The 56665-nt window shown below is 62.4% G+C and carries 59 protein-coding genes and 1 tRNA gene (1 of these 60 cut by a window edge); 32 read left to right on the top strand and 28 right to left on the bottom strand.

The annotated features are described in order from the left end of the window. From AUR66_RS01305 to AUR66_RS01295, 3 genes are all read left to right on the top strand, one after another. Nucleotides 1-418: the 3' end of an MFS transporter gene (locus AUR66_RS01305; protein ID WP_058570721.1), read on the top strand. 890 nt of this gene lie to the left of the window's left edge; only the last 418 of its 1308 coding nucleotides appear in the window; the start codon falls outside the window, past its left edge; the stop codon is at nt 416-418. A 166-nt stretch (nt 419-584) separates the two neighbouring features. After that, the gene (locus AUR66_RS01300) at nt 585-1472 is read left to right on the top strand and encodes a dihydrodipicolinate synthase family protein (RefSeq protein ID WP_058570720.1); all 888 of its coding nucleotides are present in this window, start codon (nt 585-587) and stop codon (nt 1470-1472) included. A gap of 198 nt (nt 1473-1670) precedes the next feature. Continuing rightward, on the top strand, nt 1671-3107 hold the full coding sequence (locus AUR66_RS01295) for an alpha/beta hydrolase family protein (protein ID WP_058570719.1): 1437 nt from the start codon (nt 1671-1673) through the stop codon (nt 3105-3107). Nucleotides 3108-3121: 14 nt separating this feature from the next. Here AUR66_RS01295 and thrS read toward each other — a convergent pair whose 3' ends face one another. Beyond that, on the bottom strand, nt 3122-5050 hold the full coding sequence (gene thrS, locus AUR66_RS01290; protein WP_058570718.1) for a threonine--tRNA ligase: 1929 nt from the start codon (nt 5048-5050) through the stop codon (nt 3122-3124). 155 nt (nt 5051-5205) lie between these two features. Between thrS and malQ the strand changes: the two genes are divergently transcribed. From malQ to AUR66_RS01265, 5 genes are all read left to right on the top strand, one after another. Continuing rightward, on the top strand, nt 5206-6696 hold the full coding sequence (malQ, locus tag AUR66_RS01285; protein WP_058570717.1) for a 4-alpha-glucanotransferase: 1491 nt from the start codon (nt 5206-5208) through the stop codon (nt 6694-6696). Nucleotides 6697-6784: 88 nt separating this feature from the next. Further along, the gene (locus AUR66_RS01280; RefSeq protein WP_082682084.1) at nt 6785-7180 is read left to right on the top strand and encodes a spore germination protein GerW family protein; all 396 of its coding nucleotides are present in this window, start codon (nt 6785-6787) and stop codon (nt 7178-7180) included. Nucleotides 7181-7288: 108 nt separating this feature from the next. Then, a complete protein-coding gene (locus AUR66_RS01275) occupies nt 7289-8233 on the top strand; it encodes a mechanosensitive ion channel family protein (protein ID WP_058570716.1) in 945 nt (314 codons plus the stop codon). Nucleotides 8234-8317: 84 nt separating this feature from the next. Next, on the top strand, nt 8318-9232 hold the full coding sequence (locus tag AUR66_RS01270; RefSeq protein WP_058570715.1) for a DNA-3-methyladenine glycosylase family protein: 915 nt from the start codon (nt 8318-8320) through the stop codon (nt 9230-9232). A gap of 113 nt (nt 9233-9345) precedes the next feature. After that, a complete protein-coding gene (locus tag AUR66_RS01265) occupies nt 9346-9759 on the top strand; it encodes a DUF555 domain-containing protein (protein ID WP_058570714.1) in 414 nt (137 codons plus the stop codon). A gap of 137 nt (nt 9760-9896) precedes the next feature. Here the strand turns inward: AUR66_RS01265 and AUR66_RS01260 are convergent, their stop codons facing one another. Further along, the gene (locus AUR66_RS01260) at nt 9897-10133 is read right to left on the bottom strand and encodes a UPF0058 family protein (protein WP_058570713.1); all 237 of its coding nucleotides are present in this window, start codon (nt 10131-10133) and stop codon (nt 9897-9899) included. Nucleotides 10134-10385: 252 nt separating this feature from the next. Between AUR66_RS01260 and AUR66_RS01255 the strand changes: the two genes are divergently transcribed. Next, nucleotides 10386-10793, top strand: coding sequence for a translation initiation factor IF-2 subunit beta (locus tag AUR66_RS01255; protein WP_058570712.1), 408 nt, complete (start codon nt 10386-10388; stop codon nt 10791-10793). Nucleotides 10794-10820: 27 nt separating this feature from the next. On the opposite strand, the gene AUR66_RS20285 is transcribed toward AUR66_RS01255, so the two are convergent. The 5 genes from AUR66_RS20285 to AUR66_RS01235 all read right to left on the bottom strand — a co-directional run bounded on the left by AUR66_RS20285 (nt 10821) and on the right by AUR66_RS01235 (nt 14142). Continuing rightward, on the bottom strand, nt 10821-11000 hold the full coding sequence (locus tag AUR66_RS20285) for a DUF7836 family putative zinc-binding protein (protein ID WP_082682085.1): 180 nt from the start codon (nt 10998-11000) through the stop codon (nt 10821-10823). A 126-nt stretch (nt 11001-11126) separates the two neighbouring features. Beyond that, complete coding sequence (locus AUR66_RS01250; protein ID WP_058570711.1) at nt 11127-12125, bottom strand: transcription initiation factor IIB; 999 nt, start codon at nt 12123-12125, stop codon at nt 11127-11129. A gap of 430 nt (nt 12126-12555) precedes the next feature. Next, complete coding sequence (locus AUR66_RS01245; protein WP_058570710.1) at nt 12556-13206, bottom strand: DUF6517 family protein; 651 nt, start codon at nt 13204-13206, stop codon at nt 12556-12558. 64 nt (nt 13207-13270) lie between these two features. Then, nucleotides 13271-13642 carry a hypothetical protein gene (locus AUR66_RS01240; RefSeq protein ID WP_058570709.1) on the bottom strand — a complete coding sequence of 124 codons (372 nt, stop codon included), beginning with the start codon at nt 13640-13642 and terminating at the stop codon, nt 13271-13273. Nucleotides 13643-13695: 53 nt separating this feature from the next. Continuing rightward, entirely contained in the window at nt 13696-14142 is a 447-nt protein-coding gene (locus AUR66_RS01235; protein ID WP_058570735.1) for a hypothetical protein, read from the bottom strand. Between the two features lie 249 nt (nt 14143-14391). On the opposite strand from AUR66_RS01235, the gene AUR66_RS01230 reads away from it, so the two are divergent. The 6 genes from AUR66_RS01230 (at nt 14392) to AUR66_RS01205 (ending at nt 18396) form a co-directional block, all read left to right on the top strand. After that, complete coding sequence (locus AUR66_RS01230; protein ID WP_058570708.1) at nt 14392-15231, top strand: NOP5/NOP56 family protein; 840 nt, start codon at nt 14392-14394, stop codon at nt 15229-15231. After that, nucleotides 15228-15869: a fibrillarin-like rRNA/tRNA 2'-O-methyltransferase gene (locus tag AUR66_RS01225; RefSeq protein ID WP_058570707.1), complete on the top strand. Its 642-nt coding sequence runs from the start codon at nt 15228-15230 to the stop codon at nt 15867-15869. The genes AUR66_RS01230 and AUR66_RS01225 overlap by 4 nt, the downstream gene beginning before the upstream one ends. Before the next feature lie 83 nt (nt 15870-15952). Beyond that, nucleotides 15953-17029: a glutamate--cysteine ligase gene (locus tag AUR66_RS01220; protein ID WP_058570706.1), complete on the top strand. Its 1077-nt coding sequence runs from the start codon at nt 15953-15955 to the stop codon at nt 17027-17029. A gap of 68 nt (nt 17030-17097) precedes the next feature. Next, nucleotides 17098-17562: a winged helix-turn-helix domain-containing protein gene (locus tag AUR66_RS01215; protein WP_058570705.1), complete on the top strand. Its 465-nt coding sequence runs from the start codon at nt 17098-17100 to the stop codon at nt 17560-17562. Nucleotides 17563-17653: 91 nt separating this feature from the next. Next, nucleotides 17654-18157: a phosphopantetheine adenylyltransferase gene (locus AUR66_RS01210; RefSeq protein ID WP_058570704.1), complete on the top strand. Its 504-nt coding sequence runs from the start codon at nt 17654-17656 to the stop codon at nt 18155-18157. Between the two features lie 29 nt (nt 18158-18186). Beyond that, nucleotides 18187-18396 (top strand): hypothetical protein, encoded by a 210-nt coding sequence (locus tag AUR66_RS01205; protein WP_058570734.1) that lies wholly within the window; start codon nt 18187-18189, stop codon nt 18394-18396. Here AUR66_RS01205 and AUR66_RS01200 read toward each other — a convergent pair whose 3' ends face one another. Then, nucleotides 18397-18705, bottom strand: coding sequence for a cyclin (locus tag AUR66_RS01200; protein WP_058570703.1), 309 nt, complete (start codon nt 18703-18705; stop codon nt 18397-18399). A gap of 80 nt (nt 18706-18785) precedes the next feature. On the opposite strand from AUR66_RS01200, the gene AUR66_RS01195 reads away from it, so the two are divergent. The 5 genes from AUR66_RS01195 (at nt 18786) to AUR66_RS01175 (ending at nt 22650) form a co-directional block, all read left to right on the top strand. Then, nucleotides 18786-18868, top strand: a tRNA-Leu gene (locus AUR66_RS01195). A gap of 257 nt (nt 18869-19125) precedes the next feature. Continuing rightward, on the top strand, nt 19126-19935 hold the full coding sequence (dacZ, locus tag AUR66_RS01190) for a diadenylate cyclase (RefSeq protein WP_058570702.1): 810 nt from the start codon (nt 19126-19128) through the stop codon (nt 19933-19935). A 1-nt stretch (nt 19936) separates the two neighbouring features. Beyond that, nucleotides 19937-20749, top strand: coding sequence for a mechanosensitive ion channel domain-containing protein (locus tag AUR66_RS01185; protein WP_058570701.1), 813 nt, complete (start codon nt 19937-19939; stop codon nt 20747-20749). Nucleotides 20750-20847: 98 nt separating this feature from the next. Continuing rightward, the gene (locus AUR66_RS01180; RefSeq protein WP_231727707.1) at nt 20848-21555 is read left to right on the top strand and encodes a hypothetical protein; all 708 of its coding nucleotides are present in this window, start codon (nt 20848-20850) and stop codon (nt 21553-21555) included. A gap of 66 nt (nt 21556-21621) precedes the next feature. Beyond that, nucleotides 21622-22650: a sensor histidine kinase gene (locus AUR66_RS01175; RefSeq protein WP_058570700.1), complete on the top strand. Its 1029-nt coding sequence runs from the start codon at nt 21622-21624 to the stop codon at nt 22648-22650. Nucleotides 22651-22686: 36 nt separating this feature from the next. Here the strand turns inward: AUR66_RS01175 and AUR66_RS01170 are convergent, their stop codons facing one another. Beyond that, the gene (locus tag AUR66_RS01170) at nt 22687-23196 is read right to left on the bottom strand and encodes an acyltransferase (RefSeq protein ID WP_058570699.1); all 510 of its coding nucleotides are present in this window, start codon (nt 23194-23196) and stop codon (nt 22687-22689) included. A gap of 90 nt (nt 23197-23286) precedes the next feature. Further along, nucleotides 23287-24573 carry a phosphoribosylamine--glycine ligase gene (gene purD, locus AUR66_RS01165; protein ID WP_058570698.1) on the bottom strand — a complete coding sequence of 429 codons (1287 nt, stop codon included), beginning with the start codon at nt 24571-24573 and terminating at the stop codon, nt 23287-23289. 148 nt (nt 24574-24721) lie between these two features. On the opposite strand from purD, the gene AUR66_RS01160 reads away from it, so the two are divergent. After that, a complete protein-coding gene (locus AUR66_RS01160; protein ID WP_058570697.1) occupies nt 24722-26839 on the top strand; it encodes a thioredoxin domain-containing protein in 2118 nt (705 codons plus the stop codon). A 24-nt stretch (nt 26840-26863) separates the two neighbouring features. On the opposite strand, the gene AUR66_RS01155 is transcribed toward AUR66_RS01160, so the two are convergent. Beyond that, entirely contained in the window at nt 26864-27241 is a 378-nt protein-coding gene (locus AUR66_RS01155) for a thioredoxin family protein (RefSeq protein ID WP_058570696.1), read from the bottom strand. 158 nt (nt 27242-27399) lie between these two features. On the opposite strand from AUR66_RS01155, the gene AUR66_RS01150 reads away from it, so the two are divergent. Beyond that, on the top strand, nt 27400-28320 hold the full coding sequence (locus AUR66_RS01150) for a PLP-dependent cysteine synthase family protein (protein ID WP_058570695.1): 921 nt from the start codon (nt 27400-27402) through the stop codon (nt 28318-28320). Nucleotides 28321-28347: 27 nt separating this feature from the next. Here the strand turns inward: AUR66_RS01150 and AUR66_RS01145 are convergent, their stop codons facing one another. The 3 genes from AUR66_RS01145 to thiI all read right to left on the bottom strand — a co-directional run bounded on the left by AUR66_RS01145 (nt 28348) and on the right by thiI (nt 30453). Then, on the bottom strand, nt 28348-28800 hold the full coding sequence (locus AUR66_RS01145) for a DUF5804 family protein (RefSeq protein ID WP_058570694.1): 453 nt from the start codon (nt 28798-28800) through the stop codon (nt 28348-28350). 42 nt (nt 28801-28842) lie between these two features. Continuing rightward, the gene (locus AUR66_RS01140; RefSeq protein WP_058570693.1) at nt 28843-29097 is read right to left on the bottom strand and encodes a hypothetical protein; all 255 of its coding nucleotides are present in this window, start codon (nt 29095-29097) and stop codon (nt 28843-28845) included. Between the two features lie 180 nt (nt 29098-29277). After that, the gene (gene thiI / locus AUR66_RS01135; protein WP_058570732.1) at nt 29278-30453 is read right to left on the bottom strand and encodes a tRNA uracil 4-sulfurtransferase ThiI; all 1176 of its coding nucleotides are present in this window, start codon (nt 30451-30453) and stop codon (nt 29278-29280) included. Nucleotides 30454-30693: 240 nt separating this feature from the next. On the opposite strand from thiI, the gene ppk1 reads away from it, so the two are divergent. Then, nucleotides 30694-33204: a polyphosphate kinase 1 gene (gene ppk1 / locus AUR66_RS01130; RefSeq protein WP_058570692.1), complete on the top strand. Its 2511-nt coding sequence runs from the start codon at nt 30694-30696 to the stop codon at nt 33202-33204. Here ppk1 and AUR66_RS01125 read toward each other — a convergent pair whose 3' ends face one another. The 3 genes from AUR66_RS01125 to cyaB form a co-directional block, all read right to left on the bottom strand. Continuing rightward, entirely contained in the window at nt 33205-35268 is a 2064-nt protein-coding gene (locus tag AUR66_RS01125) for a hybrid sensor histidine kinase/response regulator (RefSeq protein WP_058570691.1), read from the bottom strand. It abuts the gene before it with no gap. Nucleotides 35269-35454: 186 nt separating this feature from the next. Beyond that, complete coding sequence (locus AUR66_RS01120; protein ID WP_058570690.1) at nt 35455-36663, bottom strand: methionine adenosyltransferase; 1209 nt, start codon at nt 36661-36663, stop codon at nt 35455-35457. A gap of 108 nt (nt 36664-36771) precedes the next feature. Continuing rightward, a complete protein-coding gene (gene cyaB, locus AUR66_RS01115; protein WP_058570731.1) occupies nt 36772-37329 on the bottom strand; it encodes a class IV adenylate cyclase in 558 nt (185 codons plus the stop codon). 202 nt (nt 37330-37531) lie between these two features. Here cyaB and AUR66_RS01110 point away from each other — a divergent pair, with 202 nt between their 5' ends. Then, entirely contained in the window at nt 37532-38512 is a 981-nt protein-coding gene (locus AUR66_RS01110) for an FKBP-type peptidyl-prolyl cis-trans isomerase (protein WP_058570689.1), read from the top strand. Between the two features lie 69 nt (nt 38513-38581). Next, a complete protein-coding gene (locus AUR66_RS01105) occupies nt 38582-38845 on the top strand; it encodes a hypothetical protein (protein ID WP_058570688.1) in 264 nt (87 codons plus the stop codon). Between the two features lie 30 nt (nt 38846-38875). Here the strand turns inward: AUR66_RS01105 and AUR66_RS01100 are convergent, their stop codons facing one another. From AUR66_RS01100 to AUR66_RS01080, 5 genes are all read right to left on the bottom strand, one after another. Next, nucleotides 38876-39499, bottom strand: coding sequence for an RAD55 family ATPase (locus AUR66_RS01100; RefSeq protein WP_058570687.1), 624 nt, complete (start codon nt 39497-39499; stop codon nt 38876-38878). A gap of 29 nt (nt 39500-39528) precedes the next feature. Next, a complete protein-coding gene (locus AUR66_RS01095) occupies nt 39529-40122 on the bottom strand; it encodes a nucleotide-binding protein (RefSeq protein ID WP_058570686.1) in 594 nt (197 codons plus the stop codon). A 100-nt stretch (nt 40123-40222) separates the two neighbouring features. After that, nucleotides 40223-40597 (bottom strand): YlbF family regulator, encoded by a 375-nt coding sequence (locus tag AUR66_RS01090; protein WP_058570685.1) that lies wholly within the window; start codon nt 40595-40597, stop codon nt 40223-40225. Nucleotides 40598-40655: 58 nt separating this feature from the next. Beyond that, on the bottom strand, nt 40656-41309 hold the full coding sequence (locus AUR66_RS01085; RefSeq protein WP_058570684.1) for an alpha/beta hydrolase: 654 nt from the start codon (nt 41307-41309) through the stop codon (nt 40656-40658). A gap of 143 nt (nt 41310-41452) precedes the next feature. Then, on the bottom strand, nt 41453-41698 hold the full coding sequence (locus AUR66_RS01080) for a hypothetical protein (protein WP_058570683.1): 246 nt from the start codon (nt 41696-41698) through the stop codon (nt 41453-41455). Nucleotides 41699-41889: 191 nt separating this feature from the next. Here AUR66_RS01080 and dph2 point away from each other — a divergent pair, with 191 nt between their 5' ends. The 3 genes from dph2 to AUR66_RS01065 all read left to right on the top strand — a co-directional run bounded on the left by dph2 (nt 41890) and on the right by AUR66_RS01065 (nt 45315). Next, nucleotides 41890-42924, top strand: a complete 1035-nt coding sequence (dph2, locus tag AUR66_RS01075) for a diphthamide biosynthesis enzyme Dph2 (protein WP_058570682.1) — start codon at nt 41890-41892, stop codon at nt 42922-42924. Between the two features lie 157 nt (nt 42925-43081). Further along, complete coding sequence (locus AUR66_RS01070; protein ID WP_058570681.1) at nt 43082-43654, top strand: hypothetical protein; 573 nt, start codon at nt 43082-43084, stop codon at nt 43652-43654. 80 nt (nt 43655-43734) lie between these two features. Further along, nucleotides 43735-45315: a hypothetical protein gene (locus AUR66_RS01065; RefSeq protein ID WP_058570680.1), complete on the top strand. Its 1581-nt coding sequence runs from the start codon at nt 43735-43737 to the stop codon at nt 45313-45315. A 68-nt stretch (nt 45316-45383) separates the two neighbouring features. On the opposite strand, the gene AUR66_RS01060 is transcribed toward AUR66_RS01065, so the two are convergent. Next, nucleotides 45384-45833: a TIGR00725 family protein gene (locus AUR66_RS01060; protein WP_058570679.1), complete on the bottom strand. Its 450-nt coding sequence runs from the start codon at nt 45831-45833 to the stop codon at nt 45384-45386. Between the two features lie 447 nt (nt 45834-46280). Here AUR66_RS01060 and AUR66_RS01055 point away from each other — a divergent pair, with 447 nt between their 5' ends. The 3 genes from AUR66_RS01055 (at nt 46281) to AUR66_RS01045 (ending at nt 50176) form a co-directional block, all read left to right on the top strand. After that, complete coding sequence (locus AUR66_RS01055; RefSeq protein ID WP_058570678.1) at nt 46281-47114, top strand: MBL fold metallo-hydrolase; 834 nt, start codon at nt 46281-46283, stop codon at nt 47112-47114. A 128-nt stretch (nt 47115-47242) separates the two neighbouring features. Next, nucleotides 47243-49198, top strand: a complete 1956-nt coding sequence (locus AUR66_RS01050) for a hypothetical protein (protein WP_058570730.1) — start codon at nt 47243-47245, stop codon at nt 49196-49198. Between the two features lie 81 nt (nt 49199-49279). Continuing rightward, nucleotides 49280-50176 carry a hypothetical protein gene (locus AUR66_RS01045; protein WP_058570729.1) on the top strand — a complete coding sequence of 299 codons (897 nt, stop codon included), beginning with the start codon at nt 49280-49282 and terminating at the stop codon, nt 50174-50176. Here the strand turns inward: AUR66_RS01045 and AUR66_RS01040 are convergent. From AUR66_RS01040 to AUR66_RS01020, 5 genes are all read right to left on the bottom strand, one after another. After that, nucleotides 50173-51102: a hypothetical protein gene (locus tag AUR66_RS01040; protein WP_058570677.1), complete on the bottom strand. Its 930-nt coding sequence runs from the start codon at nt 51100-51102 to the stop codon at nt 50173-50175. The genes AUR66_RS01045 and AUR66_RS01040 overlap by 4 nt on opposite strands. 42 nt (nt 51103-51144) lie before the next feature. Then, nucleotides 51145-51753, bottom strand: a complete 609-nt coding sequence (locus AUR66_RS01035) for an ArsR/SmtB family transcription factor (protein ID WP_058570676.1) — start codon at nt 51751-51753, stop codon at nt 51145-51147. 404 nt (nt 51754-52157) lie between these two features. Then, nucleotides 52158-53207 (bottom strand): tyrosine-type recombinase/integrase, encoded by a 1050-nt coding sequence (locus AUR66_RS01030; RefSeq protein WP_058570675.1) that lies wholly within the window; start codon nt 53205-53207, stop codon nt 52158-52160. Continuing rightward, nucleotides 53197-53643, bottom strand: coding sequence for a DUF5805 domain-containing protein (locus AUR66_RS01025; protein ID WP_058570674.1), 447 nt, complete (start codon nt 53641-53643; stop codon nt 53197-53199). Before AUR66_RS01025 ends, AUR66_RS01030 begins: the two co-directional genes overlap by 11 nt. 1308 nt (nt 53644-54951) lie before the next feature. Beyond that, the gene (locus AUR66_RS01020; RefSeq protein ID WP_058570673.1) at nt 54952-55659 is read right to left on the bottom strand and encodes an SOS response-associated peptidase; all 708 of its coding nucleotides are present in this window, start codon (nt 55657-55659) and stop codon (nt 54952-54954) included. Between the two features lie 87 nt (nt 55660-55746). Here AUR66_RS01020 and AUR66_RS01015 point away from each other — a divergent pair, with 87 nt between their 5' ends. Then, nucleotides 55747-56502 (top strand): ribonuclease H-like domain-containing protein, encoded by a 756-nt coding sequence (locus AUR66_RS01015; protein WP_058570672.1) that lies wholly within the window; start codon nt 55747-55749, stop codon nt 56500-56502. The last annotated feature ends 163 nt before the right edge of the window (nt 56503-56665 follow it).

The following is a 56665-nucleotide window of genomic DNA, read 5'->3' as shown; positions in this document are numbered from 1 at the left end:
CGGCGGCGGCCTCTACGGACTCGTCGCACTCGCTGTTCCCTTCTCGCCTGCAATCGGCCAGGCGCTCGCACTTCCCGCGGCGTTCCCGGTTCTCGGCCCTCTCTCACCCGCGTTCCTCCCACTCGTCGGGTTCGCAGGACTCCTCGGTATCGCGGACAGTCTCCGCGAACCGGCCAGCATGGCACTCTTCGCCGACGAAGGAACTGGCGGTTCAGGCGTCGCCAGCAGTTTCGGCATCCGTGAACTCCTCTGGCGTCCGGGAAGCGTCGTTGCACCGCTTCTCGGTGGGTACCTCATGGCCGACGTTGGGATGCAGTGGGTGTTCTACGTCGGGGGCGCGTCGGCTATCACCGGTGTCCTCGCGTTCCTCGGCGTCCTCGTGTGGTCGCACGGGGCTGGCGCGCTGACGCAGTGGTGAGCGAGCACTCTTCGTTCGTCCGACGGTTCTGCCCCCGGCTTCGTACTTAACACTTCACACCTCGCCCCCCGCACGTGCCAGAGGATTCAGCACAGCCACCCGTCCGCGACTGAACGCAACTGCGACACAGAAAGTACCAACACCCCACCGTGAGACGGTACACCACATGTCAGTATCCAGCCTTCGTGGCGTGCTTTGTCCGCTCGTCACACCGTTCGAAGACGGAACGGTAGACGAAGAGAGTCTCACAACGCTCGTCGATTGGCTCGTCGAACGCGACATCGACGGCGTCGTCCCGTGCGGAACGACGGGCGAGTTCGCGAGTCTCGGTCGCGACGAATTTCGAACGGTCGTCGAGACGACTGTCGAGGCCACCGACGGCCGGGTGCCTGTCGTCACCGGCGTCGCGGGCACCGATATCCAGACGGTCACCGACCGAATCGAGTTCGCTGCCAGCGTCGGTTGCGACGCGGTGCTTCTGACGCAACCGTACTTCCACACTGCACCCACTCCCGAAGGCAATCGCCAGTTCTTCGAGACCATCGCTGAGTCGAGTCCGCTCCCTCTCGTCCTCTACAACATCCCAGCCTGTACCGGACAGGCTATCGCACCGGAGACTGTCGCCGCACTCGCAGACCACGACGGAATCGTGGGCCTCAAAGACTCCAGTGGCGACTTCGACTACTTCCTCGAACTACTTCGCGTGACAGACGACGACTTCACACTCCTCGAAGGGTACGACCAGCACTACGTCTCGGGCGTCCACGCCGGCAGCGACGGCGGAATCAACGCCCTCTCGAACGTCGTCCCCGAGGTGTTCGCGTCGATTCGTGACGAGGCGTTCGCGGGCGAGACGGAAGCGGCACTCGAACGCGAACAAGCGGCCCTCCCGGACCTCTTCGGCTACTGTATGGATTACGGATTCGCAGCAGTTGCGAAAGTCGGCCTCGAACACCGTGGTGTCATCGAGTCTGCCGAAGTTCGCCCCCCACTCACGCCTGTTCCGGACGACGCCGTCGACGACATTGCAGAACTGACCGAGCACCTCGTATAGCCCGCCACCGACTGTCAGAGCTGTCTCTGACTTCGCGACCAGTCTGCTGTATCACACCGTGAATCGTGAGTAGCGCAGCAAAACGTCTGGCCTCCCATTTGATATAGCGGTATTTGGTATAGTAGTCCCGTTTCACCCGATTCCCACGCACTGACAGACCGGGCTAGGGTCAATATGGTGTCAGCCGTATCACAGACTATGGACTACCTCGAGACACCGGCCGTCCACCGGATTATGACGTCCCCCGCCGGGCGACTGCTCACCTCCCGCGTCTTCGAGACCATCAAGACGCGCTCGATACCCCGTGAGTTCGGCGTCGTCCGCGCCCGTGCCGCCGCCGACGTGGCACTCGGTGAGGGACCGGAAGCGTACCTCCGAGAGGTTGGTGCACCGCCTGCCCCGCATCTCCACGACCGAATCGAGCGAGCGCTAGCCGAGTACGCACAGATTCGAGCGGAGTACGACGAGACGATGGAACGGTGGAATAGCGTGTTCTGGGGCGGGTACGAGTCACTCCCAGACGAACGCGTCGCCATCGAACGTGACCGACGAGAGATCTCGCAGCGTCGCGCCAAACCGAGCGATGTCTTCGGATTCCTGGCGAAAGAGCATCTCGTCCCACCCGTGAAGTTCGAGACCCCTGACCCCGACGACGCACTGACGCGCTGGCACCACGAACTGGCAGAACCCGAGCGACTCTACGGGTTCGCGGAATCCCGTGCCTCCGAGGAGTTCCCCCGCGTCGAACGCTCTGCGACCGTCCGCGGACCGGGGACGGTAGAGTTCCTCCTTCGATTTACGTCGCCGTCACCCCATCTCAGCGACAAAGCGACCGCTCGGGTGTACGAACCGGCAGACGCCGAGGGTGATATCCCGACGATTATCTTCCACTCTGGGTGGGGGATGTTCGACGACCAACTCGCCTACTGGCCAGAAGAGGAGTACCTCGCACGTGCGCTCGCACCCGAGGGGTACCGGGTCATCCTCCCCGACGCGCCGTGGCACGGCCGGCGCGAACCGCTCGGTCACTATAGCGGCGAACCATACATCGCCCGCGCGCCCGTCGGGTTGTTCACGCTCTACTCGGCCGCAGCGCTCGAAACCGGCGTCCTCGTCGACTGGGCGCGAACCGAGGGTTCTCCCGTCGTCGGTGTCGGTGGCGTGAGCCTCGGTGGGACAATCGCGCTCCACGTCGGTGGTCGGTGCGGTGACTGGCCCGAATCCATGCGTCCGGACCTCCTGTTCCCCGTCGGCATGCCGGGTGCGATAGACCAGACGCTCCTCTCGACAGACCTCTCCGACCTGCTGGACATCGAGAACGCCCTCGACGCCGCTGGATGGACTGGCGACGTCCTTCACGAGTTCGCCCCACTTCTCAACCCGCCGAAGACGCCGTGTCTCTCGCCGGACCGGGTCTTCTCGTTCGTCGGCACGCGAGACACGATGGCCCCGACGCAGACCGCACGCGCACTCTTGGACGAGTGGGGTGTCCCCCGGCCAAACCGCCGCGAGTGGGACTGTGGCCACTTCGGCGTCATGGCCAACGTGATTCGCGGCGACGAGTTCCGTCACACGGTCAGACGCGAACTCGACAGGGCGACACGCGACGAACGACGAAAAACAGTCTCTGCCTGAAGGGGTCGAACGACTTACCGGTCGTCGAGGAAGTCGGGTTCGACGCGTTTTTCGTCGTATTCGGCGCGGAGGTGGTCGCGGAACTCCTCGACGCTCACGTCCTGTGCCTCGCGTTCCTTGCGGTCACGCACCGAGATGGTACCCGCTTCTTCCTCGTTGCCGCCGACGATGACCATGTACGGAACACGGTCTTCCTGTGCCTCGCGAATCTTCCGGCCGAGCGTCCACGAGCGGTCTTCGATGTCGACGCGGAAGTCGCCGAGTTCGTACTGGAGTTTCTTCGCGTAGCCAATCTGGTCGTCCGAGATGGGCAGGATACGGACCTGCTCGGGGGCGAGCCAGAACGGGAACTTGCCGTTGAAGTGCTCGACGAGGACCATGAAGAAGCGCTCGTAACTGCCGTAGAGCGCCCGGTGAATCATGACCGGTTGGTGGTCTTCGTTGTCTTCGCCCGTGTAGGTCAGGTCGAAGCGGTCGGGCATGTTGAAGTCGAGTTGGACCGTCGGGCCGTCCCACTTGCGTCCGAGGGCGTCCTTGAACGCGAAGTCTATCTTCGGCCCGTAGAACGCACCGTCGCCGGCCTCGATGCCGTAGTCGATGCCGCTGTCGTCGAGGACGGCTCGCAGTTGCGTCTCGGCCTGTTCCCAGATTTCGTCGCTGCCGACGCTTTTCTCTGGGCGCGTCGCGAGTGCGACTTCCGCGTCGAGGCCGAACGTCTCGAAGACGGTCAGGATGTTCTCGATGATGAGGTTGATCTCGTCTTCGATCTGGTCCGGGCGGACGAACAGGTGGCCGTCGTCGATGGTAAAGGCCCAGACGCGCGAGAGACCCGAGAGTTCGCCGCGCTGTTCTTTCCGATACACTTTGCCGTCTTCGAAGTAGCGGACCGGCAGGTCACGGTACGACCACGACTTCTGGTCGAAGATGGTCGCGTGACCGGGGCAGTTCATCGGTTTCAGGCCGTACTCCTCGTCGTTGACGTCGAGGAGGAACATGTCGTCGACGTAGTTGTCGTAGTGGCCCGACTTCTTCCAGAGTTCCGTCCGGAAGAGGTGCGGCGTCTCGACAGGGTCGTACCCAGCGTCGAGGTTGAGTTGCTTCGCGTAGTCCGCGAGTTCGTCGAGGATGCGCTTGCCGTTCGGCATGTACAGCGGAAGCCCCGGCCCCGTCGTCTCGTCGATAGCGAACAGGTCGAGTTCCTGGCCGAGTTTGCGGTGGTCGCGCTCTTTGGCCTCCTCGCGCATGTCGAGGAACTCTTCGAGGTCCGACTCGGACTCGAAGGCCGTCCCGTAGACGCGCGTCAGCGTGTCGTTCTCCTCGTCGCCGCGCCAGTAGGCGGCCGAGATGTTGAGGAGTTTGACCGCACCAATCTCACCCGTCGACTCGACGTGCGGGCCCTTACACAGGTCCTCGAACTCGCCTTGCTGGTAGAACGAGAGTTCCTCGTCACCAGCGGCCTCGTTCTCGAGGATGTCACGCTTGTAGGGGTTGTCGGCGTACTTTTCGAGCGCTTCCTCGCGGTCGACGAGCACGCGTTCGATGTCGAGGTCCTCCTCGACGATGTCGCGCATCTCGTCTTCGATGGCTTCGAGGTCCTCTTGTTCGAGTTCGACGTTCGTCACGTCGTAGTAGAACCCTTCGTCCGTCCACGGCCCGATGGTCAGCTTTGCCTCGGGGTGCAGACGCTGGAGGGCCTGTGCGAAGACGTGGGCCGCCGAGTGGCGGAGCACAGACAGGTACTCGTCGGACTGGTCGGTGACGATGACGAGGTCTGCGCCGTCGTGGAGCGGTGCCTCCTTGTCTACGAGTTCGCCATCGACGACGCCGGCAACGGTGTCCTTGCCGAGACCGGGGCCGATTTCGAACGCGGCGTCTCGCACCGTCGCACCCTCCTCGACGGAGAGTTCCGTTCCGTCTGGGAGGATGACAGCGATATCACTCATACGCGCACGAAATCGACGGGGGGGAATAAGTGTTGTTGAGACGAGCACGAAAGACGCGCTCACGACGCCGATTTCGTGCGTATTGGTAGCATGTATTTCTCCGAAGACCTGTCCCGACCCAAAGTACCAATTGGGTTGCAGGCCGAATCGGGGGTATGCGATTCTCTCGACAGAGTGGCGTCTTCATGCACATCACGTCGTTGCCGGGCCCTCACGGCATCGGTGACCTCGGCGACGGCGCTCGCGCGTTCGTCGACTTCCTCGCCGACGCAGACCAGTCGATGTGGCAATTCTGCCCGCTCGGACCGACCTCTCCTGCGATGGCCAACTCACCGTACCAGTCGTCGTCGTCGTTCGCCGGCAATCCGCTGTTCATCGACCTCACCGACCTCGTCGCACGCGGCTGGTTGACCGAAGACGACCTCGAACCCGTCCCCGAGTTCGACGACCACGCCGTCGAATACGAGCGCGTCGGCAACTACAAGCGCTCACGGCTTCGGACCGCATTCGAGCGCTTCGAGGCCGAGGCCTCCGAAGACGACCACGCCGCCTTCGACGACTTCTGCGAACGGGAAGACGGTTGGCTGGAAGACTACGCGCTCTTCGCCTCGTTGAAAGACGAGTTCGAAGGAGCGTGGATAGACTGGCCCGAGGAGTTGAAGACGCGCGACCCGGACGCACTCGCCCACGCACGCGACGAACACGCAGACGAGATTCGCTACCGTGAGTTCGTCCAGTTCTGCTTCGACGAACAGTGGCACGAACTCGCCGACTACGCCGACGAGAACGGAATCACCCTCGTCGGCGACCTGCCTATCTACGTCGCCCTCGACAGCGCCGACGTGTGGGCCGCCCCCGAGGCGTTCGACCTCTCGGAGTCGCACGAACCGGCCGTCGTCGCCGGCGTGCCGCCGAACCCGAACGACGACGGCCAGCGCTGGGGTAACCCGCTGTACGACTGGGAGACGCTTCGTGAGAACGGCTACGACTGGTGGCTGGACCGTCTCCGCCGCCTGTTCGACCTCGTGGACGTGACCCGCATCGACCACTTCAAAGGCTTCGACGAGTACTGGGCCATCGACGCGAACTCCGATAGCCCCGCAGACGGCGAGTGGCGCGACGCACCCGGCCACGACTTCTTCGAGACGGTCGAGCGCGAACTGGGTGAACTTCCCTTCGTCGTCGAGGACCTCGGGTTCCTCGACCCGTCGCTCGTGGACCTTCGCGACCGATTCGCCTTCCCCGGCATGCGCGTCCCGCAGTACGCCGACTGGTGCAGCGAAGGCGACATGTACCAACCGATGCACTACCCCGAGAACTCCGTCGCCTACACCTCGACGCACGACACCGACACCTTCGTCGGGTACTACCAGTCGCTGGACGACCACACGCGCGACTGCTTGCACTACAACATCGGGGCCGACGGGTCGGACATCAACTGGTCTATCATCGACGCCGTCTGGAATTCGGCGTCCGTCCTCTCCTTCACGACGATGCAGGACGTACTCGGCCTCGACTCGCACGCCCGCTTCAACACGCCCGGAACCCAGACCGGAAACTGGGAGTGGCGCGTCACCGACGAGGGCCTCGACGCAGACGTGGCGACCAGTCTCGCCCAGTTGACGGACCTCCACATTCGTAACTGAGGCTGTGTCGGAGGTCACGAGATACGACAATCTCCGGGGCTGACCACTCACGTCGGTTGTTATCCCGCCCGCGAGCGTACTGTCTCTCATGACCCCAGAAGACGCGCCGGGCACCGGTGCCCACGAAATCGAGGTCGAAGCGACCGAGCGACGACTGTTGTCGCCACTCGAATCCATCCTCGGGACTGACGCCAAAACCGTCTACGGCGACCCAGTCACCGTCGGCGAGCGGACGGTGGTCCCTGTTGCTCGCATCGCGTACGGACTCGGGATGGGCGGCGGGTCGGGAACCGACGAGTCGGACGAAGACGGTGGCGAAGGATACGGCGGAGGCGGCGGCGTGAGCGCGACACCGGTCGGTGTCGTCGAAGTGACGCCCGACGAGACGCGCTTCGTCAGGTTCGGCACCGACCGTCGACTCGTGGGCGTCCTCGCCCTCGGCATCGGTCTGGGACTCGCTCTCGGCCGCCTCCTGCGTCGCTGAGTCGCTGACTGCAGTGGTGGTCGCGGACAGACCGTCGTCGCCGACCCCGATGCGCGCGGGTCCCACCCCGACTACATCTTTTTCCGTCATCCACTCCACGAACCCGGTATGTCTCGCCGTCTCGGTCTCGGTGCGTTCGTCACCGGACTGCTCGCCGCGGTTCTCGCGGCCGTCGTTCGGGCGACTACGCCTCTGTCGGACCTCGCGGTGCCGAACGCCGACGTGCTCCTCGCGAAGGGGTTGTCGGCAGTCGGTGTCGCACTCGTCACCTACGGCATCTACCGGTTCGTGATGAGCGTGTTCGTCACGCGCGTCTCCGACAGACGCCGCGCGCACGACCTGCGAAACGTCCTCAGACTCGTCCTCGGACTCGTCGCCCTCGTCGGCGTCCTCGGCGCGTTTACGGACCAGTGGCTGGGCGTCCTCGTCTCCTTCGGTGTCATCGGGTTCGCCGTCACCTTCGCCCTCCAACAACCGATTCTCTCGCTCATCGGGTGGGTCTACGTCGTCATCAAGCGCCCCTACGCCGTCGGTGACCGCGTCAGCATCGCCAACGTCTCGGGCGACGTAGCCGAAGTCGACTTCCTCGTCACGACGCTCTGGGAGACGGGCGGGTCGCTCACGTCGAACCAACCGTCGGGTCGGACGGTCACGGTACCGAACTCCCTCGTGCTCTCTTCGGAAGTCGTCAACCACGGAGCGTTGTTCGACCGAATCTGGACAGAAGTCCCCGTGCAGGTCTCCTACGAGACGGACATCCCGTTCGTTCGAGACCTGTTGCTCGACGCGGCCGAAGCGGAACTCGGAGACGAGATTCGAGCGGCGATGGAACGGTATCAGACTCGTCTGGACGCGTCGCCACTGGACTTGGAGACTCCGAACGGCGTGTCGGTCAACATCGCCCAAGAGGAGTCGTGGGTCGTACTCAAACTCCGCGTCCTCGTTCCACCGACCGGCGCGCAGAGCGCCCGCAACCGACTCTACGAGCGCATCATCCCGCGACTCGCAGCACACCCCGACCGCGTCGGATTTCCGGCCGGCCGCAGTCGCTGATGCGCGTCTCTCCGCGGGACAGTCGCACCTGACACCCCGTCCGCCATCGAAACCCGCAAATCCCCCGCGCCCAAGGTGGAAGCGATGGAGACGGGTGTCATCGACATCGCGGACCTCGACGGAGACTTCGACCTCCAGTCGACACTCGAGAGTGGCCAGTCGTACCTCTGGGACCGACCAGACGGTCGAATGTACGAGCGTGACGCGGCCTACGGCGGCGACGCGTGGTATCAGACGGTCGTCCCCCCGCTCGACGGTGTCTCAGACGAGACGGCCGTCGTCCGTGCCCGACAGGTCGACGGTGTGCTGGAGTGGGAATCCAGTGTCGACGCCGTCCCAATTTTAACGCACCTGCTCCGCCTCGACGACGACTTGGACGCAATCGTCGATGCCATGCCCGACGAACCACTCGTCAGCCGCGCGTACGACGCCTACCCGGGGATGCGACTCGTCCGCGACCCGCCGTTTGGGTGCCTCGTCTCGTTCATCTGTTCGGCGCAGATGCGGGTCTCACGAATCTTCGGGATGCAAGCGCGCCTCCGCGAGACGTACGGCGACCGAGTCGAGTTCGACGGCGAGACGTACTTCGCGTACCCGACCGCAGAACGCCTCGCCGACACCACTGAAGACGAACTTCGTGACCTCAGTCTGGGCTACCGCGCGCCCTACGTCCAACGAACCGCCGAGATGGTCGCGTCGGGCGAGGCCACGCCCGCAGCGGCGATGGGCCGCGACTACGAGGACGCCCGCGACTATCTGACGAACTTCGTCGGCGTCGGCGACAAAGTCGCCGACTGTGTCCTCCTGTTCTCGCTCGACTACCTCGAAGCAGTCCCGCTCGACACGTGGATTCGTTCGGCAATCGAGGAGCACTACCCTGACTGTGACCGCGGCAACTACACCGACACCTCACGCGCGATTCGTGACCGTCTCGGCGGGGAATACGCCGGGTACACCCAGACCTACGTCTTCCACTATCTCCGGTCCGGCGGCGAGTGAGTCGGGCATCCTTGCGACGTGCATCGGCGGCCCGTGGCAGGGTGGGCGTACCGCCTCGTTCACTGACCGGGCAAGAAGGTTGATAGCGCTCGCGGCACAAGTTCTCACTGACCATGGACTGCAGAGTCGTCGTCGAGGCCGCGGTCCCAGTGTACGACGTGGAGACAGAAGACGAGGCGATTCGCATCGCCATCTCCAAGACGGGTGAGATGCTCAACCCCGACCTGAAGTACGTCGAAATCAACATGGGTTCCCGCACCGGTCCCGACGGTCAGACGCTCCCACCGGCGTTCATCGCAGCAGACGAAGCCCTCGTCGCTCTCGAACTGGAGATGACCGTGTTCAACGTCGAGCAAGAAGAACACGCGTCGCGAATCGCTCGCAAAGAGATCGGACAACGCCTCGAAAACATCCCCCTGAAGGTACTCTCGGTCGAAATCCTCGACGACGAAGCGACCAAAACAGACGGCGAGGGGGACGACGAAGAACTCATCCCGGACTTCGACGACCTGGTCGACGACCGCTAACTGACCACTCTCTTCTGTTCGTTGCCGAAGCACACGGCTTCAGCTACCTGCCGTGAGAGCGGAGCGTCCATCGCAGGAGAGGGCCGTCGCTCGGAGTCTGTAACTTCGTGGAGGAGAACGCGTCGTTGTTCGTCGGTTCAGTCGGCTTGTGGGGCGACTGGTTCTGGCTCTGCGTCGCGCATTGCCCCAGTGATTCCTTTTGCCAGTTTAAACACGGCTGCCTTGTGGTCGGTCTTAGATTTGTGGATAGACGTCGGTCGTACGCCAAGTGTGTCGTACTCGGAGAGTTCGATCTCCTCGTCTTCCCACGCTTCAATCTGAGTGTGTACTTCGGCGAGCAGGCCGTGCAGATGGATGAGTTCCTGCTTCTTCATGAGCAAACACGGCTTGAAACCGGAGGGATATAGTATTATCTTGAGTCACGTTAGCATCCAACTCTCTTAAACGCCCGATTATCGGGGTCTCAGCCGAAATCTCGTGTTTGTCAGCTTTCAATTCATTGTATGTTTTTGCATTTGTTTCTCGAAACGGGAGAAAATCTATCGAGGGCTTTATATTGGTATGTAGCGCGCGCTTCCAGAAACGGGTCGTGAATATTTTAGGCGCCGCCATTTGTACACTGCCGTATGGACTACGACGAGCAACTGGACCGGGCGCTCTCGGAGGCGCCCGACGTGGCCGAGGGTGGCGACCGATTCACCGTTCCAGACCCGGTGGTTCGTCAGGAAGGCAACGCCACGGTCTACGAGAACTTCGCGGAGACACACGACCGTTTGGCGCGCGAACCGGACCACCTCCAAAAGTTTCTCCAGTCGGAACTGGGGACCAGCGCTCAAATCGACGACAAGGGGCGCGTCCGGTTCACCGGTGAGTTCAAACAGCGCCGCGTCGCCGAGGCTCTCGACGAGTACGTCGAGTCGTTCGTCAGGTGCAGTGAGTGTGGGTCTCCCGACACCCACTTCACCACCGAACAGGGCACGAAGGTGCTGAAGTGCGACGCGTGCGGTGCGCTCTCCGCGATTCCTGACCTGTAAAAATACACCCAGACGGGACGTCCGTCTTCAGTCGAACTGCTTGAGCGTCTGTAAGTCGCGCTCTGTCCGCATGAACTCGGCAGTGCGCCGTGTCGCACCACAGGATTGACACGAGAAGTTATCCCGGTGAGCCGGAAGTGACGTCGGATTAGTCTCCCAGTCCTTTCCACATTCGGGGCACAAGAGCCGGACGAACGCTTCGACCATACCCAGATATGCTCCGGGAACGCGGATAAATCTTGTTACGAGTTGGCACATTCGAGACAGTGCAGTCGCTGTCGACAGTGTGAAACAACAAAAACAGCGTGGGCTACCACACCCCACCGAGCGCGCTCAGGCGAACAGGTTCCCGTCCTGTACTTCGAGGAGCTCTTTGTAGCGGTTGCGGATGGTGACTTCGGAGATGTCTGCGACAGTCGACACCTCGCTTTGCGTCACCTTCTCGTTGGTGAGGAGGGCAGCAGCGTACACGGCCGCGGCGGCGAGGCCGACCGGCGACTTGCCGGAGTGGACGCCAGTCTCCTTCGCGCCGCGGAGGAGTTGGCGCGCCTGTCGCTCTGCCTCGTCCGAGAGACCGAGTTCGCTGGCGAACCGGGGGACGTACTGCTCGGGGTCGGCGGGCTTGATTTCGAGTTTTAGCTCGCGGACGATGTAGCGGTACGTCCGGGTCAGCTCCATCTTGTCGACGCGAGAGACCTTCTCTAGTTCGTCGAGCGAGCGGGGGGTTCCGGCCATCCGGGCCGCAGCGTAGAGCGACGCGGTGGCGACGCCCTCGATAGAGCGGCCGGGGAGCAGGTCGTCGTTGAGCGCGCGACGGTAGATGACCGACGCCGTCTCACGGACGTTCTCCGGGAGGCCGAGGGCCGAGGCCATCCGGTCGATTTCGCCGAGCGCCTGCTTGAGGTTGCGCTCTTTGGAGTCACGCGTGCGGAAGCGTTCGTTCCACGTGCGGAGGCGCTGCATCTGCTCGCGCTGGCGCGGCGAGAGGGACTTGCCGTAGGCGTCCTTGTTCTGCCAGCCGATGTTGGTCGACAGTCCCTTGTCGTGCATCATCTTGGTCGTGGGTGCACCGACGCGGGACTTGCTGTCTCGCTCGGCGGAGTCGAACGCGCGCCACTCTGGGCCGCGGTCGACGACGGTGTCCTCGACGACGAGACCACACTCACGGCAGACGGTCTCGCCGTGTTCGGAGTCGTGGACGAGTTGGCCACTGCACTCCGGACAGAACTGCTCTTCTTCTCGCTGTCGCTCGTCTCGCTCGGACTCGCGCGACGTTACGTCTCGAGCCTTCGCATCGGTGCTGTACGTTCGGGTGGTGGTGGTGTCGCTCATTATGGGTTGGTGGGCATCGACACGTCTCTGCCGGTAGAGGATGAGAAGACGAAAGAAATATCCGGCGGGGACGGGCCTTACCATCAGTAAGGCCGAAAAGTATATAAATGTTTCCCCGACAGCGTGTTCCCAAACCGCACGATGTGAATGATTTGTCGTGATGGTCAGGACACGAAAAACGTAATCCTGCTGGCGTATCGAATAATAAATCTCTTTCGTCCAGTTAGAGCCACTTTTGCTGGCGGAAATAGACCAATAAGATACCAGAGTTGGTCACCACTCGGCACATCGTGGTGACCTGTCAAACGACGCCGACAACTGCCGTGGCGACACCAGGCTCGACTCGTAGCAGCACGACCGGAATCGCCGAGAGACGTCTCCCTCGACGATTTCAGCCCCAGAACGGTCGCTTCGGCCAGGAGACGGTGCCTTACGCCTCGGACGGGTGTTCGATAGACCGCATCATCTCGAGGATGTTGTCCTCTTCGCCATCGAGTTGCTGCGGGTAGACACCCACGGCGACGATGAAGTCTTCGTTGTGGCGGACTTTCGTCACGTGGACGTACACGTCCACCTGTCTGTTGTCGGCGAACGTCGCGGTGGCGCTGTACTTCGTCACGTTGGCGGGTTCACCGAGTATCTGGACGTTTCGAGAGTTCACTTGCTCCACGTCGTCGAGTCCCTGGTACCGACTCTTGACGAGGCCAATCAACTGGTCGTTAGAGTAGTCGCCGATAGGGTTGAGCGTCTCGCCAGCGACGTCCACAGCGGGCGTCGAGATGACGCTGAAGACACCCAGTTTCGCCTCGAAGAACCCGAGGTCTATCTTCTTTTCGTACGTCGTGATGTGGTTGCTCGCGACGACTCTCGGCTGTTGCCCCGCGACGTCGAACGTTCGGTTCACTTCGAACGTCTGCGTCCCGTTCGTCTCGTATCCGGCGTTGGACGCGACTGTCGCGTCTGTCGTCGCCGGTTCAGATTCGAACGTGAGCGACTCCTCGCCCGTCAGCACACCGAGACACCCACTCGTGAGAACGAGTGCCGCGAAGGCGAACGCAGCGACTGCGTGTTTGGAGACCATTGCGGAGGATTTTCACCTCGTCTGGTATAAGTTAGGTGGCCCGTCAATCAGCCACGCCGTGCGGTCACTCGACCAACTCGCGCGATTCGTTCTCCCGGCGGATGACGCGTCCGCTGTAGAGGTAGTACGCCGGTGCGACGAACGGGAGCGCGAACGCCGCGCCGAACCAGAGGTGCCGTGAGAACCCCCAGTCGATGCCCTGTTGCCGGAGTGAGTTGATGTCGCCGCGGATGAGTCCGGCGTAGAACAGGTGCGTGACGAGGTAGACGGCGAACGCCGGTTCGGGGCCGATGAACAACGAGACGACGGTGAAGAGGACGAACCCAATCGCGTAGATGACGGGGAGTACACCGCGGTATCGGCCGCTCGCACGGCGCCGTTTTTGCTGGCGCTCGCGTTCGACCTTCTTCCCGCGGCGGTACTCGTCGGTACTCATATACGCACCGTCGCGTCGGCACCGAAAAAGTGGTTCGCTCCACGGAAATCAGCTCAACCGAGGTACTTCACGGCAACCTCGTGGCCGTCGCCTGTCGGGAACTCGACGGTGTCACGGAGGTGTGACCGAACCGCTGTTCGCCACTCGGAGACCGCCGCTGTGTGACGTTCGTGGTGTGTCTCCACTTCGTAGGGGTCGGGACGAGTGTCGTCTGCTTCGGGATAGGTCGGGGCAGAAGCTTCGAAGAACGACTCTGGGTCGAGGTGGAGCGGTGGTGTCTCTGCGCCGTCAGTTCCCTCGCTGCCGGCCGGGTAGTCGGTTCCCTCGCCGCCAGTCAGGTGGATACGCGCCCGCATCCGCCCGTAAAACGGCGGCGTCACGCGGAGAACGACGTGTCTACTCGCTCTCCGATTGGCTTCGAGCGCGGAGACGAGGTCGTCGGTGGTCACTGCAATCGAGCGCACGACAGTTGGGTCCGACGACCCGTACGTCTCGTTCAATCGCCGGCCCGGCGTCGACCGGTCACCGACGAAGGTCGAAGTTCGCCACTGCACTCGGGACACGTCGCGCGGTACGATGCAGGGCTCACGGTTGTTTGACACTCACGACAAACGTACGATGTCCTCTCCATCGACAAGTGGTAAGGTATTGGGCATGTTAAAACTTACCACGGGTATTCGACACACACTCGTGCCGGTGTCGACAGACGGTCCGTACCCTTTTACCCGAATGGGGCGCAACCGGCCACCATGACAGACGCATGGTTCGCCGACGCGAACCCAGAGGACCCCGCGTCCGGAGCACACCGAATCCGTGAGGGGCACGCCGACGCCCCGGCGGATTGGCCGGCCGTGGCCGTCGAATCCGGATTCGCCGACGACGAGGCCAACTACTACGAGAAACTTCGCGCGGCGACACTCACCGCCGCACGCGACGCCGTCGCCGAACGCGAACGCGCCGACGACTTGCAACTCGCACACGCCGTTCGCTCGATGGACGACGCCGAACGGACTGCGAACGAACTCGCCGAGCGAGTCGTCGAGTGGGCCGGGACGCTGTACGAGGACGTTCCACGCGGCCTCGATGGCGTTCGAGACATCGCTGCTCGCGACCCGACGACTGCCGGAGAAGAACGTGTCGTCTCCTATGCGACCCGGGCAGTAGACTTGCTCGACGAACGCGACGACCTGCGAACGTTCATCGAAGAACGTGCGCCCGACGTCGCGCCGAACCTCTCCGAGATGGCCGGTCCCGTCCTCACCGCACGACTCATCTCGCTCGCAGGGAGCCTCGAACGTCTCGCCAAAGCACCGAGCGGCACGGTACAGGTCCTTGGTGCCGAAGACGCGTTGTTCGCCCACCTGAAGGGTCGCGCGTCGTCACCGAAACACGGCGTCATCTTCACTCACGAGTACGTCCGCGGAACGCGCCCACAGGACCGTGGGTCCGCCGCCCGTGCCTTCGCCGGGAAACTCTCTATCGCCGCCCGTATCGACTACTACTCCGGCGACTACCGCCCCGAGATTCACACCGAACTCGCCGAGCGCATGGCCACGATTCGCGCCCGCGCCGAGGAGGGAGACGAATGAGCGACGACGGCCTGCCAACTGGCGTCGAACGCCGGACCTTCGATGGCCGCGAACGACTCTCGACACAGGGACCGACGGTCTACGGCGAACCCGCCGACGCCGACGGGTGGCGCGCGTGGGACGCCAGTCGGTCGAAACTCGGCGGGATGCTCGAACTCGGGATGGACACCGGACTCGTCGGCGGCGAGACGGTCCTCTACCTCGGTGCTGCGGCGGGGACGACAGTCTCGCACGTCTCGGACTTCGCCGGCCCGACGTACGCCGTCGAGTTCGCTCCACGACCGGTCCGTGACCTCGTGGGCGTCGCCGAAGACCGGGACAACCTCTTCCCGTTGCTGAAAGACGCACGCGACCCAGAGTCGTACGCGCACGTCGTCGAGTCCGACGTGGACTGCCTCGTGATGGACGTCGCGACCCGCGGACAGGCCACCGTCGCCATCCGAAATCGCCAGTTCTTGGCCGACGATGGGCGTCTCTTGATGGCGGTCAAGGCCCGGAGCGAAGACGTGACGGCCGACCCCGACGACGTGTTCGACGAGGTACTCGCCGACCTCGAATCCGCCTACGAGATACTCGAAACCGCCCGTCTGGACCGATTCCACGCCGACCACCTCGGCATCGTCGCCCGGCCAAAGTGACGGAACACCGCCACGATGTACTTGAGCGTCTACCTCGCCGGGGTCCACGATGTTTTTAATTCGGGGCATCTAACGCCGTTGCGATGGAACTAGGGTCGGCGGATGCCTTCGACCGGATGGGGACGCTCGGCGTCGAAGAGGAGTTCTATATCGTCGATGCCGACGGGCGCCCCACGTCGGGAATCGACGATTTGGTCTACGGACCGGAACCCCCGGAACCGCTCGTCGGACGACTCGACCACGAACTGTTCGAGTTCACGATAGAGACACAGACACCCCGTATCGAAGACCCCGCCGACGTCGCCGACGCCGTCACGTCGGTCCGCGAGGCACTCGTCGAACACGCGGCGAACCACGGCTATCGCGTCGCTGCGGCGGGCCTCCACCCGGCGGCGAAGTGGCGCGAACTCGACCACGCGACGAAACCTCGCTACCAGGCGCAACTCGACCGGATTCAGTACCCACAGCACCGTAACACGACGGCGGGACTCCACATCCACGTCGGCGTCGACGACGCCGACAAGGCCGTCTGGATTGCCAACGAACTCCGGTGGTACGTCGGCCCTCTGCTCGCACTCTCGGCGAACTCACCGTTCTGGAACGGGTTCGACACGGGACTCGCCTCTGCGCGGTCGAAGATATTCGAGAATCTGCCGAACACCGGGATGCCGACTGCGTTCGACGACTTCGAGGACTTCCAGACGTTCGAACGTCGGATGGTCGAGTACGGGTCGATAGACGACCGCGGCGAACTCTGGTTCGACGTGCGCCCGCACACGGGCCACGGAACGGTTGAAATACGCACACCCGACGCACAGACCGACCCACAACGAGTCGTCGACTTCGTCGAGTACGTCCACGCACTCGTCTTGGACCTCGCCGACCGATACGAGGCGGGAGAACCGAGCTACGATATTCGCCGCGAGATTCTGGACGAGAACAAGTGGCGGTCGACGCGCTACGGCCGGGACGCGAGTTTCATCGCTCCCGACGCCGAGGGTGTCGTCGAACTCGACACGTTCGTCGAAGACGAGTCCGACCGCCTCGGTGTGGACGGCCTCCGGTCGCTCTTCGATGCCGAGTCGGGAACCGACATCCAACGCCGTATCCACGAAGAATCCGGTCTCGACGCGCTGTGTGAGTACCTCACGCTCGAGTGACCTGCCTCAGAGCGACCTGACAGGAAACATTTTTTACCGCCTGAGTTTTGACCTTTTGCGTAGCACAAATGTCTGCGGACCAGAGCACTGAGGGGCACGTCGAGTCGTCAGAGGAACCACACACCGAAGGAAAAGCAGACTGCGCCGTCGCGGAGTTCGACGATGGACTCATCGACCTCCTCGCGTGGATTCTCGACACGGAGACACGCGCACGAATCTACGTCTTCCTTCGACAGAACCCCTATTCGACGAGCGAAGAGGTCGCAGAGGGGACGGGACTGTACCCGAGCACGGTCCGCGAAGCACTCGCGGAACTCACCGACGACGAAACCGTCGAACGCCGCAAGCGCAAGAGTTCGGGTGCGGGGAACAATCCCTACGAGTACGTCGCAATCGCACCAAGTGACCTCGTCAAACGCGCCACGAGTCAGGTTCAGACCCAGTTGAACGCCGTCTTCAACCTCGACCGACGTCTTGGAACCGACGGCACTGACGAGACGGAACCGGTCACCATCACGGTTCGCGAAGAGTAACCCGTTCGTCCTGCGTTATCTCCTCGACAATCGACGCCCACGGTTAGTCTAACCCGACCCGCTTAAGTCACGGGGCCACTACCGCGAGAGTATGCACGTCGCGCTGGGCGGGACGTTCGACCCTGTCCACGATGGACATATCGCGTTGTTCGAGCGCGCATTCGAGTTAGGCGACGTCACGGTGGGACTCACGAGCGACGAACTCGCACCGAAGACCCGTCACGTCGACCGATACGTCCGTCCCTTCGAGCAACGGAAAGCCGACCTCGAAGCGGAGCTTCGACCCTTGGCCGCTGAGCACGACCGGGAGTTCGAGGTTCGCAAACTCGACGAACCGACCGGCATCGCGACCGAACCGGGCTTCGACATCCTCATCGTCTCGCCCGAGACCAAGTCGGGCGGGGAACGAGTCAACCAAATCCGTGAGGACCGCGGCCTGAAACCCCTCGACATCGAAGTCGTCGAACACATCTCAGCAGAGGACGGCGACCGCATCTCCTCGACTCGCATCGTCATGGGCGAAATCGACCGTCACGGCAACCTCACACCGGACCGTGAGGGCCGCGGTCGGACGCCCCCCGGCACCGAGGAATAATTTTCTGGGACAAGGTTGTAGTGTCGCTCATGCGCCACCCGCTTCTCGCCAGCTTTGCGGTTGGTATCGCCGCCGCCCTCCTCGTCGGCGTCGCGGTCACCGAGTTCGCCTCGCACTGGATATTCTTCTCGCTGTTCGTCGGGATTCCAGCGGGTCTCGTCGCGGGCGTCATCGCCGTCGCCGCCACCTACGCGGTGCTCACGCGCCGCGGACGCACACCGACAGACACGAGTGACTGATTACCAACTCGGCGGTCGAAACCCGGCCTCGGTGAGCAGGTCTTTCCACCGCTGCTGAATACTGAGTCGGGAGACGTCCATCGCGTCTGCGACGGCGGATTGCGAGCGCTCTTCACCCGCGATGAGTGCGCCGGCGTAGAGACTCGCCGCGGCGACTGCCTTCTTCGAGCGGTCTTCGTCGGGCAGTTGCGTGAGGAACATGTCCGAGGCGTACGACCGGGCCTCGCTGCCGAGTTCGAGACTGTCGGCGGCGGCGTCGATGCGGGCCAACCACTTCTCGTTGTCTCGTTGGTCTCGGGCGCTGTACATGGTCGGCGTTGTGGACGGGAGAACATAACCCTCGCGGCGAACGACAACTTGATAGGTCGTTTCTGGTTACGTGATAGTGCGCGCGGGTAGCCAAGTGGCCAAAGGCGCAGCGCTTAGGACGCTGTGGTGTAGACCTTCGCAGGTTCGAACCCTGTCCCGCGCATACCGTCTCGAACATCGTGAGAGACGTGTATGCAAGCCGAAGGGTTCGAATCAGGGAGCAACGCGGAGCGTTGCGACCGCGGTTCGAACCCTGTCCCGCGCCCCCGACGTTCACCTCCGAACGTACCTCGCTCGCATTTTCACAATCGAGAGTCCCCCGACACACGCTGGCACTCTGCACGAATCGTCCCCGAGAATTGCACGCCACACGTCAGACACGACACAACCCTTTTTCTCACCCGGTGTGTGTCTCCACCAATGGCGGCGTTATCCGAATTATTAGGCGACATCGTGACCGATGTCGATGGGCTCTTCCTCTTCACGCCGAGTCACTCGCACTACGAGCGGTTCGAGGAGGCGGATGTCCCGACTGTCGTCATCGCCCCCGAGAACACTGTCGACGCGGAGACGTTCGTCGAACTGCCGTTGCAGTTCCAGAACGTCAAAGACCGCATTCGATTCGGTGTCGAAGGTGCGATGGAACAGAGTATCGTCGAAGCGGGCGACACGATTGCGTGCAACGTCGGCATCTTCGGTGGCGACCCGGACTCGGTCGTTCGGGTTCGTGTCGAAGAGAACATGCGCTCGGGCATCTACGACCTCTTCGCGAACTCCCGTGCCGACCCCGGCGTCATCCGCGACGTCTTCGAGGTGGCCATCGAACTCGGGAAGAAAGGACAGAAGGGTGAACCAGTCGGGGCGCTGTTCATCGTCGGCGACGCGGGCAAAGTGATGAACAAGTCCCGGCCACTGTCGTACAACCCCTTCGAGAAGTCGCACGTCTACGTCGGCGACCCCATCGTGAACGTGATGCTCAAGGAGTTCTCGCGTCTCGACGGTGCGTTCGTCATCTCCGACTCGGGGAAAATCGTCTCCGCGTACCGGTACCTCGAACCCTCCGCCGAGGGTGTGGATATCCCGAAAGGCCTCGGCGCACGGCACATGGCCGGCGGTGCGATTACCCGCGACACCAACGCGACTGCAATCGTCCTCTCGGAGTCCGACGGCCTCGTTCGGGCGTTCAAGGGCGGGAAGATGATACTCGAAATCGACCCGGAGGACTACTGAGATGATGGGGTTCGCCTCGCCCCTTCCTCTCCAATCCATCGGAAGCCTCGTCGAGCGCATCGTCCAGACCGCCGGACTCCGATTTCTGGGAGTCCTCGCCATCCTCGCGTTGGGGTTGGTCCTCGCGTACACTGCCGGGTCGCTCGTTCAACGACTGCTGGTGAGTTTCGGCGTCCCCGACTCCATCGAAGGGACGGCATTCGAGCGAACCGCCCGCGACTTCGACACGTCGACAGTGGAGATTCTGTCGTGGTTGACGCGATACTTCGTCCTCGGTCTGGCCCTCTTCGCCGCGCTCTCGTTCGTCGGCATCGACTACGTCGACCGATTCTGGGGCGTCGTCATCGCTATCCTCCCGCAACTGTTCATCGCTATCTTGGTTCTCATCGTCGGTATCGTCGTCGGCGACAAAGTCGAACTCCTCGTCGCCGAACGGTTCCGCGGTGTGAAACTCCCACAGGTGAGCATCCTGCCAGCGCTCGCGAAGTACACCGTCTTCTTCCTCGCGGCGCTCATCGCCCTCTCGCAGGTGGGTGTGGCAATCGTGGCACTCGTCGTCCTCCTCGGGGCGTATCTGTTCGGTCTCATCGTCCTCAGCGCCGTCGCGTTCCACGATTTGCTCAAGTCCGGTGCGGCGGGAACGTATCTCCTGTTCATCCAACCGTACAGTATCGGCGACGAAATCGTCGTCGGGGACGTACAGGGTGTCGTCCAAGAGTTCGACATGTTCGTCACCTACGTCGAGGCGGAAGACAGAGAATACATTCTGCCAAACGCCCGCGTCTTCGACGAAGGTATCGGGCGAATTCGCTGAAACCTGTTCGCCCGTCTCGGCGGTTCTTCTCTCATCAATCCGCCATAACAGTTTAGAAGCGGACCGGATATTGTCTCGTATCGGATTCCCTGAATGCGATGACGAGAAACCTCCCCGCGCTCGACGTTTCTGCCCCTTCTCCTCGCGCTATCGAGGCGGCTGAGACCCTTCTCAGGGGGTTCCACTACCAGGACATGCGGGAGGCGTATCTCACCGACTGCGACTTCGGCGCCGCTCGAAACGCGGCGACGAACGCGACTGCCTACATGTCGGAGGCGTTCACCATAGACTTCCCACACGCGTCCGCAAACCGGGCCGAACGCGCCGGGAAACTGTTCATGCGGGCGTTGTTTCTCCAAGACGAAATCGAAAACAGGGCGTCGTTCTACGACTGCCTCGAACATTCCGTCCCGGACGGAACCTTCGTCGGCGTCGCCCAGACCGTTCCCGAGATGTCTATCGACGACGACCCTCGGTGGCGGGACGTTCGAGCACTCCTCGAAGCGGTGTGTGACGAAGTCGACGTCAGCAGAGAGTACGCCGTCCTCCACGCTCGGTTCTGGCGACTGCACGGCCAACGCCGTGATGGATGGCGCGGTATCGCACGACGGGCACACCGTATCAAACTCGCTCGCATGGTGCCATCGGCGTCGGCGACAGACATCGACAAACTCGCCGAGTACTTCGTCGCTGGCGTAGACGACCACGACGAGTGGCGTCGGGACAGTCTAGAGCGTGACATCTCGTCTACCGTCGACGTCGTCGCACGGTACTACCAGCGGGTGTTCGACTTGAGAACTGGCTGACATTTATACGCCCGAACGACCGCGGATAATAAGTATTGGTGGTGTAATTCTACCGCAAGAATCAGCATGGAGGATATCGACTCGGAACTCTACCGTGAAGCCTTCAGAAGTACGGATATCCCCATGCTGATTGCGGATACGAACTTCGCATTTCGGGATATCAACGACGCTGGACTCGAGTTTCTCGGCTACGACTACGACGAGATAATCGGTGAGTCGGTCGGACTCATCGCGGGCGACGAAGAGGTCTACTACGAAATCATCGAGCACATGCTCGCCGGTGAATCGTGGTCGGGTGAGTTCGTCGTCCGCCGGACGGACGACCGAATCGTCTACGGTCACGGGTTCTCGACACCTATCGTCGTCGAGGGCGAGGTCCAGGGATTTCTCGCGTTCTTTCTGGACACCACGAAACAACAGCAGTACGAGAACGTCTCGGAAGTTCTCAGCCGACTCCTTCGACACGACTTGCGTAACGAGTTGAACGTCGTCTACGGCTATACACAGCAAGTCGCGAGTAGAATCGACGACGAAGAGGCACTCGCCGACCTCCAATTGGTTCAGGACAAGGTCCTCGACATCGTCCACAAATCCGAACGGGCGCGTGACCTCCGTGACTTACTCGAACGGTCGCACGACCGGTCGAACCGACCCGTCCGACTCGACGTCGTCTTACAAAAGCGGACCATCGATGCGACGATAGACTACCCTGATGCGGAGTTCACCTTCGAGAACTTCCCTGAGGTCGAAGTCATCGCAGACGACTTGCTCGGAGAGGCCATCGAATGTCTCCTCGAGAACGCGGTCACACACAACGACAAGGAGACACCGGTGGTCGACATCTCCGTCGAGCGAGCAGACGAGAGTGTCTACATTCGCGTCGCGGACAACGGACCTGGAGTTCCCGAAGCACAACGGAACCTCATCTTCGGCCGCGAGGAGTACGACCAACTCCACCACGGGACGGGTATCAGTCTCTTTTTCGCCGACAACGTCATCTCGTCGTACGACGGCGACCTCTGGGTCGAAGACGGCGACGACGACGAGGGTGCAGTCTTCTGTATCCGTCTCGAGGAACGAGTCACAGACGAGTGACGACTGCCGACGACCGTTCGTCTCACCTCGCGTCTGTCACTCGGTGTCCGACATCGGTTTGGCAGGGACACCAGCGACTGTCGTCCCCGGCGGTACGTCGCGGGTGACGAGGGAGTTCGCCGCAACCTGTGCGCCCGCACCGATTCGAACACCCGGCAGGATGGTCGCCTTGGCGCCAATCATCGCCCGTTCACCGACGACGACTTCGCCAGTTCGGTACTCGTCTTGCAGGAACTCGTGACAGAGGATGACCGAGTCGTACCCGATTATCGCGTGGTCCTCGATGGTCACGAGTTCCGGCCAGAACACGTCTGGCGTCGCCTCTAACCCCCACGACACGCCCGTTCCGACGGTCACACCGATTCGTCGGAGCGCCCAGTTTCGAACTCGGAGCGACGGCGCGATGCGGGCGACGAGGACGAACAGGTAGTTGAGCATGACACGCCAGATAGGTTTAGCATCGGTCCAGTACTGAAGCGAGTTCAGCGGTCCCGGTGTCGGGTGGTGTTCGATTCGCTCGTGTCGCGGGGTGGTGTCGTCGGTCACGCCAGTCGATTAGACGGCAGGGGTAAAAGCGCCCACGCCGTGTCGGCGCGAAAGCGAAAATCAGTGTTCGGGCCGTCGGTGTTCGGTCGTTTACTCGCCGCGAATCTCGGCCATGTGGTCGATACGACGCTGGACGAGTGCCTCGGTGCCGATGTCGTGGCGGATGTGGAACCCATCACCGGCGTCGGCGAGAGCGCTCTCGGCTATCTGTTCGGCCTGCGAGATGGCCTCGGCGTGTCCGACGACGGCGAACGACCGCGAGGTGGTCGTGTAGAGGCCATCGTCTCGGGCGTCGACGCTCGCGTAGAAGAGGAGTGCACCACTGTCCTCGTCGACTTCCACCGTAATCTGCGCGCCTGCTTCGGGGTCCGTCGGGTAGCCCTCGGGGACGGCGTACTTGCAGACGGTCGCTTTCTCGGCGAAGTCGAGTTCGGGAAGCGACTCGCCTTCGCGTGCAGCGACGAGCACGTCGAGGAACGGGGTTTCGAGGACGGGAAGCGTGTTCATCGCCTCGGGGTCGCCGAACCGGGCGTTGAACTCGATGACCTTCGGCCCTTCGTTCGTGAGCATGAACTGGCCGTAGAGGATGCCCTTGTAGTCTGGCATCGCGTCGACGACGGCCTCGATGACCTCGACGGCGGCGTCGTAGTCGCCGTCAGCCATGAACGGGAGCGACGGCGTCACGTCGGTGTAACTGCCCATGCCGCCGGTGTTCGGTCCTTCGTCGCCCTCGTAGGCGCGCTTGTGGTCCTGAACCGCCGGACTGACGCGGAACTCACCGTTTGCGACGAACGCCTGGATGGTGAACTCCTCACCGACGAGTCGCTCTTCGAGGACGACCCGGTCGTAGTCGGAGTCACGGAGGTACGCCTTGGCTTCTTCGGGTGTCACCTGGTCGCCGATGACTTTCACACCTTTCCCGCCGGTCAGGCCTGCGGGCTTGACAGCGAGGTCACCGTCGTACTCGTCGATGTAATCACACGCCGCCTCCACGTCGTCGAAGGTGGCGAAGTCGGGGTTGCCGGGGATGTCGTTTTCGTGCATGAACCGCCGCTGGAACGCCTTGTCCGTCTCGATACGGGCCTCGGCTTCCTGCGGGCCGAAGGTGTAGATTCCCGCGGCGTCGAGGGCGTCGGAGACACCTGCCGCCAGTCCCGACTCGGGGCCGACGATTGCGAGCGTCGCACCGACGGACTCGGCGTACTCGACGATGTCGTCGGCCGCCGTCTCCGAGATGGTCTCGAAGTCCTCGGCCAGTTCGGCGATGCCGGGATTTCGGTTGCTCGCGCAGGCGTACAGGTCGCAGTCGGGGGCAAGTGCACGGGCAATCGCGTGCTCACGCCCGCCGCCACCGACGAGAAGGACGGTTTCGCTCATACTCGCATACCTTGCGCACGGGAGTGTAAAGATTGCTCTTCAGTCATCGAAAAATGAGCACGATTGTGTCTATCTCTGTCGCTGGAGCAGTGCCGTCGACGTAACCGTCTCCACGCCGCTTTAGTTCTCGGAGTGCCGTACTCGAACTATGACCGACCCGGTGGGACGCAACCGACTCGACGAGGAGCAAAGCCCGTACCTCCGCCAGCACGCGGACAACCCGGTCAACTGGCAACCGTGGGACGAGACGGCCCTCGAAGCGGCCCGCGAGCAGGACAAGCCCATCTTCGTCTCTGTGGGCTACTCGGCGTGTCACTGGTGTCACGTCATGGCCGACGAGAGTTTCTCCGACGACGGAATCGCCGAGATTCTCAACGAGCACTTCGTTCCCGTCAAAGTCGACAGAGAAGAGCGACCTGACCTCGACCGAATCTATCAGACCATCTGTCAACTCGTCACCGGCGGCGGTGGGTGGCCCCTCTCCGTCTGGTTGACGCCGCACGGCAAGCCCTTCTTCGTCGGGACGTACTTCCCACCGGAACCGCGCCGCGGCGCACCCGGATTCCGCGACATCGTCGAGAGTTTCGCGGAGTCGTGGCAGACCGACCGCGACGAGATAGAGAATCGCGCGGAGCAGTGGACGCGCGCCATCACTGACCAGTTAGAAGAGACACCTGACGTTCCCGGTGAGGCACCCGGGTCGGAAATCCTCGACCAGACTGTGCAAGCGGCACTCCGGGCCGCAGACCGCGACCACGGCGGATTCGGGAGTGGTGGCCCCAAGTTCCCCCAACCCGGTCGCATCGACGCTCTCCTTCGCGGCTACGCTCTCTCTGGCCGGCGCGAGGCGCTGGACGTCGCCGTCGACGCCCTCGACGCCATGGCGAACGGCGGCCTGCGCGACCACCTCGGCGGTGGGTTCCATCGGTACTGTGTGGACCGCGAGTGGACCGTCCCCCACTTCGAGAAGATGCTCTACGACCAGGCGGGACTCGCACCACGCTACCTCGACGCCTACCGCCTGACTGGAACCGACGAGTACGCCACCGTTGCCGCAGAGACGTTCGAGTTCGTCCGTCGCGAACTCGGACACGACGACGGCGGGTTCTATTCGACCCTCGACGCCCAGTCGGGCGGCGAAGAGGGGACGTTCTACGTCTGGACCCCCGAAGACGTGCGGGAACTCGTTCCAGAACTCGAAGCAGACCTCTTTTGTGACCGCTACGGCGTCACACCGGGTGGAAACTTCGAGCACAAGACGACGGTCCTGAACGTCTCGGCGACGATTTCGGACCTCGCAGAAGAGTACGACCTCAGCGAGAGCGAAGTCGAAGAGCGTCTCGAAAAGGTCCAGAAAGCACTCTTCGCAGCACGCGAAGGCCGCGAGCGACCCGCCCGCGACGAGAAGATTCTCGCGGGATGGAACGGCCTGATGATTTCCGCCTTCGCGCAGGGTGCAGTCGTACTCGAAGACGACTCGCTCGCCGACGACGCTCGCCGAGCACTCGACTTCCTGCGCGACACCCTCTGGGATTCAGACACCGAGGCGCTCTCTCGGCGCGTGATGAACGGCGAAGTGAAAGGCGACGGCTACCTCGAAGACTACGCCTTCCTCGCGCGCGGCGCGTTCGACCTGTATCAGGCGACGGGTGACCTCGACCCACTCGCGTTCGCGCTGGACCTCGCACGGGCGACGCGCCGCGAGTTCTACGACGAGGACGCCGGAACGCTCTACTTCACGCCCGAGAGTGGCGAAGCACTCGTCACGCGCCCACAGGAGGCCACCGACCAGTCGACGCCGTCGAGTCTTGGCGTCGCCACCTCGCTGTTCTTGGACCTCGAACACGTCGCGCCCGACGCAGGATTCGGCGAGGCCGCAGACGCCGTCCTCGAAAGCTACGCGAACCGCGTCCGCGGAAGCCCACTCGAACACGTCTCGCTCGCCCTCGCCGCAGAAAAAGCCGCCAGCGGCGTCCCCGAACTCACCATCGCCGCCGACGAGGTGCCCGACGAGTGGCGCGAAACGCTCGCATCTCGGTACTTCCCCGGTCTCGTCGTCTCACGACGACCTGCCACGGACGAGGAGTTAGACTCGTGGCTGGACGAACTCGGTCTGGACGAGGAACCACCAATCTGGGCCGCACGCGAGGCCACCGACGGCGAACCGACCGTCTACGCCTGCGAGGGATTCACCTGCTCTGCGCCGACGCACGACCTAGACGAGGCGCTGGCGTGGTTCACGGCAGGCGACGAAGACGACGCGTGAGGCGGTAGTTGCGTGAGACGGTAGTTAGGAGAGACGGTCGGCGAGGAAGACTGCAATCGGAACGGATTCTTCTTCGACGAATCGGGCGACTTCTTCGCCGTCTTTCTCGACGACGACGGTCGGAATGAGTTCGATATCGTACTCGTCGACGCGCGGGCCAACCTTCGACCCGTCGTCTGCTTTTTCGACCGGGTAGTGTTCGATTCGCCCATCGTCGACGCCGGCAGCGTCGAGGGCGGCGGCGAAGTCGGGTAGTTGCCGGCGGCAGTCGCCGCACCAGTCGCCGCCCCAGACTTTGAACGTGTAGTCGTCTGCACCCAGTGCTTCGACGGCGTCCGCGTAGGAGTCGGCGTCCCACGCCGGATTCGGTTGCATCGTTTCGAGCGTCTCTGCTTCGGCCATGGGGCGGTGTAACGCGTGAACCGATTTAACGGGTGCGCTCGCGGCGGTGCTCGCCAGTGTTGGTGATGCCCCGAGTGGTCTCGGGGTCTGTCCGCAGACAGTGGCCGAATCCACCGACTCCGCCAGTCGTTTACGCACGCACCGAGAACCGGAGGGCGATGGACGACAGTATCCTCGATGCTATCGGGTCGCCGCTGGTCCGTGTCGACTCCCCGGTGGGGTCGACCATCGCGGCGAAGATAGAGTCCAAGAACCCCGGCGGGTCGGCGAAAGACCGCCCGGCGCTTTCGATGGTCGAAGCGGCCGAGGAGGCCGGCGACATCGAACCGGGAGACAAACTCGTCGAACCCACCTCGGGGAACACGGGAATCGGACTCTCGGTCGTCGCCGCCGCGAAGGGATACGACCTGACTATCGTCATGTCTGCGTCGATGTCGCCCGAGCGCCGCCAAATCATGCGCGCGTACGGTGCGACCATCGAACTGGTCGAGGGCGATATCTCCGACGCGAAAGACCGTGCCGACGAACTCGAAGCAGAAGAAGGCATGTACCAACTCCGCCAGTTCGAGAACCCGGCGAATCCGGAGGCCCACTACCGGACGACGGCCGAGGAGATTCTCGAACAGGTCGGTGACCGGGAAATCGACGCGTTCGTCGCCGGTATCGGAACGGGCGGCACCATCTCTGGGAACGGACGACGACTCAAAGAGGAGTTCCCGTCGATGGACGTCGTCGGCGTCGAACCCGCGGCGAGCGCTGTGCTCTCGGGTGGCGAAGTCGACGCCAACGAGTTCCAGGGCATGGGCCCGGGGTTCGTCAGTCCGAACCTCGACACCGACCTCTTGGACGACGTCGAAGTCGTCGAGTTCGACGATGCTGTCGCCGAATGTCGCCGACTCGCCCGCGAGGAAGGCATCCTCGTCGGGCAGTCCTCTGGGGCGTCACTCCTCGCCGCCAAACGAGTCGCCGAGCGAATCGCAGACCCAGACGCAGACGACGGAGACGAACCGCTCGTCGTCACTGTCTTTTGGGACTCCGGCGAGCGCTACATGTCGACCGGCATGTTCGACGAGGCGTAAGGGAACAGTCGTTCGTTCCGCGAGGTGCTATCTGCCGAATTCGTCTTCTGCGACGCGAACGAGTACTGTCTCGTCCACGTCTCGCAAGTCGTACGAGGGAACAGACCCATCGACGCGCGTAACGTACATTGGCTCGACGAGACGGCCGTCTTCGACGCCGTAGATGGCGAGATGGTCACCCGTCTCTTCTGGTCTGACTTGTCCGTCTCTGACTTTTTTCGCGAGGTCACGTGAGAGCCATTCGGTCTCCGAGATAGACGGTTCGAGGACGAGAGAGAACGCGGCAAAGCGCACGAGGTACCAGTTGAGGTCGTTCAAGAGCGAGACTGCCGCACCGATACTCACCGTCTCGACGGCGAGCGAGTTCTCGAACGGTTCGGTGATGTCGTACGTCGAGAGCGCCGCACGGGCGGTGTCCCTCGACAACAACTCGTACTGGAGGTGACTCCCTTCGGACCCGACGATACAGACCTGCGTCACGTCGAAATGGACGGGCGGGGTTCGGTAAAGCGGTTCCGGTACTCAGACGTGCTGGGACCACTCGTCGGCGCACGACTCGTCACAGAAGACGACACGCTGCCGTTCGAAGGTGAGTTTTCCAGGACCGTCGACATCCCGGTCTAAGACCATCTGATAGTGGTCGTCGCGCATGTCGACGCGGGCGTGACACGCGGCACACCGCTCGACAGTGTCGGTCCAGTCGGTCCGTGCTGCCCGGTGGGACACACGCCACTCCGGACCAGGGTGACTGCGGCCGAGGCGCGATGTTCGCGACATACGAGATACGTGGTGCTCGACGCGTATAAGTCCATTTTTGTTCAATTGAACATGCGAAATGAATGAATACGTTCGTGAATGTCCTACTGTGGTGGACGTTTGCACACCTCTTGTGGAAGCGACTCCCGTGAGGTGTGTGAGTCCTCGTCACCTGAGTAAGTGACGACCCACCCCACGCGGTTAGTCCTGCGACACGGACACGAGACGCCGATTCCGGGCCGCTTCGGCGGCGAGTTCGAACAGGTCGTCTGGTTCTGCTGCCTGGACGGCGGACAACGACGCGTTCGTCTCGGGGAACGAGGGGGCGACTCGCTCGCACCCGACGGGGAGCGTCGAGTCGTCGTACGTCCCGATTTCGCGTGCCTCGGTGACGATATCGGTCTTGTCGCGCGTAAACAGCGGTCTGTGGACCGGGTAGTCGACGGCCGCCTCTGTGACGGCGATGTTCTCGCCGGTCTGACTCGACTTCTGGCCCAACGACTCGCCAGTGACGATGGAGTGGGCGTGTTCGTCTTCGGCCACTGTTGCGGCGATGGAGAGCATCACTCGACGCAACGAGAGCATCCGTGTGTCTTCGATGGTGTCCATCAACCGCTGGACGACGTCGTCGCCGGGGACGACGTGGACGCGCAGGTCGAAGTTCGGTGCGCGGCGTGCGATGGTCCGGACGGTTTCGAGCGCCCGGGCCCGGTGGTCCGCGCCGCCGTAGTCACCTAAGTCGACGTAGACGGGGACGATTTCGCACCCGCGGCGCATCATCTCCCACGCGGCGACGGGTGAGTCGATGCCACCGGAGATGAGAACCACCGCCTTCCCCTGTGTCCCGAGTGGTAAGCCACCGGGGCCGTCGAACCGGCGGACTGAGACGTAAGCGGCATCTTCTCGACACTCGACGCGATACGTGACCTCCGGGTCGTCCAAATCGACGGGTGCGCCAGTCACTTCGACCACGGCAGACCCTGCCTCACGTGCGATGTCGCGCCCGGAGAAGTCGTGGGCGTCTTTCGGACCGACTCGGTCCTCGTCGATGGCGAAACTCGCATCTGCGGGGTGGTCTGCGGCGAGGTCACGGCAGACGGCGACTATCTCGTCCAGCGTCGGGTCACAGACCACGCTCGGGCGGGCCCAGACCACGCCTGGAACCTCGGCACACGCGGCGGCGACTGCTTCGGGGTCGTCCGTGTCGCGGACGAGAAGTCGTGACCACTCTCGTTCGACGCGTCCCGAGAGCGACCGGTCGTCGAGGACCGCCTGGAGGTTCTCCCTGAGGCGGACCTCCATCTTCGCTCGAACACTCGAACTCTTGGTCCCCATCTCGCCGTATCCGACGAGGACGACGTGCGCCGACTCGTTCACACGCATCGTTCTCCGTGTCCACCCTTTAGATGCTCGTTCTGGCCCCGGAACCACCCGACCGTGTCGTGTGTCAACTAGGATGTTATATATCTCAACGTAGTACCATGTACCAGACTAGAGGGCCAAGGGGACCCAATATAAATCCCTTAATACGCGCTTTCCGCTCTGTCTCCCATACCCGCTCGAACCGCCGGCGACAGAGTCCGCCGTGACACCCACCGCCCGACCTCATCCGAAAAAATGACCGACGAGTCGCCCGACGACATCGACCTCTCAGACCCACAGTACTACCTCAACCGTGAGTTGAGCGAACTGGAGTTCCAGTCTCGCGTCCTCAACGAAGCGTTGGACGACCGGAACCCGCTTCTGGAACGAGTTCGGTTTCTCGCCATCTTCACGAAGAATCTCGACGAGTTCTTCATGAAGCGTGTCGGGGGGCTGAAACAACAGATAGACGCCGGCGTCACAGAGTGTACGGCCGACGGTCGAACCCCACGCGAACAGTGGGAAGAGGCCATCGACAAGGCCCGGCCGATGTTCGAACAGCAAGCGGCCTGCTACCGTGAAGAGATACGGCCTGCACTCGCCGACGAAGGAATCTGCATCTGTGAGTACGAGGACTTGACGCCCGACCAGCAGTCGCAGATGCGTGAGTACTTCGAGACGTCTGTCCTGCCGACGCTGACGCCACTTTCGTTCGACCCCGCACACCCGTTCCCGTTCATCTCGAACCTCTCTCTGTCACTCGCTGTCCTCACCCGCGACGACGACGACCAGACGTTCACCCGCGTGAAGATTCCGCAGAATCGGCCGCGACTCGTGGAAGTCGACTCCGCTGGTGAGCAACGCCGATACGTCCTCCTCGAAGAGGTCATCCGCGCCAACCTCGACTTGCTGTTCCCGAACGTCGAGGTACTCGACACTGCGGTGTTCAAACTGACGCGGAACGCCGAAGTCCGACGCAACGAGGAGGTTGCAGAGGACCTCATCGACATGATAGAGGAAGTCCTCGAACAGCGACGGTTCGCAACCGTGGTCCGCCTCGAAATCGAAGCGGACGCTCCGGAGTCCGTTCGACGGCTCCTCGTCGAGCAGTTGGACCTCGACGACCGGGAAGTGTTCGAACTGGAGGGGCCACTCGACTACCGCGAGTTCATGGACCTGACCGACCTCTCGCGGCCTGACCTCTCTTTGGATTCGTGGACGCCGCAACCACACCCTCGCCTCACGGGACTCGCTGCCAGCAACGTGGGAACAGATGGCGCCGACGAGACCATCTTCGACAGGATTCGCGACAAGGACGTCCTGTTGCACCACCCGTACCACTCGTTCGGTGAGACGGTCCAGGAGTTCCTCGACGCCGCGGCGAACGACCCGAACGTCCTCGCTATCAAGGCTGCAATCTACCGGACAGCGGCCGATTCGAAGGTCATCGAGTCACTCATCGACGCCGCCGACAACGGCAAACAGGTCGCCGCGATGGTCGAACTCAAAGCCCGGTTCGACGAGCAGAACAACCTCGAATGGGTGCGCAAACTCGAAGAAGAGGGTATCCACGTCGCCTACGGAACTATCGGCCTGAAGACGCACACGAAGACGGCCCTCGTGGTCCGCGAGGAAGAAGACGGTGTGCGCCTCTACTCGCACGTTGCGACCGGCAACTACCACTCGGGCACCGCAAAAGGCTACGTCGACCTGGGCGTCCTCACGGCGGACCGCGACATCGGGCAGGACCTCGTGAAGGTGTTCAACTTCTTCACTGGCCCCTCGCTCGACGAGGAGTTCCGCAAACTCCTCATCGCGCCCGTGACGATGCGCAACGAGTTCACGAAGTGCATCAGACGAGAAGCAGAACACGCTCGCGCAGGGCGTTCGGCCCGTATCGTCGCGAAGATGAACGCGCTGGAAGACCCCGGAATCGTCGAAGAACTCTACCGGGCGTCGATGGCCGGCGTCGATATCGACTTGCTCGTCCGCGACATCTGTCGCCTTCGACCGGGTGTCGACGGCCTCTCGGAGACAGTCTCCGTCAGAAGCGTCGTCGACCGGTTCCTCGAACACTCACGCATCTTCTACTTCGAAAATGCGGGTGCCCCTGAGTATTACGTCGGGTCGGCCGACTGGATGACGCGCAACCTCGACAAGCGTGTGGAGGCCATCGCACCAGTCGAGGACCCGGACATCCGGGAGCAACTCAGGTTCGTCCTCGAACTCGGCTTGGCCGACAACCGAAAGTCGTGGGAGATGCACTCCGACGGGTCCTACGAGCAACTGACGCCGGACGGTCACCGCACTATCAACATGCAGTCGATTCTGATGCAACAGACCCTCGCCGCACGAAAGCGAAACGACGTTCACCGCGGTATCCCGGCGTCGCACCCGGACGTTCCCGAGACGCTCTTGGTCGAACCGAATCCGACCGTCATGCGCCCCGCCGACGCGCCCGACCCACAGTCTCTCGACACCGATACCGTCTCGGACATCACCGACCGCAGTGAGTCGGTGAACGGGCGCGAGGTGGGAACCGAACAGGAGACTTCGATCGAGTCGAAATCGACCGCAGACGACACACCCGCCGCGCTGGGCAACGGCGACCCACAGCGAATTCTCGACCGATTCCCGAGTAAGTGGTACGTCCCGGACAGCGAACACTACGAATACGCAGTCCGGACGCCGAACGGGGACCGAGCGTACCGAAAGACGCCCGCCGCGGCGGCGAAACTGGTACGAAAATACTACGACACGCGGTAGTCAGTCAGAGACGACGTCGACGCCACGGAACTCGAAGACGCTTCCTCCGAGGTCCGAATCGAGCGACACGGTCCACCGGTGTCCCGACGCGATGCGTTCGACTAGTGCCAGGCCGAGTCCAGCACCGTCGTTGCCGGAGACGCCGACTGCCCACGGGTTGTCTGCCACGTCTTCTGGGAACCCTGGTCCGTCGTCGGCGACGGTAAATCCGTCCGTGCACCGTCCGACTGTCACTCGAACACCGTCGTCACTGTGCTCGACGGCGTTTCGGAACAGGTTTTCGAGGAGTTGGACCAACCGCGACTCGTCGGCCATGAGTTCCCAGTTCGGGTCGATGTCGAGCGAGAGCGTCGCGTCGTCTGACGCGACGTGTCGCCACGCCTCCTCCGCCGCTTCGGCGACAGAGACCGGTTCGAGTTCGCCGGTGTCTCTTCCTCTCTTGGCGAGGTCCAACATCGAATCGACCAGTTCGTTCATCCGGTCGAGTTGGGCCGAGACCGTATCGAGACGCTCGACGTCGCCTTCTTTGGCGAGTTCGAGGTTGCCGTCGGCGATAGCCAACGGGTCACGCAAGTCGTGGGCGACGCTGTCTGCGAACGTCCCGAGTCGTTCGTTCCGGCGAGCGAGTCGTCGCTGACTGCTCTGGAGTGACCGGATTCGCTCGTGGTTCCCCGTCACGTCGGCGTTCACCGCCACGAACGCGTACCGCTCGCCGTGGTCGTTTTCGATGGGCGCAATCGTCTGGTTGGCGACGTACTCGTCGCCGTTCTTCTTCCGGTTGATGATGCGCCCGCGCCACACGTCGCCGTCGAGGATGGTCTGCCAGAGGTTCTGATAGAACGCGGTCCCGTGGACGCCAGATTTGAGGACACTGGCGTTCTTGCCGACGACGTCGTCGGCGTCGTATCCGGTGACTTCCTCGAACGCCGTGTTCACCCACTGGATGGTGCCAGTCTGGTCGGTCAGGTAGATGGTGTGTCCTGCCCGATTGACCGCTTCTTTGTATCCACGGAGACGCGACTGCAGTTCGATACGGTGGAGTGCGTGTGCGATATCGTTCGAGAGTTCGACGAGCAGTTCGCGCTCCGGTCCATCGAAGAGGTTCGGGTGCTCCGCGTAGACAGTGAGGACACCCCAGTCTTCGTCCCCGCGCGTGAGGGGGACGCTGAGACTCGACCGTAGTCCGTGTTCGAGTGCGTCGTCGCGCCACGGTTCGAACGATGGGTCTGTCTCGATGTCGGCAGTCGCCTGTGGCCGCCCAGTCCTGAGGACGCGGCCGATGGGTCCGCGACTCTGTGCCCCGCCGTCAGTTTCGACGACCATGTTCTCCACGTACGACGTACCGGTCCCTGCCATAGCGACCGGGCCGACGCGGTTAGTCTCGGGATTTGGTTCGCCGACCCATGCAAGCGAGCAGTGACCGTCGTCGACGAGTGTCTCACACACTTGCTCGAAGAGGTCGGTGTCAGAACTCGCTCGAACGAGTCGCCGTCCGACCTTCCGAACCGTCTCGGAGAGTCTGGCCCGTCGTTCGGCCTGGTGGAGCGTTCGTCGCTGTTCGACCGCGTGACGAATCCGGTTGGCGAGACGCATCGCGACGGCCGACCCGCGGTCTTTGAACATGACGTCGGTCGCTCCTGCGTCGATGGCAGATTCGACGACCGACGCGTCGCGGTGTCCAGTGAGGAGGACGACCGGAATGTCCGGGTCACGTTCTCTCAGCGACGTGAGCAACGAGATTCCGTCTTCGGAGTGCATCTCGTAATCGGAGACGACACAGTCGACGTCGCCCTCGTCGAAGACGTCCCGTGCTTCGGCCGCCGACGAGGCGAACTCGAAGTCGAATCTGTCTTCGACGCGTCCCACCTGTGTCGCGACGAGTGAAGTGTACGATTCGTCGTCGTCGACGAGGAGGACACGAACGCGGTCGGATTCCCCCGAGTCTCTCGTGTGTTCTGGTCGTGTCTGTACCTGCCCACCGTCCGTCTCGACTGTCCTCTCCCGTCGCTGTTCGACTGTCCGACGTGCCCGTTGGTCGTCTGCCTGTGTCGTGTCCCTGACCATCCCTGATACTCCGTAAGCGGGGTGTCACCGCCTACCACATACTCGGACGATTGACTACGAGAACATAAAACTAGCTAGAAAAACTGGACAAATACCCAACACAAACCCGAATACTTGGGGTAATTATACTCTGTGTCGGGGGACGACGGGAAATCGTCGGCCGAGGGTAGTGAGCGAATCGCCCGCTCAGAACGTCGAGAGTTCGCCCTCGATGGTGCGGCGCGTGATGTCTGTCACGTCGGCGAGTTCACGGTCGATTATCGCGACGACTTCGTCTTCGATGTCGGCGACGGTGACGCCCTCGTCGGTGATGACTTTCGCGTCGGCGACGTGGGGTTCGTCGATGGGACGGCCAATCTGCGAGAGCAGGCGGACTTGCAGGTCACGGATGCCGTCGACTTCGGCGACGACAGTCTCGGCGATGTGGGTCGAAAGCAGGTTGTAAATCTTCCCGATGTGGTTGACGGGGTTCTTGCCCGAGGTGGCTTCCATGCTCATCGGCCGGTTCGGCGTGATGAGGCCGTTGGCACGGTTGCCACGTCCGACAGACCCGTCGTCACCCTGTTCGGCGGAGGTTCCGGTCGTCGTCAGGTAGATAGAGCCTTCTTCGTAGTCGTCGGCGGTGTTGACTTCGACGTTGACCTCGCGGTCGGTGTACTCGCCTGCGAGTTCGGTGACGAACGCACGGACGTCCTCGACGGCTTCGACGTAATCGTCGATGTCGTCGATGTAGGAGTCTATCATCGCGGCGGCGACGGTCACGTCGATAACGTCGCCTTCGCGCTTGCCCATGAGTTTGATGTCCTGTCCGAGTTCGGGGTGGTCGTCGCCGTAGCGTGCCCCGTTGAGGGCGCGTTCTGCTTCGAGGACGATTTGCTCCGTCTCGGTGAGTGGGGCGTGGCCGACACCGAAACTCGTGTCGTTGGCCATCGGGACTTCTTGGGTCTCCTCGCCGAAGACGTCCTGGAGGTCACCGGACCCCTCGCCGAGTTTCACGTCGACGATGATGTCGGTTCCGACGTCGAGTTCGGGGATGTTCTCGTTCAGGTACTCGCGTGCGGCCCGGAGGGCGGCCGAGTCGACAGGGAGTTTCTCCCCGTCGTACTCCTTGGTCGCCCGGCCGACGATGAGCAGGTAGATAGGTTCGATGACCTCGCCGCCACCGAAGGCGGGTGCGGCGGTTCCGGCAACGAGTTGCGTCTCGTCGGTGTTGTAGTGGAGTACCTTGCCGACGCGTTCGAGGTAGAGGTTCGAGAGCGCGCGTGAGACGCTCTCGGCGATGCCGTCGCAGATAGAGTCGGGATGACCGATTCCCTTTCGCTCGACGATTTCGACCTCCTGATCCTCGACCGCTCGCTTCTCGGCGGATTCGAGGCGGATGTTTCGGTCAGTCATTGACGGGACGTACCCAGCGGGCGGTTCTATAACTTGCGGAAACCTTGCTGGCAATGTGTATTACTACCACGTATCCGAGGAGGGAGAGCGCTACGGTTTTCCCTGGTGTCACTCCTCGGGCGCGCCGAGGAGCATCCCGAGGTAGGAGGTTCGAATCTGGTCGTCTGGGTCGAGGCCGAGTGTGTCGAGGACCGAAAACGCGCCTTCGCGTGCGCTGTCGACACCGTCTTCGACTTCGATTTCGACTTCGACGAACTCGCCGAGTCCGGAGACGGCGTCGAGTGAGACGGTGTACCCGTCGACGACGAACCGTTCGCGCTCTTTTTCGACCGTCGCTGCGGGTTCGAACCCGACGGCCGTACAAATCGCGTCCATCGTCTCCCCGTCGTGGACGCCGGTTTCGTACTCACGCCGGGTCTTCGAGGATTCGTCGACGAGTGGTCCTTTGTAGGTGACGTTGGTCTCCTCGTCGACGACTTCGTCGCCGTCGAAGCGTGTCTCGCGCCGGAGGCGAAGTGCCTCGTCCGTCTCGGCGAAATCCTTGTGTGGTGCGTCGTAGTAGGTGTCCGTCTGGGCGACTCGGTTCACCTGCGTCGCGTCTACCGCTTCGAGTCGCTCGCGGACGACGCCGTGGTCGGCGCGGACTTTGACCTCGACTTCGTACATGCTCGCGGCGAGGTGTGACATCGACAAAAGGGTGGCCCTCTGGGTCACCGCCTCGCGTTCGAACTGTTCTCCCGCGAGACGCGGTATCGGGTGCCAACCGCCGCTTCGAGGCCCCACGGCCGGATAGTGCGCACTTTGGAGCGCAACCGAGTCTGCGGCGGGAAACGTGATTCTTAAGGGTCACACGAATCACGTAGCGTGTATGAGCGACGAACAGCAGGCGGAGGCCGAGCAGGTCGATGAAGAGGTCGAGTCCGGTATTCAGGACGGCGACTTCGTCCGCCTCGCATACACGGTTCGAACGGTCGAAGACGGCGACGTCGTCGACACAACGAGTAAAGAAGTGGCCGAAGAGGCCGAAATCGACGTCGAGGGCTACGAGTTCGAACCTCGCGTCGTCATCATCGGTGCGGGCCACGTCTTCCCCGAAGTCGACGACGCCCTGAAGGGCGCGGAAGTCGGCGACGAAGGAACCGTCGAAATCCCTGCCGCCGACGCGTTCGGCGAGTACGACGACGACGAAGTGCGCACGGTCAGCGCCAACAAGATTCCCGAAGACGACCGCTACCCCGGTGCGCAGGTCACCATCGACGGCGACCAGGGTCGTCTCGAGACCATCATCGGTGGTCGCGCCCGCGTCAACTTCAACCACCCCCTCGCGGGCAAGGACCTCGAATACGAGTACGAGGTTCTCGAACTCGTCGACGACCGCGAAGAGCAGGCCGCTGGCCTCCTCGGGATGTACCTCCAGCAGGCCCCCGAGGTCTGGGTCCAGACCGACGAAGTCGAAGAAGAGCAGGTCGTCGAGTCCGACGACAGTGAGACTCCGGAGGAGTCTCAAGCAGACGGCGAAGCCGTCGACGAAGACGAAGACGCAGAGCCTGAGACGGAGACGGTCACCGTCGAGAAGGACACGCTCTACATCGAGGCGACGCAGCAGATGACGATGAACCAGCAGTGGATGTTCTCCAAGCAGCAGATTGCACAGGACATCATGCAGCGTCTCGACATCGACCGCGTCATCGTCCAAGAGACCATCGAGGGCGGCATGGGCGGCATGGGCGGCCTCGGCGGTATGATGGGCGGCGCTGGCGGTGCCGACATCGAAGAGGCCATCGAGGACGTCGACATCGACGCCGAAGAACTCGCCGCAGAACTCGACGCGGACGAGTCCGAAGAGTAAGCGAGCACCTCCGCCGCTTCTCGTGAATCGGCGGCTTCTTGATACTCGCCTTCCGACCGCTTCGTAGCTATGGCTTCGTCAGACGACGCGACGCTCGATTTACGAGACTTCTCGGACGTGTACGTTGCACTCGTCGCTGGATTTTGTACCGTCGGACTGACGCTCGCGCTCGAATACGGTGTGAGTGTCTCCGTTCCGTTCGTCTACCGACTCACACCGCTCGTCCCCTACTTCGGCTACGTCTTTTCCCGCGGTGCGGGCCTCTCTACCCGCACGTGGTCGGTACTCATCGCTGCCGTTACACTCGGTACGTTCGGATTCTTCGCGTTCTAAGTCGCGACAGTCGCGTCGAGACCCGCCACGTCAGGCGATGTCGCGACTGGTGTCGACGGTGACCTGGTCGGCGAGGCGAAGTTTGATGGTCTCGTTGAGTGCCTGCCCGCCGCGGAACTTCGGAACCGCGAGCCGATTTTCTATCTCTGAGCCGTCTATCTTCGTGTCGAGGTCGAACACGATGTCGGCCATATGTTCGGTCAGGTCGCGATTCTGCGGGACGGACTCGCCTTTGAGACCGTGGAGGACGGTGAGGCCGCGCGTGTTGACCATGTGCGTCTGGAGGCCGTTGAGGAACTTCCGGTAGCGCGCTGCCTCGTTGCGCTCTAAGATGTCCACCACGTCGATGATGAGGTTCGCTCCCTCGGGCAAGTCGCGGACGAGTTTGTTTGCGGTGTCCAAGGGGGCGTCGCCGCCAACGTCGCGGATGGTCGGGCTTCCCGTCGGACTGACACAGCGGTCCAGTGCGTCGCTGACGGCGACTTCCGACCGGAGTGTCGTAATCCACAACGTCCCGCGCGTCGTGGTCAACTCGTTCAAGAAGAGTTCCGACTGGCTTGCGGGGTCTGCCGCGAGGAGAACGACGCTCCCTGCCGGGATGCCACCGCCGAGTTGACGGTCGAGCACGTCGATACCCGTAGCCAGCCGAGACATACACTACCAAATGACCTTCAGCCATATTATTAATTCCGGCCTAACGTGTTCGATATCCGACGATATGCGGCTCGAACGGTCGGTTGCGCCAACACGGGTGAGTGCTCGTCGGGGACGGTGCCGAGGACTGGTGCACCGACGAGTTCTTCGACCGAATCCGGGGCGACGCGGGCGCGGGAGACGACGCATCCGGCGACGGGCGTTCCCAGTGCGCGCGCCATCGCCGCCGTCTTCGCTGCGTCGCGGAGGGCAGGGACGCACAGTGGGCTGACGACGACGACAGCGTCGGCGACACGGAGAGGTGCCGCAGCGTCGGGACCCGCTCCCGCAGGGCAATCGACGACTGTGTGATGGTGCTCCGCAGCAACTGCACGAAGCCACTGCTCGAAGGCGTCGTCGTCTGCCTCGCTCGGCGGCGACAAGATGGAGACGGTGGGGTCGCTCGGATGCGGCCGAACAGCAGGTGTCTCACGCTCGCATCGCTCTGCGCCGGCCATCGAGTGCAAGTTGGGCATGTCCCGGTCCGCGTCGACGGCGAGGACGGGACCGTCGAACGCCCGTGCCAGTCCGAGTGTCGTCGTGGTCTTCCCGCTGCCACCTTTGCCGCCCGCGATTGCCAACATAGCACGGGGTGGTCCCGTGTTCGTACTTGAACCTACGCGAGGGTGAGCGGTGACTGCGAACGACACGAGAGAAACGAGACGCAGCGAAAATCTGTTCGCGTCAGTCGTTACAGCACCCGCCGGCCTCGCCGCCGAAGTCGACGGCGAGTGGTTCGGAGATGGCTTCGTTGACCTTCTCCAGTTCGCCGACCATCTCGGCCTGCGCGAGGAGGTACTCTTTCATCACGGGCATCGAGTGGAGTTCGTCCTGTTTGGCCTGCACCTTCTGGAGGCCTTCCTGGGTCGCCTCGCCCATCTGTCGAGCGACGTTGAACTCTTCGCGCAGTTGGTTGAACTCGGTGATGAGTTCCTGCGCCTCGTCGTCTGCTTCGACCGCGGCCTTCGCCTCCTCGTACGCCTCGTACTTCGGGTGGTCGGCGATGGCCTCGCCCAGTTCACGGCCGAGTTCTTCGAGCCGCGTCGTCTGCGTGCTCATGGTCGCGCCTTAGGAGTCGAGCGCTTTCAACCTGCCGAAGGGGGACGTATGCGAGGGTTCAGGCGTGTGTTTCGACGAACGAGACCACGTCCGCTAGTTCGTCCGGGCCGACACCGTGCGGTGCGTCGTACACCTTCGCCGTGACGAGAGCACCGAGTTCGCGGAGACGGTCGGCAGCGTGTTCCGCCCGCGACGCGGGGATGATGCGGTCCATCGACCCGGCACCGACGAAGACGGGTTTGTCGGCGATTCCCTCGGGTTCGACGTCTGCGTGCGACTCGGCGAGATAGCCGTGCAGCGCCACCACCCACGCGTAGTCGTCGGGGTCCTCCACGAGAAGTGAGAGACTCGTGATAGCACCTTGGCTGAACCCGAGGAGGCCGATTCTGTCGGGGTCGAGGCCGTACTCCTCGATTGCGGCGTCGATGGACGCACGGACGAGTTCGCGCGAGCGCTCGAACTGTTCGGTGTGGGGCTGACTCTGGTGTAGGCCGCCGCCGGAGAGGTCGAGTTCGTACCACGTGTAGCCACCTTGTAACCGGTCGGGAGCGCGGAGACTCACCACGTGGAGATGGTCAGGAAAGTGCTGTGTAAGTTGGAGGAGGTCCTCCTCGTTCGACCCGCGTCCGTGGAGCAATACGACCGCAGGGGCCGCCCCATCGACCGCTTTTGATGGCTCGACGTGGACGTGTTCGAGCGGAATGTCAGTCATGGGCCCCGCTAGGCCGTCGGCGTTCTTGAAACCCCGAGTGACGGCAGGGTAACCGGGTGACAAAACTGGAGGTCGGTCGTCTCACCGACCCGATCCACTCGTCTCGTTCGATTCGGCCGTCTCGTTCGATTCAGCCGTCTCGGTTACTTCTCTCGCCGGCGCACACCGAGTGTCGCACCGCACCCTTTGCACATCCAGAGGTCGTTCTTGTTTCGGCCCGTCATCACACCCCGCCCGTCGACCGTGGTCAGTTCGGGAACCGTCTCGCCCTGTTCGAGGTCGTCGATGCCTCGGATGGGCTTCCCACAGGCCGGACACTCGGTGAGTTCGTGTTCGTCACTCGCTTCGTGAATGTGTTCTTCGTCGTGTGCATTGGTGTCGCTAGACATACTATCCGTACGACGGCAAACAGGTAATGCGCACTGCGGTTTGGTCCACGCGACGCACGAGAGGACGGCGTATCCCGGTTCGCCGTGTGACGTGACCGACCGTCTTCGACAGACACGTCGTATGCGGGTGTGTGACGCCCAATCGTAGGGAAGCGCCGCCGTTATACCTCTTCATCGGTAAGGGGGCGTCAATGAGTCAGGACGCCTCCTCGGAGGGAGACCTTCGGAACACCGGGATGTCGCTCAAGCACGACCGGGAGTGGGACTACGAACTCGAACGAATCATCGACGCTATCGAAGAACGCGACGCCAAGCGCGTCGGTCTGCAGTTCCCCGAAGGCCTGAAGCGTCGTGGCCCGGCAGTCGCCGACGACCTTCGCCAACTCTGCGACGACGACGTGACCTTCATGCTCTCGGGACAACCGTGCTACGGCGCGTGTGACCTCGACACCTACCTCATGCGCCGGACCGACGTGTTCGTCCACTTCGGGCACTCGCCGATGAAGGAGTCGGACAAGATTATCTACGTCCCGCTGTTCTCCAACGTCGACCCGTTCCCCATCGTGGAGGACGCCCTGGACGAAATCGAGGGCGACGAAGTCGGACTCGTCACCACCGCCCAGCACATGAACCGCTTCGACGACATGTGCGATTGGCTCGAAGAACGCGGCTACACCGTCCAGACCCGGAAAGGCGACGACCGACTCACCTACGAAGGGCAGGTTCTCGGGTGCAACTACGCCTCTGCGGACATCCCGGCGGACGACGTGCTCTACGTCGGCGGCGGGAAGTTCCACCCACTCGGCCTCGCGATGGAACACCCCGACAAGAACGTCGTCATCGCCGACCCCGTCAACAACGTGGTCACCATCGCAGACACGCGCAAATTCATGAAACAGCGCTACGCCTCGGTCCACAAGGCGATGGACGCCGAGAAGTGGGGCGTCATCTTCTGCACCAAAATCGGGCAAGGGCGCATGGAAATCGCCGAGAAGATTCTCGAAGACAACCCGAACGCCTACCTCATCACCATGGACGAGGTGACACCGGACCGCCTGCGCAACTTCGACATGGACGCCTTCGTCAACACCGGATGCCCACGCATCACGACCGACGACGGCCCGCGATTCCACAAGCCGATGCTCACCCCGCAAGAGTACCGCATCGCCGTCGGCGACGAACCCCTCGACTCCCTCGAGTTCGACACCTTCCACGGCACGTGGTAAGCCGGTTCGACGCCGTCTCGGTGTAACGGCCGTCGGGCGTCCACTCACGCTTTTGTCTCGAGATTCTCCTCGGTGACGACGTCGATTCCGCGGTGCACGCTCGCCCAGAGAAGTGTCATCCAGAACGACTAAAACGTCGCCGTGTGCACAACGCAGTATGGTCCCCCTCCGAAAGCCCCTCGCCGCGAGTCTCGGACTCGTGTCTCTCCTCGCGTTCGCGGGCGTCACCTCCGCACAGACCGTCGAAACAACACAGCAGTTCTCACCCGTCTTCCGTGGTCTCACGACGTTCTTCGTCGATATCGTCGTCGGTGGAATCCTCGTCGCGGCGCTCCCCGCGTACACCCGTGACTCCATCTCTGAGATACGAGACGACCCCGGCGGGTCGTTCCTCTGGGGCCTCCTCGTCGGCATCGGTGGCCTCGTCGCACTCGTCGTCCTCGCCATCACGATAATCGGCTTGCTCGTCGCTATCCCCGGGTTCGTGGCGTTCTTCGTCGTCGCACTCGTCGGCGGCGCGGTTGCGACGGTGTTCCTCGGGTCTACCGTGACGCGGGTACTCTCTGGGCGGTCACAGTCGCGCCCCTCACTCGGTATCGCGCTCGTCGTCGGTGCGTTCGTCGCCGCGGTGTTGTCTGTCGTGCCCCTCGTCGGTGGTCTCGTCCTGTTCGTCGTGGACACGCTGGGCCTCGGCGTCGTCGGGCGTACCCTCTATCGGTCGTACGCCTGAGGCGGTCGGTCTCTTTTTGACACGCCGGTGCCACGAGTCACCACAACATTCAGGGTACCGGTAGCGAATGACTCAGACAGATGCCGACGACCCACCTCTCCGTCCTCGGACTCGACGTCCAGCGGGTCGTCACCCCGCTCGAAACAGGCGACTTCGACGCCGACCGGGTACGTCTGGTCCGTGACGAGGCCGACCCCGAGCAGGGTCGCGACCCAGACGACTGCGCCGAAGGCGCATCGCGAGCACGTGCTCGCGTCGCACGAACCGTCTCAGAGACGTTCTCGACGCGCCTCGACGCTCCTCTCGACGAAGTACGGCTCCCGTTCGGTGCGTCGTTCGCGACGTTGTACGCGGCGACGACCGACCTCTTGCGAGAGTCCGTCGCCGATGGCGCCGTCGACGTGAACCTCACGAGCGCACCGCCACAGGTTGCCGCCGCGTTCTACGCCGCCAGAACGGCGCTCGTAGACACCAGCGTCGCACCCCACGATGCGATTACGCTCTACGCTATCCCCGCGGACGAACACACCGACCTCGCGGCTATCTCTGACCTTCGTACCATCGTCTCTGAAGTCGAGACGGCGAACGCCGCGTTCGACGAGTTCCGGCGTGTCGCCGACGGCCCCGCGGCAGACGCCGTCGCACAACTCCTCCGAACCGCGCTCTCTGACCTTCGACTCGCGCTTGCCGACGCGAGTGGTGACACGCCGAGAGGACGCGGGAGGAGCGCGACGTACACGCAGCGGACGAAGACGGACTCTCCGTTCGGGTCGATGTCAGCGTACGTCGGTCGAGCGCGCGAACAACTCGCGGACCTCGTAGACGCCGACCAACAGCGCCCGGTACCCGAGGACACGCGCGACCCGAACGCCGTCCTCGACGCCCTCGACGAGTGGCTCGACGCCGAAACCGGCCTCCTCTCACCCGTCGAAGACGACCCGCGCGAACTCCTCGTTCGGTTCCGGGAGAGTTGTGTGGCGCGCTTCGGGAAGTTCGAAGACGACGCCACGATAGCGCTGTTCGACACTATCGACCGCTTCGACGCACAACTCGACGCGTACCTCGACGCGCGGAAGCACCTCTCCGGTGCCTTCAGTCCAGTCTCCGAGGCGACGACTGACCTCTCGGCGGCGGCAGACACGTCGTCTGCGCACCTCGACGAACTCCACGACGACGGCGTCGCTCGAGGTGGGACGCCGATGTCTCTCGATGGCCACTCGCTCTCACCGCTCGGGGACCTCGAAGCAATCGCACTCCACGTGTTGACGACGGGCCCACCGCGTTCACGCCCCCGGACCCGACGAGCGGTGACCGCCGAACTGCGCGAACGAGCAGAACACCACGGTATCGTCGCGGGCGCGCGAGACGAAGATTCGTGGTCCGCGTTCGACACCTTCTGTGTCGACATCGCTCGGAACGCCGAGGAAGGCGACGCCTTCGAAAAGCGCCTCTCGAACGGACTTCGCCCGCGTCTGGAGGTTGCTGTCGAAGCGTTGCTCGCCGACGGATACGTGCAGACGAAACGACGTGAAGCCGGTCGAGACGCGCTCGAACCGAGCGATTCGGCGCGACTCTGGGCGGAGACCACTGACTGGGACGAGTTCCGTGAAACCGTCGTCGACGACGTGCTCCGCGACTGCGTCGAACGCGAACTCGACTGACGCCGACTGGACCCGTAGACGCTTCCGTTTCGACGTACGCGACTACGATTCGCCGTCGACGTCCCCGACTACGCTTCCTCTTCGACGTACGTAACCGCCGCTTCTGGCGTCTTACACGCCTTGAAGCGGTCGAGTGCGCTGAGAGTGTGAGTCCTGATACCGGCGACAGGTCGGTCGTAGACTGCTCCGAATCCAATCTCAGAGAGCGTCCCGCCCGCCCCATCGATGGCGATGACGGCGTCACCGTTCATCACGACGAGTGCGTTTCTCGCGTGCCCGAGGCCGGTGGCGATGCTGACGTCGACGTACTCGTTCGCCTCGTCACGCTCTTCGCCGGGGAGAATTCCGATGGTCGTTCCGCCGGCGTCTTTCGCGCCGCGACAGGTGGCCTCCATGACGCCCCCGAGACCGCCACAGACGACGGTGTGGCCGCGTTGGGCGAGGAGTCGGCCGACGTCTTCGGCGAGCTGGTCCACCGGGTCAGGAACGACGCTCCCGCCGACGACGCTCACGCGCATCGCGCACCTCGGTAGTCTGCGTCGCGAGCAGTTCGGTCTTCGACGTTGCTCGGTCTGTGCATGTAACAGCGCACACTGCCAGCGTCCATAAACGACTGGGCATCGTCACTATATTGCCCGGAAAACGGAGCAGAAGTATCAGAAATCGTCCATTCGGTACGCGTCGTCTTGGAGGGGCGAGACCGGTTCCCAGGAACCGCATGCACGCATCGTTCGGGCCATTGCCGAGAAATCTGCCGTCCGCTTGTGAGAAAATGGCATGACACTCGAAGTGACGAGTGCCAGTACTAAATACCTTCCCGGGAGAGGACCTTATATTTCCATTATTGTTCGGTAGTCTATTGTGGTATACGTTGCCTGGGAGTAGCCATCTCGTCGCTCGTCCGTCGCCCTCGTGGAATCGCCGAGAGCGCAACGCTTAGCCCTCTCGCACAAGGACTCGTCTACATGACGCGAAGTGATTGGAGCGATTGGCTTCCGCGGGCAGTCGAAGCGGCAGACCCGGAGACAGTCGCCATCTGGTACCTCGGTTGTAACGGGTTTGTACTCAAAGGAAGCGAGGGAACGACGGTGTTCATCGACCCGTACGTCGGCATCGGTTCCCCGCCGCGGACGGTTCGGATGGTCCCAATTCCGTTCGACCCCGACGACGTGACCGAGGCAGACGCCGTCCTCGCCACGCACGAACACACGGACCACGTCCACGGACCGAGTCAGGCACCCATCCTCGAAAATACGGGTGCGACGTTCGTCGCCCCCGACGACTCTCTGTCGGTCGCCTACGACGACGAAGCGTGGTTCGACGACTACGACCTCACCGAAGACCAGTTCGAAGAAGTCACCGAGGGCGACACCGTCGAAATCGGCGAGTTCACTGTCCACGTCGAACCCGCGTACGACCCCGACGCGACGCACCCGGTCTCGTACGTCTTCGAACACGAGTCGGGGACGTTCTTCCACGGCGGCGACACCAAACCGTCCGAGGAGTTCACCACTCTCGGCGAGACGTACGATATCGACCTCGGCGTCCTCGCGTTCGGGACGGTCGGCAACATCGCCGACAAGGAGACGGGCGAACCCGTCCGCACGAAGTGGTACAACGACGAGAACCAGATAATCGAGGCTGCGAGCGACCTCGACCTCGACCGACTTCTCCCGTCGCACTGGGACATGTGGAAGGGCATGACCTCCGACCCGAAGGTCCTGCACCACCACGCGAAGAGTTTCACCGCACCGCGGTCCCTCGAACTGGTCGAAATCGGCGACCGAGTCGACCTCTAACCTGACTCGCCCCGTCTGTCAGTACGCACAGACTGTCACCGAACGAAAACCGCCGAATCGGCAGACAGCGCCGGGGGAGGGTTCGATTCCCCGGTTGTTTTATATTGCATGTACGGAAAGTGGCGGCCATGAGCCACGAGCCTGAAGGGGTCATCTCCGTCTCTGACGGTGAGGTCACAGTGGAGAAGACCTTCGCCGCGGACGAGTTCCCAGTCCCTGCGATTAAATTCGTCATCGCCTCGACGCGCGACGAACCGACGCGCGTCCGGGTCATCGACCGAATTCCCGAGTCGTTCACGATGGAGAGCGTCGGGTTCCACCCCGAGTACGACAGCGAGAACTGGACTGCGTACAAGGACCACCGCGTCGAGTACGAGCGAACACTCGACCCGGGCGAAGAAGTGGTCACGGTCTACGGTATCCGTCTCACCGACGGCCACCAGCGGGAGGACTTCCTCGAAGAACCGACCCTCGAACGCATCCCAGTCGACGGGGGTATCCACCCCGAGGATATCGACGACATCCTCGGCGAAGACCGGAGTCAACTCGTGCGCGACGTCCTCGCTGGCAACCGTGACCCAGTCGGTGACGACGGTGCCGACGACGAAACCGAAGCGAGCGCCGGGGTCGACGACGTCCCATCTGACGAGGACCTCGCGGCCGCGTTCGAGAACGTCGACGACGAAATCGAGGGAGACGACACGGTCGTTGAGAGCGCCGTAGACGGTACCGAAGACGAAGTCGATACGGTCGACGCCGATACGGACGAGGCTGACGAGTCCGAAGGGGAAGAAACCGCCGACGAAGCGGCCGTCGCACTCGGTGCGGCCGACGAAGACGACGCCGTCATTCTCGACGACGATGTGGACGAGGACGGCGACGGCGACGCGGGCGACCAACTCGATGCGTCTGTCGACGATGCTGAAATCCTCGGCGACGACGGAGAGGAAGAGGGAACAGAAGAACTCGTCGCGGAATCTACCGAAGACGTCGAAGTCGAGTCCGAACACGAACCTTCGGGTCCGCGAACCCTCGCCGACGACACCTCCGCTGCGGTGACCGAGTACCTGGACGACCCAGAAGAACTGACGAGTGACGACGAGGCCGACACAGTCGACACCGAGGGTGGACTCGTCGCTGCCATCGCCGCGGAAATTCGCGAAGGTGCTGTCGACGACGACGACCTCGCAGTCGTCAGAGAGGCCGTCGAGACCGAGACACGACGAAGCACCGACGTGCGCATCCAGCGCCTCCAGTCGCAGATGGAAGACCTGGCGGCGTACTCCGACGCACTCGCTTCGTTCATCGACGAAGAAGGGACGGGACAGCAACTCGTCGCGGAGTTCCGCGAGGAGATGCAAGACTTCCGCGCAGACATCGACGCACTCGACTCGATGGTCGACGAAGCGGTCGAATCGGCCGACGACACCGCGTCCCGCCTCGACGCCGCCGAGGAGACACTCGCCGCCGTCGACGAACGCAGCGAACGTGCCCAGTCGAAGGTCGAACGTGTCGACGGTCGCCTCGACGCCCACGACGGGCGTCTGGAGGACTTGTCGACCGGACTCGAAGACCACGACAACCGCCTGCACGACCACCACGAACGACTCGAGGACCACGACAGTCGTCTCGACACTGCCTCGCGAAACATCGACGCCGGTGCCGCGCGCCTCGACACCGTCGAAGAGACGCTCGAAGAACGGGCCGAGGAACTCGGTTCGATTCACGGGAACCTCGACGAACTCGCCGGTCGCCTCGACGAGACGGTCGAACGCATCGATGGCGTCGAAAGCGAGACGGAAGCCACCAGTCAGACGGTCTCGAACCTCAACGAGGAGATCGGCGAGATTCGCGAGGACATCGCGTCGCTCGACGGCGACATCGTCGAGACGCGAGACTCGTTGGAATCACGTCTCGAAGACGTGCAGTCGAGCATCGAAGACGCCGCCGCGGAAGACGAAATCATGACGCTGCGCAAGGATATCGAGGACCTGAACGAGAGCGTCGCGGAACTCGACACCTTCCGCGAACGCCTGGCAGGTGCGTTCGGCACCGGGATGGGCGGCGAACCGGAAGACGAATAGCCGACTGCGTCACCATTTTTCGCGCGAGAGACGTTTTCCCGAAGCGCAACCTGTTTAGCGGGCCACCACGACCATCCGATGATGACAGAGACGGTGCGCGTCGCCGTTCCGCGGAAGGGGCGCCCCCTCGAAGCGGTGCTCGAACGGTTCGCCACGACCGACAGCATCGCCGAGGTGGCAGACGAAATCATCTCGACGCTCAGGTTCGAGAAGTCCGTCACGAAAGGCCATACCCATCCGGAACGAGACGTGTACGAACGACTCGCAGACTACAGCGACCTCTCAGACTCGGCGTCTCCCGAGTACTCGCTCTTGCGCGACGACCGAGAGGGCATGCCTCGTCGAATCGTCTTCGACAGCGTCGTCTTCGAAATCGACGGCGTGGACATCCATCTCGTCGGTCGCGAAGAACCGTTCCGCGCCCTCCGGACCCACGAGTTCGGTCTCGGATTCGACAGCGCCGACCTCGTCCTCGAAGAAGTCGTCACACTCCAACCCGACGGCATCGGCAGCATCGAAGACGTGAACGCCCGAATCGACCCGATGGACACCGACGTTCGTGTCGTCTCCGGTCTCGGAGATACGGTCTACCACACGCTGATGGCCGACCCCGAGATTCTCCCACCGGGCTCTGACCTCGACCGGGACTTCGTCGCCGACTACGCGGGTGACCTCTGTATCTCGCCGCGATACGAGCGTCTCGTCGAAGCGGTCCTCGGGACACGGTGTCTCGACGACGTCACGTTCGCGTACCCCGACGAAGGTCCCGAAGAAGAAGCCGCCATCGCAGCGACCGGTCTCGGCGTCTACCTCACGATGACCGGGTCGACTGCGCGTGAACACGGCCTCGTCCTCGGGGAACACCTCTTCCCGAGCGAGACGGTGTTGATGGAGAACGTCGCGGAGACGACAGACGCCGCCGAGACGGTCAAAGACGCCATCGACTCTCCCGAGTTAGAGACCGAACTCCGGGTCTAACCCGCCGTCTCGGGTATCTCTTCACCGCAGGCCATCAGCGTCGAGAGGGTCGTGGCCTGCACTCCACCGTCGTCGTTCAGTGCGACGACTGTCGTACCCTCGTTACAGTCGAAACTCGACGGTTCGATGATGACTGTCTCGGACGCTTCGTTCTCGGCTCGGACGACACGAGCGACGAACTTCCGTTGTTCGGTCAGTGTCACGTCTATTCGCGCATCCGGTTCTACCTGGAACCTGCCACCGAACGCGACTGCGTCTGCGTCGGCTTCGAGACTGAGGTCGACTACGGCGGCCGACGCGGTCGGATTCACCACCGAGAGCGTCCGTGGCTTCGTCTCCCCGTCGGAGAGTGACCTATCCCCAACTGAAACTGACAACGGTGCGTCTGCTGTGACGACCGGCGGTGCACACGCCATCCGTGTGGCTGCACCACTGACCGAGATGTCTCCGTCGTCGGGTGAAAACGCCGTCCACGAGCGATTACAGTCGAAGTTGGCTGGCGTGACGACTTCGGTCGCCGTCGCATCCGTCTCGAGGTCGGTTACAGTCACGTCGTAGTCTGCGGGGAGTCTGAGTGAGACCGATACCTCGGCGTTCGGGTGCACTTCGTACGTCTCACGGTGTCCAGCCCCGAGAGCAGGCGATACGCTGACTCGAACGGTCCACGGTCCGGATTCGGTGGTGGTCAGGCGGACGTGGTGTGGTTTCATCGCCCCGTCGTCGGGTGTGGGAGCGTCGCCGACGACGGTCGTGAGTCGCTCGCCCGACTCGACGACGACTGCGTCGACTGGTTCGGGTGTTGGGTCCGGCGTCGGGTCGGGGGTTGGGTCGTCCCCGCCCGTTCCGTCGTTTGCGCTTGCGGTACAGCCAGCGAGTGCCGCCGCGAGACCGGTACCGGTCGCGGCGAGGAAGGCTCGTCGTTGCACACACTCCCCGACGGAGGGGGAGACCTTCCCCCTATGTGTGACTCAAAGACGCCTTTGAGTCCACACGGTAGCGAGGCTCACGGCGAGAGTCAGGAGTATGCCCACCCCGAGGACGATGGCTCCCGGTCCGTCGACGTACCCTGCGAAGAACGCAGGCGAGAAGACGTCTGGAGTCCCGGGCGTCCGCAGCACGTTCGGACGCGGTCGTTGATTCGTCCAGACGACCTGTACTAGTACGCTCGCGACTACCGAGAGACCGACGCCGGTGACGAGGTTTCTCAGGCCGGTGGAGAGGTGTTCTGGTCGCTCCGCACCCGCGAAGAGAACGACGGTGGAGTTCGTCGGACCGTACACGGCCATCTCTCGGCCCTGCGCGGAGACCCAAGTCGTCACGGGTTCGACTAACTGGGCGTCGACCAATCGGTCGAGGTGGTAGCTGACGGTCTGAACGGTCGTGTCGAGCACGTCGGCCAACTCGGATGCCGGACGAGGGTCGTCGTAGACTTCTGTGAGGAGCGACCGGGCGGTCGACGACGACAGTGCCGCGAGAACGTCGTCTGCTGCGGGGTCGTCCAGTGAGAGGAGGAGCGGGGCTATCTCTCGGTCGCCAAGCGATTCGGCAGCGGGTTTCAGCGGTAACAGCGAACTCACGTCTCACCCGAGAGAGTCGGTCGAAGGCTAAAGAAGCATCTAAGAGTCAAACGACCGTTTGAGCCACCCTCTCTCGAACCTATCTAATCGTCACGATTCACTGGCGCCCCACGACCACACAACCTCGGAGGATGGAAGTGTTGCGTGCCTTCTATTCAAGCACAACAACGGAGAAATAGGCGCAGTCTACCGGTTTTGATTCCATATCACTCAGAAAAACTTTCCACGCTTTCTCACCGTGACGAACTCGGAAATCACGAGACGAGGGCCTAATCAAACACAAACCATGTGAAAATAAGACACGCAACAGAACCCAAACTCCGAAACTGTGACGACCACCTGAAGCCGATTAGATATAGCGACATACGCTTCATAAGTCGTGTCACAGACACTCGATTCGAGACTCAGAGCAGTGAATAAATATTCGATTCGTACGTCTCACGAACTCTATCACCCCAATTGTGGGTGTAGGTGTCGATGATGTCGCCGGCGACGTCGCCACGGAGGTACTTGACGATACCGCGGTCACCGGTCCTGTCGCGGAGGTGGGTGGTGAAGAAGTGCCTGAAGTAATGCGGTGTCACGTTCTCTTCGCGGTCTCCACCCCTGCGGTACCACCCTGCATCGGCGGCGTGCGAGGTGACGATGTGGTGGACCGCATCGGGTGTCAGGCGTGTGCCCCACCCCGACGACGTCCCCACGAACAGCGGTTCTGCGGGTGATTCGGTGTCCGGCCGAATCGCAAGCCAGCGCAAGAGCACCGTCTCTACCTCGTCGTCGACGGGGACGACTGTCGAGCGTTTTCGCTTGTTCGAGGCGGTACGAGTCTCGCCATTCGTGGCCATCCCGACGCTCGGTTCGGACGAGACGTACACTGACGGTCCTCGCCCATCGAGCGCTGCGCGGGTCGAGACACCGTCTACTGGTGTGTCGACAGAGAGTGATAGGTCACGTAGGTCGAGGTTGCACAGTTCACCGACACGCATCCCGGTCTTGAGCAGGGTGACGACGAGTGCGTGTTCCAGTGGATGGCGGATGTCGCGGACGAACTCCCGCATTTGTGAGACGGAAACCTCTCTCCGGGCGGGGTTCGAGTCGATCTTTTCGTCCATCTCTTCCATCACGAGGCCCATCGGGTTGGAGTCGAACACACCGACCTGGGCCATGTAGGCGTAGAATCGGTGGAGGTAGGAGGCATAGGTCGCCACGGTACTGGGTGCGACTGCCCGGTTTCGCAATGTGTGAATCCACGCCATACAGTCGCGGTGACTGGCGTCGTCGACAGATTTCGCGGTTCCAGTGGGGTTTCGAGAGGGGTCACCGAGGAACGACTCGAACTCGCGGAGGACACGTTCGTAGGCACCACGAGTTCTGTCTGTCTTCCCGTGGTAGGTCATATCCTGGAGGAAATACCCGACTGGGTCCTCCACGTCTGCCGGTCGTTCAGCGGCCATCGTCCTCCGCTAAGGTGTACCCGCCATGTCGCCCACTGTACACGACTCTCCCGTCTGCCTGGAGGTCCTGAAGCGTCGATTCGAGGCGGTCTTCGATGTCGTCTGTGAGCGCCGAGACGAGGTCGTCCCACGAGAGGTGTGATTCGGTCGCGAGTGCCTCGACGATACGGGCCGTGAGTCCACTGTTGTTTTCACTCGAACTATCTTGATTTGAACTCCCGTTCTGGAGGGCCGTCTTCTCCCCTTCTACCCCAGGGGTCACGCCCGTCTCATCGCCCCTCGAAGGGACCTCGAAATCTGCCCGACCAGCCTGTACCATCGTCCTGACAAATTCACTCTGACTCATGTCGAGTCGGTCGGCGTGGTCCTTCCAAATCTCCTTCTGGTGGGTGGGGACGTAGGTCTGGACTGTCGCCCGGTCGTCCTCGTCGCTCATACCGGGTCGACTCGGGGGCCGATATTCAATCTACCGGCACTGTACAGAATAAGAGACCTTATCTGAAATTGTACTAGTGGATTTTTGGCCAAAATAGGGTGTTATCCTGATTTGTGCATCCCTCAAATTAGCAATTTGCATGTAGTATTCAGGATATCCACATACTCTCGACACTGCCGATTTTGCCCGTTTCGAGCGAATCTGAGAATGGTGTCTCAATCCGTTCTAGTAGTGACGACAGAATACCTGCACGACCATCTCAATTTTAGAAGGCTCCCCGATAATTGGATGGCTATGTTGGTGGTGTTTACCTTGGAGTTAGATTGTGGTGTTGCCGTTCCAGCGGGTTCGTTATTTCTTGTATATATTCTCTGAATTATTATGGTTATCAAGTTCACCGCTCGCTATCTGTGGCTTTTATTCGGGAGTGAGTAGTCCGCAACGACCACTAATAATTTCTCAATTAGACTGTGTCGTATTAGTATATCATAACTGTGGAATTTTTGTCCGAATTACTCTCTTTTATCGTTCGAGATAGTCGGTGGAATTTACTCGAAAATACCAGAGGATTTCCGGAGCGAATTAACACGAATATCTCGTCGAACATATTTTGAAATAAATAGTCGAGTTCTGACTCAGATAGAGTAGATTTCCACGAGGCGGTGTTGTACATACCACACACGAAACTCGCTGAAAATCTGTCTTTGTTCGGGAGTCGACAGCGGGAAAATCAGTGAAGGAACACCCGGATGTGGTGCCCGACTTGACCGCTGTAGGTGTGGGCAGAGTGGCGTCGGTGGTGCGGGACGTAGCATTTCCCCGTAGAGGGCAAGATGTCGCTCAGCGCCCGCCTGTGCCGTTTCAGTGCGTCTCCTCTCCGGGTGACCGCATCATCGACTATCGACTTCGGGGGGCACCTCGAACAGACAGACAGGCCCGCTAATTCGGGTGGTGAACGGGCACTGCACACTCCTTCACCAACGCGACACCCGTCCAGCGTGTGTTGGTCTCGCGGTGGGCTGTGAGAGTTCACTTGGCACTCGCACGCTGCTGCGGAACCAACGGGTCATCTCGACCACCACAGACGCACTCTCGCCTCGTCTCGGCGAGAAATCGTACCGTCTACGAGTGAACTGAGAATTTCCCGCGATTTCAGGTGTACGCAGTGGTCTCTCGAGGACAGCGCTGTTCGACGATAAACTCGTATATTCTATGTCGCTATACACAATCCTGAATTCGGGCTTCCCGCCGAGATGTGAATTCAGAGCGACTCGGTCGGAAAGAGGATTCTCCTAGTGTTCCCCAGTGCTACACCTCGACTCGCTGTATCAAGTCCGCCGCGTCGTTCGCGGGACTGTTCACTCTGGTCGAAACCGGGTATGCCGTCAACCCGTCGTCTGGATACGGGTCGAGAAGCGTCGCTGCCTCGTCGGCGTCGCCGTGAAGCCACGTCTCTTCTTCGTCGGGAGCGAGGACGACGGCCATCCGGTGGTGTAACTCCGAGATGAGGTCGTTCGGTTCGGTCGTGACGATGGTGAACGTCTCCAGCGGTTCCTGCTCACGAGAGGGGCCACCGCTCCCGAAGTCACCGAGTCCTGTCTGTTTCGTCGACGGCATCCATCGCTCCCAGAGGCCGGCCATGGCGAACGGTCGGTCGTCTTCGAAGGCGACGCGATACGGTTGTTTGCCCCCACTCCCGGTCTTCGTCCACTCGTAGAACCCGTCTGCGGGGACGAGACACCGGCGTGACTCGTAGGCATCTGCGAAACTACGCTTCTCGCTGACCGTCTCGCCGCGGGCGTTGATGCGGTCGTTTCCGACTTTCGGACCGTCGGCCCACGACGGGACGAGACCCCACTTCATGAACCGAAACTCGTCGGGAGCCTCGTTCGTGACGACCGGCAGTTCTTGTCCGGGTGCGCAGTTGTACCGCGGTTCCAACGGCCGTGTCGGTTCCGCACCGAACCGCTCTCGGAGGTCTTCTGGAGGGGTAAACAGCGTGTAGCGACCACACATACCTTCGACGTAGGCACGGTGTGGGTAAAACGCCCGCGGCGACCAGACGACGACGCATTTAGGTCGCCGCACTCCCCGGTACGGTATATGCGAATCGAGAACAGTTTCATCCCCGTCCGTGGCGTGGGCGAACGGACGGAACGCAATCTCTGGCAATCCGGGGTCACACACTGGGACGAGTTCGACCCGGGACTCGTCGGCGGCAAGACGGCCGACCGAATCGAGTCGTACATCGCGGAGGCGACAGCGCACCTCGACGACGGAAACTCCCACTTCTTCGACGACTGCTTCCCGTCTGGTGAGCGGTGGCGACTCTACGAGAACTTCCGCGACGAGACGTGCTTCTTCGACATCGAGACGACGGGTCTGTCACCCGAACGAGACGACGTGACCACCGTCTCGTTCTACCACGGCGGCGAGACGACGACGCTCGTCCGCGGCGACACCTTGACTGCCGATACTCTCGCCGAACAGTTCTCCGACGCCAAACTCATCGCCACGTTCAACGGCGCGCGATTCGACGTCCCCTTCCTCGAAACGTCGTTCGACGTCGATATCGACGTTCCACACGTCGACTTGATGTATCCGTGCCGGACACTCGACCTGACCGGGGGCCTGAAACAAATCGAGAAAGACGTCGGTATCGAGCGTGACCGCCCGGATATCTCGGGCCGCGACGCGGTTCGACTGTGGCGCGAGTACGAACGCGGTGACGACTCGTCGCTCGAGACACTCGTCTCGTACAATCGCGAGGACACCGTCAATCTCGAGCGTCTCATGGAGACGGTCACTGACCGACTTCACACGCGCGCCTGCGAGGGTCTGGACACGACGTTCGTCTGAGGTGTCTCCGTGTCGGTGCGGCGTTCGTGGCCGATTCCTCTCGTCGCAGAATCACACCCCTTTTTGCTCCCCCGTACCCACCCGGCGCACATGACCGAGGACCCCGAGGCCGAGGACGCCGGCACGGACCCCGACGTAGAGGCGGACGAATCCGCCGACGACG

Origin of the sequence: Haloferax profundi, assembly GCF_001469865.1 — an archaeon.
In the GTDB taxonomy this organism is placed as follows: domain Archaea; phylum Halobacteriota; class Halobacteria; order Halobacteriales; family Haloferacaceae; genus Haloferax; species Haloferax profundi.
Note: the sequence above shows the minus strand (reverse complement) of the source record. Positions and strands in the feature narration are given on the sequence as shown.

Coding starts and splice junctions, on each gene's coding strand:
- AUR66_RS01300 (WP_058570720.1), top strand. CDS start 585: ATGTCAGTATCCAGCCTTCGTGGCGTGCTTTGTCCGCTCGTCACACCG.
- AUR66_RS01295 (WP_058570719.1), top strand. CDS start 1,671: ATGGACTACCTCGAGACACCGGCCGTCCACCGGATTATGACGTCCCCC.
- thrS (WP_058570718.1), bottom strand. CDS start 5,050: ATGAGTGATATCGCTGTCATCCTCCCAGACGGAACGGAACTCTCCGTC.
- malQ (WP_058570717.1), top strand. CDS start 5,206: ATGCGATTCTCTCGACAGAGTGGCGTCTTCATGCACATCACGTCGTTG.
- AUR66_RS01280 (WP_082682084.1), top strand. CDS start 6,785: ATGACCCCAGAAGACGCGCCGGGCACCGGTGCCCACGAAATCGAGGTC.
- AUR66_RS01275 (WP_058570716.1), top strand. CDS start 7,289: ATGTCTCGCCGTCTCGGTCTCGGTGCGTTCGTCACCGGACTGCTCGCC.
- AUR66_RS01270 (WP_058570715.1), top strand. CDS start 8,318: ATGGAGACGGGTGTCATCGACATCGCGGACCTCGACGGAGACTTCGAC.
- AUR66_RS01265 (WP_058570714.1), top strand. CDS start 9,346: ATGGACTGCAGAGTCGTCGTCGAGGCCGCGGTCCCAGTGTACGACGTG.
- AUR66_RS01260 (WP_058570713.1), bottom strand. CDS start 10,133: ATGAAGAAGCAGGAACTCATCCATCTGCACGGCCTGCTCGCCGAAGTA.
- AUR66_RS01255 (WP_058570712.1), top strand. CDS start 10,386: ATGGACTACGACGAGCAACTGGACCGGGCGCTCTCGGAGGCGCCCGAC.
- AUR66_RS20285 (WP_082682085.1), bottom strand. CDS start 11,000: ATGGTCGAAGCGTTCGTCCGGCTCTTGTGCCCCGAATGTGGAAAGGAC.
- AUR66_RS01250 (WP_058570711.1), bottom strand. CDS start 12,125: ATGAGCGACACCACCACCACCCGAACGTACAGCACCGATGCGAAGGCT.
- AUR66_RS01245 (WP_058570710.1), bottom strand. CDS start 13,206: ATGGTCTCCAAACACGCAGTCGCTGCGTTCGCCTTCGCGGCACTCGTT.
- AUR66_RS01240 (WP_058570709.1), bottom strand. CDS start 13,642: ATGAGTACCGACGAGTACCGCCGCGGGAAGAAGGTCGAACGCGAGCGC.
- AUR66_RS01230 (WP_058570708.1), top strand. CDS start 14,392: ATGACAGACGCATGGTTCGCCGACGCGAACCCAGAGGACCCCGCGTCC.
- AUR66_RS01225 (WP_058570707.1), top strand. CDS start 15,228: ATGAGCGACGACGGCCTGCCAACTGGCGTCGAACGCCGGACCTTCGAT.
- AUR66_RS01220 (WP_058570706.1), top strand. CDS start 15,953: ATGGAACTAGGGTCGGCGGATGCCTTCGACCGGATGGGGACGCTCGGC.
- AUR66_RS01215 (WP_058570705.1), top strand. CDS start 17,098: ATGTCTGCGGACCAGAGCACTGAGGGGCACGTCGAGTCGTCAGAGGAA.
- AUR66_RS01210 (WP_058570704.1), top strand. CDS start 17,654: ATGCACGTCGCGCTGGGCGGGACGTTCGACCCTGTCCACGATGGACAT.
- AUR66_RS01205 (WP_058570734.1), top strand. CDS start 18,187: ATGCGCCACCCGCTTCTCGCCAGCTTTGCGGTTGGTATCGCCGCCGCC.
- AUR66_RS01200 (WP_058570703.1), bottom strand. CDS start 18,705: ATGTACAGCGCCCGAGACCAACGAGACAACGAGAAGTGGTTGGCCCGC.
- dacZ (WP_058570702.1), top strand. CDS start 19,126: ATGGCGGCGTTATCCGAATTATTAGGCGACATCGTGACCGATGTCGAT.
- AUR66_RS01185 (WP_058570701.1), top strand. CDS start 19,937: ATGATGGGGTTCGCCTCGCCCCTTCCTCTCCAATCCATCGGAAGCCTC.
- AUR66_RS01180 (WP_231727707.1), top strand. CDS start 20,848: ATGACGAGAAACCTCCCCGCGCTCGACGTTTCTGCCCCTTCTCCTCGC.
- AUR66_RS01175 (WP_058570700.1), top strand. CDS start 21,622: ATGGAGGATATCGACTCGGAACTCTACCGTGAAGCCTTCAGAAGTACG.
- purD (WP_058570698.1), bottom strand. CDS start 24,573: ATGAGCGAAACCGTCCTTCTCGTCGGTGGCGGCGGGCGTGAGCACGCG.
- AUR66_RS01160 (WP_058570697.1), top strand. CDS start 24,722: ATGACCGACCCGGTGGGACGCAACCGACTCGACGAGGAGCAAAGCCCG.
- AUR66_RS01155 (WP_058570696.1), bottom strand. CDS start 27,241: ATGGCCGAAGCAGAGACGCTCGAAACGATGCAACCGAATCCGGCGTGG.
- AUR66_RS01150 (WP_058570695.1), top strand. CDS start 27,400: ATGGACGACAGTATCCTCGATGCTATCGGGTCGCCGCTGGTCCGTGTC.
- AUR66_RS01140 (WP_058570693.1), bottom strand. CDS start 29,097: ATGTCGCGAACATCGCGCCTCGGCCGCAGTCACCCTGGTCCGGAGTGG.
- ppk1 (WP_058570692.1), top strand. CDS start 30,694: ATGACCGACGAGTCGCCCGACGACATCGACCTCTCAGACCCACAGTAC.
- AUR66_RS01125 (WP_058570691.1), bottom strand. CDS start 35,268: ATGGTCAGGGACACGACACAGGCAGACGACCAACGGGCACGTCGGACA.
- AUR66_RS01120 (WP_058570690.1), bottom strand. CDS start 36,663: ATGACTGACCGAAACATCCGCCTCGAATCCGCCGAGAAGCGAGCGGTC.
- cyaB (WP_058570731.1), bottom strand. CDS start 37,329: ATGTACGAAGTCGAGGTCAAAGTCCGCGCCGACCACGGCGTCGTCCGC.
- AUR66_RS01110 (WP_058570689.1), top strand. CDS start 37,532: ATGAGCGACGAACAGCAGGCGGAGGCCGAGCAGGTCGATGAAGAGGTC.
- AUR66_RS01105 (WP_058570688.1), top strand. CDS start 38,582: ATGGCTTCGTCAGACGACGCGACGCTCGATTTACGAGACTTCTCGGAC.
- AUR66_RS01100 (WP_058570687.1), bottom strand. CDS start 39,499: ATGTCTCGGCTGGCTACGGGTATCGACGTGCTCGACCGTCAACTCGGC.
- AUR66_RS01095 (WP_058570686.1), bottom strand. CDS start 40,122: ATGTTGGCAATCGCGGGCGGCAAAGGTGGCAGCGGGAAGACCACGACG.
- AUR66_RS01090 (WP_058570685.1), bottom strand. CDS start 40,597: ATGAGCACGCAGACGACGCGGCTCGAAGAACTCGGCCGTGAACTGGGC.
- AUR66_RS01085 (WP_058570684.1), bottom strand. CDS start 41,309: ATGACTGACATTCCGCTCGAACACGTCCACGTCGAGCCATCAAAAGCG.
- AUR66_RS01080 (WP_058570683.1), bottom strand. CDS start 41,698: ATGTCTAGCGACACCAATGCACACGACGAAGAACACATTCACGAAGCG.
- dph2 (WP_058570682.1), top strand. CDS start 41,890: ATGAGTCAGGACGCCTCCTCGGAGGGAGACCTTCGGAACACCGGGATG.
- AUR66_RS01070 (WP_058570681.1), top strand. CDS start 43,082: ATGGTCCCCCTCCGAAAGCCCCTCGCCGCGAGTCTCGGACTCGTGTCT.
- AUR66_RS01065 (WP_058570680.1), top strand. CDS start 43,735: ATGCCGACGACCCACCTCTCCGTCCTCGGACTCGACGTCCAGCGGGTC.
- AUR66_RS01060 (WP_058570679.1), bottom strand. CDS start 45,833: ATGCGCGTGAGCGTCGTCGGCGGGAGCGTCGTTCCTGACCCGGTGGAC.
- AUR66_RS01055 (WP_058570678.1), top strand. CDS start 46,281: ATGACGCGAAGTGATTGGAGCGATTGGCTTCCGCGGGCAGTCGAAGCG.
- AUR66_RS01050 (WP_058570730.1), top strand. CDS start 47,243: ATGAGCCACGAGCCTGAAGGGGTCATCTCCGTCTCTGACGGTGAGGTC.
- AUR66_RS01045 (WP_058570729.1), top strand. CDS start 49,280: ATGACAGAGACGGTGCGCGTCGCCGTTCCGCGGAAGGGGCGCCCCCTC.
- AUR66_RS01030 (WP_058570675.1), bottom strand. CDS start 53,207: ATGGCCGCTGAACGACCGGCAGACGTGGAGGACCCAGTCGGGTATTTC.
- AUR66_RS01025 (WP_058570674.1), bottom strand. CDS start 53,643: ATGAGCGACGAGGACGACCGGGCGACAGTCCAGACCTACGTCCCCACC.
- AUR66_RS01020 (WP_058570673.1), bottom strand. CDS start 55,659: ATGTGTGGTCGCTACACGCTGTTTACCCCTCCAGAAGACCTCCGAGAG.
- AUR66_RS01015 (WP_058570672.1), top strand. CDS start 55,747: ATGCGAATCGAGAACAGTTTCATCCCCGTCCGTGGCGTGGGCGAACGG.